At 41.5% G+C, this 57,671-nt stretch carries 42 protein-coding genes and 1 tRNA gene (2 of these 43 running past the window's edge); 19 read left to right on the plus strand and 24 right to left on the minus strand.

Annotated elements, in window-relative coordinates; genetic code table 11:
* The 4 genes from BM176_RS01760 to BM176_RS01775 all read right to left on the minus strand — a co-directional run.
* Positions 1 to 2,062: the 5' portion of a VCBS repeat-containing protein gene (locus BM176_RS01760; protein WP_218162131.1), read on the minus strand. Its footprint begins 1,274 nt before the window's first position; 2,062 of the gene's 3,336 nt are visible here — the first part of the coding sequence; the start codon lies at positions 2,060 to 2,062; its stop codon lies beyond the left edge, outside the window.
* A 125-nt stretch (positions 2,063 to 2,187) separates the two neighbouring features.
* On the minus strand, positions 2,188 to 3,801 hold the full coding sequence (locus BM176_RS01765; protein ID WP_177230268.1) for a SusD/RagB family nutrient-binding outer membrane lipoprotein: 1,614 nt from the start codon (positions 3,799 to 3,801) through the stop codon (positions 2,188 to 2,190).
* 8 nt (positions 3,802 to 3,809) lie between these two features.
* Entirely contained in the window at positions 3,810 to 6,917 is a 3,108-nt protein-coding gene (locus tag BM176_RS01770) for a SusC/RagA family TonB-linked outer membrane protein (RefSeq protein ID WP_255373405.1), read from the minus strand.
* 1,441 nt (positions 6,918 to 8,358) lie between these two features.
* A complete protein-coding gene (locus tag BM176_RS01775; protein ID WP_090098961.1) occupies positions 8,359 to 9,315 on the minus strand; it encodes a glycoside hydrolase family 43 protein in 957 nt (318 codons plus the stop codon).
* 131 nt (positions 9,316 to 9,446) lie between these two features.
* On the opposite strand from BM176_RS01775, the gene BM176_RS01780 reads away from it, so the two are divergent.
* The 4 genes from BM176_RS01780 to BM176_RS01795 all read left to right on the plus strand — a co-directional run bounded on the left by BM176_RS01780 (position 9,447) and on the right by BM176_RS01795 (position 16,411).
* Entirely contained in the window at positions 9,447 to 9,986 is a 540-nt protein-coding gene (locus tag BM176_RS01780) for an RNA polymerase sigma factor (protein WP_143097677.1), read from the plus strand.
* 81 nt (positions 9,987 to 10,067) lie between these two features.
* A complete protein-coding gene (locus tag BM176_RS01785; RefSeq protein ID WP_090098965.1) occupies positions 10,068 to 11,231 on the plus strand; it encodes a FecR family protein in 1,164 nt (387 codons plus the stop codon).
* 242 nt (positions 11,232 to 11,473) lie between these two features.
* Positions 11,474 to 14,767, plus strand: a complete 3,294-nt coding sequence (locus BM176_RS01790; RefSeq protein ID WP_090098968.1) for a SusC/RagA family TonB-linked outer membrane protein — start codon at positions 11,474 to 11,476, stop codon at positions 14,765 to 14,767.
* An 18-nt stretch (positions 14,768 to 14,785) separates the two neighbouring features.
* A complete protein-coding gene (locus BM176_RS01795; RefSeq protein ID WP_090098970.1) occupies positions 14,786 to 16,411 on the plus strand; it encodes a RagB/SusD family nutrient uptake outer membrane protein in 1,626 nt (541 codons plus the stop codon).
* Positions 16,412 to 16,486: 75 nt separating this feature from the next.
* Here BM176_RS01795 and BM176_RS01800 read toward each other — a convergent pair whose 3' ends face one another.
* The 8 genes from BM176_RS01800 to BM176_RS01835 form a co-directional block, all read right to left on the minus strand.
* A complete protein-coding gene (locus BM176_RS01800) occupies positions 16,487 to 17,920 on the minus strand; it encodes a glycoside hydrolase family 30 protein (RefSeq protein WP_090098971.1) in 1,434 nt (477 codons plus the stop codon).
* Entirely contained in the window at positions 17,917 to 18,759 is an 843-nt protein-coding gene (locus tag BM176_RS01805; protein WP_090098973.1) for a glycoside hydrolase family 16 protein, read from the minus strand. The genes BM176_RS01800 and BM176_RS01805 overlap by 4 nt, the downstream gene beginning before the upstream one ends.
* A gap of 113 nt (positions 18,760 to 18,872) precedes the next feature.
* Positions 18,873 to 19,721, minus strand: coding sequence for a hypothetical protein (locus tag BM176_RS01810; RefSeq protein ID WP_090098975.1), 849 nt, complete (start codon positions 19,719 to 19,721; stop codon positions 18,873 to 18,875).
* Positions 19,722 to 19,747: 26 nt separating this feature from the next.
* The gene (locus BM176_RS01815) at positions 19,748 to 21,301 is read right to left on the minus strand and encodes a RagB/SusD family nutrient uptake outer membrane protein (protein ID WP_090098977.1); all 1,554 of its coding nucleotides are present in this window, start codon (positions 21,299 to 21,301) and stop codon (positions 19,748 to 19,750) included.
* Between the two features lie 19 nt (positions 21,302 to 21,320).
* A complete protein-coding gene (locus BM176_RS01820; RefSeq protein WP_090098979.1) occupies positions 21,321 to 24,680 on the minus strand; it encodes a TonB-dependent receptor in 3,360 nt (1,119 codons plus the stop codon).
* Between the two features lie 285 nt (positions 24,681 to 24,965).
* The gene (locus BM176_RS01825) at positions 24,966 to 26,126 is read right to left on the minus strand and encodes a FecR domain-containing protein (protein ID WP_177230269.1); all 1,161 of its coding nucleotides are present in this window, start codon (positions 26,124 to 26,126) and stop codon (positions 24,966 to 24,968) included.
* 81 nt (positions 26,127 to 26,207) lie between these two features.
* Positions 26,208 to 26,798, minus strand: coding sequence for an RNA polymerase sigma factor (locus tag BM176_RS01830; protein WP_090098982.1), 591 nt, complete (start codon positions 26,796 to 26,798; stop codon positions 26,208 to 26,210).
* A gap of 83 nt (positions 26,799 to 26,881) precedes the next feature.
* On the minus strand, positions 26,882 to 27,832 hold the full coding sequence (locus BM176_RS01835; RefSeq protein WP_218162132.1) for a hypothetical protein: 951 nt from the start codon (positions 27,830 to 27,832) through the stop codon (positions 26,882 to 26,884).
* Positions 27,833 to 27,979: 147 nt separating this feature from the next.
* On the opposite strand from BM176_RS01835, the gene BM176_RS01840 reads away from it, so the two are divergent.
* Positions 27,980 to 28,053 (plus strand) — tRNA-Asp (locus BM176_RS01840).
* A gap of 93 nt (positions 28,054 to 28,146) precedes the next feature.
* Here the strand turns inward: BM176_RS01840 and BM176_RS01845 are convergent.
* The 4 genes from BM176_RS01845 to BM176_RS01860 form a co-directional block, all read right to left on the minus strand.
* Positions 28,147 to 29,184, minus strand: a complete 1,038-nt coding sequence (locus tag BM176_RS01845; RefSeq protein WP_090098984.1) for a virulence RhuM family protein — start codon at positions 29,182 to 29,184, stop codon at positions 28,147 to 28,149.
* A gap of 261 nt (positions 29,185 to 29,445) precedes the next feature.
* The gene (locus BM176_RS01850) at positions 29,446 to 29,973 is read right to left on the minus strand and encodes a hypothetical protein (protein WP_090098986.1); all 528 of its coding nucleotides are present in this window, start codon (positions 29,971 to 29,973) and stop codon (positions 29,446 to 29,448) included.
* 459 nt (positions 29,974 to 30,432) lie between these two features.
* A complete protein-coding gene (locus BM176_RS01855) occupies positions 30,433 to 31,353 on the minus strand; it encodes a helix-turn-helix domain-containing protein (RefSeq protein ID WP_090098988.1) in 921 nt (306 codons plus the stop codon).
* Positions 31,354 to 31,411: 58 nt separating this feature from the next.
* Positions 31,412 to 32,149: an SDR family oxidoreductase gene (locus BM176_RS01860; protein ID WP_090098990.1), complete on the minus strand. Its 738-nt coding sequence runs from the start codon at positions 32,147 to 32,149 to the stop codon at positions 31,412 to 31,414.
* Positions 32,150 to 32,717: 568 nt separating this feature from the next.
* Here BM176_RS01860 and BM176_RS01865 point away from each other — a divergent pair.
* On the plus strand, positions 32,718 to 33,224 hold the full coding sequence (locus tag BM176_RS01865; protein ID WP_090098992.1) for a hypothetical protein: 507 nt from the start codon (positions 32,718 to 32,720) through the stop codon (positions 33,222 to 33,224).
* 562 nt (positions 33,225 to 33,786) lie between these two features.
* Here the strand turns inward: BM176_RS01865 and BM176_RS01875 are convergent.
* Complete coding sequence (locus BM176_RS01875) at positions 33,787 to 35,220, minus strand: AAA family ATPase (protein WP_090098996.1); 1,434 nt, start codon at positions 35,218 to 35,220, stop codon at positions 33,787 to 33,789.
* A 101-nt stretch (positions 35,221 to 35,321) separates the two neighbouring features.
* Here BM176_RS01875 and BM176_RS01880 point away from each other — a divergent pair, with 101 nt between their 5' ends.
* Complete coding sequence (locus tag BM176_RS01880; RefSeq protein WP_090098998.1) at positions 35,322 to 35,477, plus strand: SDR family oxidoreductase; 156 nt, start codon at positions 35,322 to 35,324, stop codon at positions 35,475 to 35,477.
* A gap of 160 nt (positions 35,478 to 35,637) precedes the next feature.
* On the opposite strand, the gene BM176_RS01885 is transcribed toward BM176_RS01880, so the two are convergent.
* The 4 genes from BM176_RS01885 to BM176_RS01900 all read right to left on the minus strand — a co-directional run bounded on the left by BM176_RS01885 (position 35,638) and on the right by BM176_RS01900 (position 44,178).
* Positions 35,638 to 38,148, minus strand: coding sequence for a glycoside hydrolase family 95 protein (locus BM176_RS01885; protein ID WP_255373406.1), 2,511 nt, complete (start codon positions 38,146 to 38,148; stop codon positions 35,638 to 35,640).
* A 195-nt stretch (positions 38,149 to 38,343) separates the two neighbouring features.
* The gene (locus BM176_RS01890; protein WP_090099000.1) at positions 38,344 to 39,840 is read right to left on the minus strand and encodes a RagB/SusD family nutrient uptake outer membrane protein; all 1,497 of its coding nucleotides are present in this window, start codon (positions 39,838 to 39,840) and stop codon (positions 38,344 to 38,346) included.
* A 24-nt stretch (positions 39,841 to 39,864) separates the two neighbouring features.
* Positions 39,865 to 42,945: a SusC/RagA family TonB-linked outer membrane protein gene (locus BM176_RS01895; protein ID WP_090099002.1), complete on the minus strand. Its 3,081-nt coding sequence runs from the start codon at positions 42,943 to 42,945 to the stop codon at positions 39,865 to 39,867.
* 180 nt (positions 42,946 to 43,125) lie between these two features.
* On the minus strand, positions 43,126 to 44,178 hold the full coding sequence (locus BM176_RS01900) for a LacI family DNA-binding transcriptional regulator (RefSeq protein ID WP_090101537.1): 1,053 nt from the start codon (positions 44,176 to 44,178) through the stop codon (positions 43,126 to 43,128).
* A gap of 242 nt (positions 44,179 to 44,420) precedes the next feature.
* On the opposite strand from BM176_RS01900, the gene BM176_RS01905 reads away from it, so the two are divergent.
* From BM176_RS01905 to BM176_RS01930, 6 genes are all read left to right on the plus strand, one after another.
* Positions 44,421 to 44,981 carry a Crp/Fnr family transcriptional regulator gene (locus BM176_RS01905; RefSeq protein ID WP_090099004.1) on the plus strand — a complete coding sequence of 187 codons (561 nt, stop codon included), beginning with the start codon at positions 44,421 to 44,423 and terminating at the stop codon, positions 44,979 to 44,981.
* 90 nt (positions 44,982 to 45,071) lie between these two features.
* Positions 45,072 to 45,353 (plus strand): hypothetical protein, encoded by a 282-nt coding sequence (locus tag BM176_RS01910; RefSeq protein WP_090099005.1) that lies wholly within the window; start codon positions 45,072 to 45,074, stop codon positions 45,351 to 45,353.
* A gap of 62 nt (positions 45,354 to 45,415) precedes the next feature.
* Positions 45,416 to 46,150 carry an adenylate/guanylate cyclase domain-containing protein gene (locus BM176_RS01915; protein WP_090099007.1) on the plus strand — a complete coding sequence of 245 codons (735 nt, stop codon included), beginning with the start codon at positions 45,416 to 45,418 and terminating at the stop codon, positions 46,148 to 46,150.
* 114 nt (positions 46,151 to 46,264) lie between these two features.
* Positions 46,265 to 46,654 carry a hypothetical protein gene (locus tag BM176_RS01920; RefSeq protein ID WP_143097678.1) on the plus strand — a complete coding sequence of 130 codons (390 nt, stop codon included), beginning with the start codon at positions 46,265 to 46,267 and terminating at the stop codon, positions 46,652 to 46,654.
* A gap of 48 nt (positions 46,655 to 46,702) precedes the next feature.
* On the plus strand, positions 46,703 to 46,942 hold the full coding sequence (locus BM176_RS01925; RefSeq protein ID WP_090099013.1) for a hypothetical protein: 240 nt from the start codon (positions 46,703 to 46,705) through the stop codon (positions 46,940 to 46,942).
* Between the two features lie 167 nt (positions 46,943 to 47,109).
* Positions 47,110 to 47,322 carry a hypothetical protein gene (locus tag BM176_RS01930; protein ID WP_090099015.1) on the plus strand — a complete coding sequence of 71 codons (213 nt, stop codon included), beginning with the start codon at positions 47,110 to 47,112 and terminating at the stop codon, positions 47,320 to 47,322.
* 411 nt (positions 47,323 to 47,733) lie between these two features.
* On the opposite strand, the gene BM176_RS01935 is transcribed toward BM176_RS01930, so the two are convergent.
* Complete coding sequence (locus BM176_RS01935; protein ID WP_090099017.1) at positions 47,734 to 49,323, minus strand: FAD-dependent oxidoreductase; 1,590 nt, start codon at positions 49,321 to 49,323, stop codon at positions 47,734 to 47,736.
* A gap of 74 nt (positions 49,324 to 49,397) precedes the next feature.
* Here BM176_RS01935 and BM176_RS01940 point away from each other — a divergent pair, with 74 nt between their 5' ends.
* From BM176_RS01940 to BM176_RS01965, 6 genes are all read left to right on the plus strand, one after another.
* Entirely contained in the window at positions 49,398 to 50,393 is a 996-nt protein-coding gene (locus tag BM176_RS01940; RefSeq protein ID WP_090099019.1) for a helix-turn-helix domain-containing protein, read from the plus strand.
* A 257-nt stretch (positions 50,394 to 50,650) separates the two neighbouring features.
* On the plus strand, positions 50,651 to 51,529 hold the full coding sequence (locus BM176_RS01945; RefSeq protein ID WP_090099020.1) for a helix-turn-helix domain-containing protein: 879 nt from the start codon (positions 50,651 to 50,653) through the stop codon (positions 51,527 to 51,529).
* A 134-nt stretch (positions 51,530 to 51,663) separates the two neighbouring features.
* Complete coding sequence (locus BM176_RS01950) at positions 51,664 to 51,921, plus strand: hypothetical protein (RefSeq protein ID WP_090099022.1); 258 nt, start codon at positions 51,664 to 51,666, stop codon at positions 51,919 to 51,921.
* A gap of 83 nt (positions 51,922 to 52,004) precedes the next feature.
* A complete protein-coding gene (locus BM176_RS01955) occupies positions 52,005 to 52,997 on the plus strand; it encodes an aldo/keto reductase (protein ID WP_218162133.1) in 993 nt (330 codons plus the stop codon).
* 124 nt (positions 52,998 to 53,121) lie between these two features.
* A complete protein-coding gene (locus BM176_RS32700) occupies positions 53,122 to 53,895 on the plus strand; it encodes a DUF1330 domain-containing protein (protein WP_218162134.1) in 774 nt (257 codons plus the stop codon).
* A 56-nt stretch (positions 53,896 to 53,951) separates the two neighbouring features.
* Positions 53,952 to 55,016 carry an alpha/beta hydrolase family protein gene (locus tag BM176_RS01965; RefSeq protein WP_218162135.1) on the plus strand — a complete coding sequence of 355 codons (1,065 nt, stop codon included), beginning with the start codon at positions 53,952 to 53,954 and terminating at the stop codon, positions 55,014 to 55,016.
* Positions 55,017 to 55,333: 317 nt separating this feature from the next.
* On the opposite strand, the gene BM176_RS01970 is transcribed toward BM176_RS01965, so the two are convergent.
* Together BM176_RS01970 and BM176_RS01975 are read right to left on the minus strand one after the other, a co-directional pair.
* A complete protein-coding gene (locus tag BM176_RS01970; RefSeq protein WP_090101545.1) occupies positions 55,334 to 56,470 on the minus strand; it encodes a TlpA disulfide reductase family protein in 1,137 nt (378 codons plus the stop codon).
* Positions 56,471 to 56,484: 14 nt separating this feature from the next.
* Positions 56,485 to 57,671, minus strand: partial view of a PKD-like family lipoprotein gene (locus tag BM176_RS01975; protein WP_090099024.1) — the 3' portion only. 280 nt of this gene lie beyond the right edge of the window; the window shows 1,187 of its 1,467 coding nt (coding positions 281-1,467); its start codon lies beyond the right edge, outside the window; the stop codon is at positions 56,485 to 56,487.

Consider the following 57,671-nt stretch of genomic DNA (forward strand, 5'->3'; position numbering starts at 1 on the left):
GCAGGTAGATCCTTCCGGGTTGATCATTATCACCACTGATGTACAGATCTTCCAGTCCGTCTTTATTCACATCTCCTTTCGCGAAAACCGGCCCTGCTTTGGAATACATAAACATCATAAGCAATTGCCTTTTGAAGTCATTCCCACTCCTCTCAGCATGCTTATAATCAATTATTCCGTCTGCCTTACTGAAAAGCCCTGCTTTTACAGGAGCTATTGCAAATGTTGCATCCGGTGCGTAATCAACTTTAAGCAACTGATTAGCAGCCACACTTTTCAGGAGTTGTACTTTGTTATCCGGCCATATGATCCGGATAGAATCTACTTTTGTAGCATCTCCCAATCCGAATTGCAGTTGGGTAGAAACAGAAGAAAGGTATCCTCTGCTGGGGTTTACTTCCTGGTATTGTAACAATCCATTCGAATACACATATACTTTTGCACCTATTGCGTTAGTATTAGCATCTTTTCCTTTCAGTTTCAGTGCTACATAAGCCGTATGGTTATTCTCCCGGCTCATGTTCTGATAAACAGATGCTTCGTCGTCAATATTATTCACTACCAGATCCAGGTCACCATCATTATCAAGATCTGCATACACAGCACCACTGGAAATGCCGGCTTTCTCCATTCCCCATTCCCTCTGCATATTAGAGAAGGTGAGATCATGTTTATTTCTAAAAATATATTTTTTCAGAGTGGTGGAAGGCATGGCTGTAACCAGGTCCATCAGCTTCACCGGTTCACGGTCCATCGCCTTTTTTACTTTATAATCACCCCAGTAACGCAGAAAGTCTTTATTGGTGTAATCGCGGAGATAACCGTTTGTAACGAATATATCTTTGTAACCATCATTATCAAAGTCTGCAATCAACGGGCACCAGCTCCAGTCTGTATTAGATACGCCTGCCATCTGCCCTATTTCACTGAATGTACCATCTCCGTTATTCAATTGCAGCATGTTACGCATATACTGTTTATAAAGGCCCTGCGACTGCATTAACTCAAAGGTTTCATAGCTCTCCTGCAGTTGTAATAATTTCTGCCGCTGGTTATCTTCAGGCAGCATATCCAATGTCAAAATATCCGGCAAAGCATCATTATTGAAATCGGCAATATCTACCCCCATTGAAAACTGTGCTAAATGCCGGAAGCAGTTTTTCGAATCTTCTTTAAAAGTACCATCGTGATTATTGATATAGCAATAATCAGGTTCATTATAATCGTTCGTTACATAGATATCCTGCCAGCCATCCTGGTTCACATCTGCTATTGCAACCCCTAATCCAAAGGTGAGCGGATTTTGTATGATACCGGCTTTTTGTGATACTTCCGTAAAATGATTGCCTTCGTTCCTATATAGTTTATTGCCCGCCAGAGAATCTGTTTCATTCCTTAACCGGGCAAATTCCATATTGTCAATTTTATGTACATTATGGTTCAGCAGGAACATGTCGAGATCTCCATCATTATCGTAATCAAAGAAAACGGCATTGGTACTATATCCCGGATCGTCAAGACCATAAGCTGCCGCTTTTTCTTCAAACTTAAGGTTGCCTTTATTAATAAATAACTGGTTTCTTCGCAGTTCATCACTGAACCTGCCAGAGTAGCATACATAAATATCAAGGAGTCCGTCGCCATTCACATCAGCCATTGTAACACCTGTTTTCCAGCCGCCTTGTTTGCCATCAATTTCTTTACCTGCATTTTTGGTAATATCCTTGAATTTCATGTTACCAAGGTTCAGGTAAAGCTTATTGGGCATCATGTTGGCAGTGAAATACAGATCCTGTAACCCATCGTTATTGATATCGCCTACGGCAACACCACCTCCGTTATAGAAGTATTCATAAGCAAGTACATTGAGTTTTTCTGTTTCATTTATATTGTTACTGAACTTTATATTAGTGGCTTTAGAAGATAACAACTGAAAAAGCGGTTGTTGCGCGATTGCCCTGCCAGAGGAATTAAACAGCAGCACTATCATGATAAACGTAAGGATGTGTTGCAGTATAGGTTGTCTCTTGAGGTGATCAGGAAAAATAGTGGAATTAATCATTGAATGAACGTTTTTTCATGTGCACTACTAAAAGAAGAAAAGTTAATGCGATATCCAGTGGCACAAACCATTTTAACCGCATTAACTTTTATGAATTCATTGAAAGTATTATACTCTGCCCCGCATTAAGGAACATCCCACCATACCCTTGAGTTCCATTCATCACCACCAGTCAATGTGCTTACAGCCGCCGTATAATTGGTGCCGTTAAGCGTCTTTTCTGACGGTGGATATTGTTGTCTTCTGGGTATTACGTCATGAGAAAAATTACCTGGAAAGACTACCGGTGTCAACACAGGGTAATCGGATCTTTTCCAGTTAATCCATGTTTCAATATAATTAAACATAGTTCCGGTAGTAGCCCAATATTGTTCATTGATCTGTTTCAGTGAGTTATTAAGAGATGATACATCCAGCGGATGCGATGCCGCATAGGCAGTTGCAGTAGCCGCAGAGATAGTAAGCGCAGAACCAAGTGTAGCCAGGGACTGCAGGGCTGCGGACACGCCATTGGCATAGTGTGTAGCAGCAGAACCACTTACATTCCATCCTCTTGCAGCAGCTTCTGCCAGCAACAATTCTGTCTCTGCATAAGTAAGAACGAAAATAGGTCCATTACCGTTAGCATAAACAGATGCCGTGGGACGGGAGTATTTTCCGATAGGAGTAATATCCGCTCCGGTACCGGTAGGACCCGGATAACCAGCTGAAGTGCTGATATCAAAACTGCCGCCATTCAGATCAAAACCATTAGGTAAACCTATTTGTACCGAAGAATCTGTTACACCTGCTGCTGTTGATTTGTTCGCAGCAAGCCCGTCAGGAGGCACTTCGGCAACTACAGTAAGTCTTGGATCATTATTCTTTCTGAGATAATCGATCAGTGTTTTGCTCCATCTTGTCTGGTAAATATCAACACCATATACTCTCGCCAGTGCATTATCATGTCCGTTGGAATTTTGTGTTGCGATAAAAGCATTATCGGCTATGCTGGCAAATGTACCGCCGGCATCTGCTTTTTCCACCCATTGTTTCGCAGTGGCAGCATCTACCTTTGTTAAGCGCATAGCAATACGCAGCATTAATGAGTAGGTAAATTTTTTCCATTTCGTAATATCGCCTTTATAATACATATCTCCCGTAGCCAAAACTTTGGAAGCATCAAACATAGCGATTGCAGCATCCAGTTCGCTTAGCATGGAATTGTAAATATCCTGCTGTTTGTCGTAAGCAGGTTGTGTAATCCCCGCTTTCCCCTGTAGTGCCTGGGAATAAGGAATATCGCCATATACATCTGTTGCTTGTTCCAGGATGAGTACTTTCATAATTGAACAGATGGCGGTAATATTATCCTTGCTGGCATCAGCCTTGGATATATTCATAGCTTCATATACAAGGCTGGCTGCTCCTGTAAAAAACTGATCTGTGGCGCCGAAATCCGTATTCCAGATACGTCCCTGATAATCTGTCGTTCCACTTGAAGCCACATATTTATCCGCATTGGACAAATAATTAGACGTGAGGGAAGACGTAGAAGCTAATGTTTGTGCCCACATGCTCTCAAACAGGAATATATTGTACCCCTGTGAGGAATAAACATACTGAGCACTTGTCAGCAAATAATTAGGATCAATAACGGCTGTCTGCTTAGGATCCGTATTTATTTTCGTAAAATCTTTGGTACATCCCACCTGCAGCAGAACAGTGGCAATACCAATATATATCAGTAGTTTTTTCATGTCTTTACTTATTTAAATTTGAAATTAACATTTACTCCGAAGGTCCTGGTAGAAGGAACACCTGTACCTTCAATACCTGCGTATTTAACCAGGGTAGAAAATCCTGCTTCAGGATCAATGTTTTCGGTACGTTTCATTATTGTCCACAGATTACGGCTTACAAGGGAAACCTGTATGCTACGAATCAGCGGCATATTTCCCAAAACGTTTTCCGAAATAGTGTATCCCAATGTAATCTGGCGGAGTTTGATGTAATCCCCATCTTCTACTGTTACTGCATTGATATTGTTCGTTATTAAACTCTGATAATAAGCCTGTGCACTGGCAGTGGTCGTATTTGTAGTACCATCTGCATGAACACCGGTTGTAATTCCCCCTTCTCTGCCTGTCAGGGTCATTTTATGTAAGCCATCAAAAATGCTGTAAGCCTTGGTAGCAGAAATAAGTTTATTACCATAATTATAATCTATCAGGAAAGAAAGATTAAAATTTTTGTAAGTGAAATCATTATTCAAACCACCATATAATGTAGGTAATACGGTTCCTAAAGAGATCTGATTCCCCTGTACGGGTAAACCGGAAGCATCTACTATTATTGCTCCTTTGGCATCATATTTAAAGTCATAAGCCAGGATCTGCGGCCCCGCCATTCCTTTTACAAATGCGGTGGAGATTGAACCATGATTGGGTCTATCAGTACCGAGTGTAACTGTCAGTCCCTTATCATCTGTTTCAAGAATTTTGTTCTTTACAGTAGTCAGATTGAAAGAAACATTCCAGTTAAAGTCTTTATGACTTATAGGAGTACCAGTTACCAATACTTCTAAACCTCTGTTCTGTGTAGAACCAGTAGGTACAACTCCCGATGCATAACCTGTTGAGGTACTGAAATTCGCACTCATAATTTCGTGCTTTGTTTTGCGACTAAAGTATGCAAGGTCAAACCCTAAACGATTATCAAAAAATTTCAGCTCTGTTCCTACTTCAATTTCAGACAGCCTGAATGGTTTTAATCTACCACTAGGCAATGCATTACTGAATCTGCCCGTAGGAGATCCGTTAATTGTTCCTTCAAGTCCATAGTAAACTGAAGTTTGGTAGGGAACAGTATTTTCACCGCTGGTTTGCGCATATGATGCACGCACCTTACCATAGCTCATTTTGGGTATATGCGCTACCTGGGAGAATACGAAACTGGCAGAAACTGAAGGTGTAAATACGCGGGTTTGAGCATCCGGTATCCCCACGCCAGCCAGTGTTGAATATGCATCATACCTTCCCGTAGTATTTAATGTAATAAAACTCTTATAATTTAAGTCCACCGTATAATAACCGGAGTGAGATTCTCTTCTGGTATAATCGTAATTCCTGTTAAAAGAATACACATTTGTAGGAGTATACAGGTAATCAACGATAAACGGACCACCGGTAACGCCCACAGTTTCAGATCCGGCCTTCAGTATGTTACCACCTACAACTACATCCAGTATCAGATCTGACGTAATCTGTTTATTAACACCAAGGAAAAGGTCCGTGTTTAACTGGTAGGCTTGTATAGTGCTCTGATTAATACTACCTGTCTGATTATTAAAATTAGAATTTCTCGTATAGTCTGTTCCGGTAGGTTCTACCTTTAAAATCCGGTCATTTTCCAGATCATATCCAACCCTTCCCTGTACGTACAACCAACTGAGAATATCGTAACGGGTAGTAATGGCAGCGATAAGACGTTTTCTGTTGATATTATTTACATACCTGCTAACCACGAACCATGGATTCGTTACAAAATTATCGTCTGTAAACAGTACTTCCTTGCCATTAGCATCAAATCCTGGCTTCAGGATCTCTTCGTTGATGTTGGTAGCAAGGAACTGCCCGTTGTTGGCATTCAAAGGACCATCACTTAACTGAGGCTTGTTCGTTTGCGCTTCATCCAGATAGTTCACCAGCACTTTTACATTCAGCTTATCGGTTATTTTCTGCTCCAGGTTCAGATTAAAACTTTTGCGGTTAAGTCCACTATTACGAACAATAGACTTGTTGTCCAGGTTGGACAATGATAAACGGAAATTACCTTTATCCCCACCCTGCGAAACTGCTACTGTATTAGTAAAAGATGGCCCATTCCTGTAAAATTTTTCAATATTATCTCTATATGCTGAGTAAGCATATGTTTTACCATCAAACTGCGTAAATGATGATCCATCCAGCTTGGCACCCCAGCTTAATCTTGAAGTACCCTGGGCATCTGCAGCATTATTAGGTTTGCTACCATTCCGACCCTGACCATATGTATACTGGTAATCAGTATAATCTATCGCCCTATCTATCGTATAGTTCATATTGTATTCAACAGAGAAAGCACCCTTTTTACCTGATTTGGTAGTAATCAGAATAACTCCATTAGAAGCCCGTGCACCATACAATGCAGATGCAGCCTGCCCTTTGAGGACAGTCATGCTTTCAATATCATCAGGGTTGATATTTGCAATACCGTCTCCGGCATCAGCACCACCCCACTCATTAGCACTACCACGCTGGGTATTATCCATAGGAACGCCATTAATTACAAACAATGGTGCTCCACCGGAGTTCATGCTCGGCATACCTCTTAAAAGGATACGGGCAGAAGAACCGGGACCACCATTTGAGCCATGAACATTCAAACCTGCAACGCGGCCTCCCAAAGAAAGCGCTACATTGGATTCTCTTGCCTGACTCATCAGGTTACCCTCTACTTTTGTAACGGCATACCCTATTTTACCAACATCTTTTGCAATACCCAATGCTGTTACAACCAACTCTCCCAGCTGTGTGGAAGCCTCATCCATTATCAAATCGATGGAAGATTGATCAGCAGTGATCTGGGTTGTTTTCGTTCCATATCCTATCAGTGAAACCTGCAATGTAAAACCACCTATAGGAGCTTTCAAAACAAAGGAACCATCACTACCGGAAACCGTTGCGATGTTCTTTCCTTTTGCCTGAACAGTTGCCCCAGGAAGTGGTGCCCCTGATTTTGAATCTTTGACAGTTCCATTAAACTGTCTTGTTTGAGCAAATGCTACAGAGGATAGTAGCAATGCAATAATCAGCAAATGTAGTTGTCTCATCATCGATCTAGTTTTTGGTTTGAAAATTTACAAGTGCGCTGCACTCTTTCTAAGTCATGAGCCAAAGGCTCCATTTTGGTTCTGTTACATTTCATCATTGTTCCTGCGTTTTTTTATAAGCAATAAAATTCCACCCCGCCTTTTGAAGGCAGGAAATTGGTTGACTATTCCAAACGAAAGTTTAAATTATGTAACGCTATTTTTCATTGTCCAACTTTAAATTGCTCCGTTATTACACAGTTTAATATTTGATTCTGCTACATTTATTTATTGTTCCTGTAATTTTTTATAGGCTATAAGATTCCACCCCACCTTTTAAAGGCAGGAAATTGGTTGATTATTCTAACACGAAAGTTTAAATTATGTAAAGCTATTTTTCATTACTGTTTTTGTATTTTTTAAGCAATAAAATCCCACCCCGTCTTTTTAAAGACGAGAAATTGGTTGACTATCTTTATGATAGTTTAAATTATGTAACGCTATTTTTTATTGTTATACCGTCATTGCACAGTTCTAAGTTAGTACAGACAATCAGTTCGCCTTATATTTGCATAGTAAAATGAGGCAATTATACCTTCATATTACAGAATTGCACACATCGTATTACTAATAAAAAAATGATTGTTTTTTTAGTTACGTAATTACAAGTTAATTGTTTGTCTTGAAATAGCTAAAAATGGCAATACCCTGTTTCTGATATAAGTTTTATCACAACAAGGGTTTCTACTGGAAGTTAAAAATTGAACGTCTTTTTTTTCAATACGTGGTTACAAGTTCATTGTTACTGCTGGCTCTAAAATATTTCAACATGACCAAATCCTGTTCAGGATATAAAGTTTTATCACAACAAGTTCTGCTATTAAAATAAGTCCCCTATTTATTTTACCTAAAATACCAAATTTTAAGATTTTATACAATAACCAAGAAGTTGTACATAGATATAAATTATTCAGAGTTTATGCAAATACTCTTTAAAATTGCATATTTAACCTCTGCCTTATTTTCGAATGTTCTGACTTATCAAAGTCTCTTTATTAACCCAAAAAACAAGTATCAAATAAAGGTTAATATTTTACCTATTGCAAGTTAATATTATTAAGATTTATTAAACCCATATTATTAATAAATATGCTATTATTTCTTACTTTGTTATAAGATATACTATTTACCGAACTACTAAACCCTTTAACCCAAACTGTTACCGATATATACGAATATCCTCCCCGAATGGTTTAATTAAATGTATTTGTTCAAACAGGTACCGGCCTCCTGATGTGCTGATACTGCGCGATTGCTAATGATCATAAATACCTTATCTGCCGTGATGCTTAGGTGAAGTTTAATAAAGATCTAATCTAAAATCTTATTCTAAAGCTAAATTAAAAAACTAAACAGGCAGATGCAGTGTATTTGTGATCACTAGCAATCTATAAAGATCCCAAAATCATAACTTGTCAGCCTTCACACCTTCTTTCGTGATCTTCACCGGTATAATCAACCCATGATCATCAAAGTGCATTTCATCAATACATACCACCCTGTTATTAGCCGCGGTTTCCGTTAAAGGACGTCTGTGGTATACAATATACCAGCGGTCAGTACCCGGTACATTTATAACAGAATGATGTCCGGCACCGGTGGCTACAGCGGTATCCTGCTGCAGGATCTTTCCTATTCTTTTAAAGGGACCAGCAGGGGAATCAGCAATAGCATACGCAACAGAATAATCCGGACCACCCCATCCTCCTTCAGACCACATAAAATAATATTTGCCATTCCTGATAAACATGAAAGGCCCCTCTACATAACCAGATGGAGTGATTTCTTTGAATACAGTATCTACCGCTGTGAAATCAGCAGACAACTTTGCAATATTACAATGCTTCCAGCCACCATAGATAACATAATACTGTCCATCCTTATCATGAAATACAAACTGATCTATTGGCTGTGCCCCATTATGAAATTTATCTATCAGTGGTTTTCCCAGGTAATCTTTGTACGGACCACCCGGACTATCGGCTACGGCAACACCAATACCGCCCTTTTCATTATTGTTCTGGATATCATTCGCTGCAAAAAAGAAGTAATATTTACCTTCCTTCTCCACCATAGCGGGTGCCCACATAGCCCTGTTTGCCCATTTTACTGAGGAAGTATCCAGGATATGAGCATGTTTGGTCCAGTTCACCAGATCGGAAGATGAAAACGCATCAAAGAATACCTGTTTTTCGTACTTATCTGAATAGGTGGGATAAATCCAGTATTCCTTATCAAAAACAGCAACTTCAGGATCTGCATACCAGCCCTGAATAATAGGGTTACCTGATCTCTTTTTCATTTGTGCATCAGCAGAATGCCATAAAGCGATAAGCAAAATGAAGGTTAACGCCTTTTTCATAGTATTTCCTGTTTAAGCCCACAATATAACAATAGCTATTTTCTTTTCCCAGATACTTCTATTTGTCATTACAGATGCGGGCAGTATTAAAATTGTTCTTAATTTTATTATAGCATTCAAAAAAAGGGACTTTGCCAGAGGAGAGGGAATTCATGCAGCAAATCGCCAACGGCGATGAATCTGCTTACACACTTGTATTCAATAAATATAGCAAACAAGTGTTCGATGTTGCTATGCTTTACATAAAAGACACAATCACTGCACGCGAAATAGTACAGGAAGTCTTTCTTAAAGTATGGCTGAACAGGAAAGCTATGTCCGGAATTGAAAACTTCTCTGATTACCTCTTCATCCTTACCAGGAACCACATTTATGATAGCTTTAAAAAGCAGGCAGTACGGAGTAAAGCATATGATTACCTGTTCCTGCATCAACCTACCGCTATCAATGATACAGACCACCGCATCCAGGAGCATCAGTATGAAAACCTGCTGGATAAAGCGGTTTCCTCCCTTCCGCCAGAGCGTAAAAAGGTATATATAGCCCGGAAAGAGGGTTTTAGCAATGAAGAAATCTCCAATCACCTCAACATCTCCATCCATACTGTAAAGAAACAGATGCAACTGGCAATGCAGTCAGTACGCGCATTCATAAAGCAACGCCTTTCCTGAATTTTTTTTTCACCCCAATACTCCTTTTGATTTTACCAATCGTCTTTACTCCGTATCTACCGCTGCCAAACGTATAGTTTTATGACAATGTCAGAAATTAAGCTATTGCTTGAAAAGTATAAGAATAACGAGATCAGTGAGGAAGAATGCCTGCGCCTGTTACGGGAAGTAGCAGATAATGAGCATGCTGCAACTATTAAAGCCGATATACTGGAAACACTGCATAATAAGCAGGTGTCCGATTCCGGCTGGAAAGAGGAAGACGCGGCCGGTATGCTGGCTTCCATTTTCCAGGCTGCAGAACAGAATCATTCCAAACGCAGAAAAAGGGTATATATCTCCCTTGCAGCAGCCATGGTGGCCGGAATAATTGCATTAAGCATTTATATTTCTCCGAAAAGGGAACAGGCTTTACCGGTTGCACAACTGCATCCATTAGCTCCCGGAGCCAGCAAGGCGATGCTCACATTGGGAGACGGTACCACCATTCCGCTGGATAGTGCCAGTACAGGTACATTGGCGAAACAGGGCAGCACACAGATCGTGAATACCAACGGACGGCTTAACTACAAAGCAGGTGGCAATACTGCTGAAGTGATGTATAATAAGGTAGTTACTCCACTTGGCGGACAGTATCAGCTTACACTCGCCGACGGTAGCCGGGTATGGCTCAATGCAGCCAGCAGTATCCGCTTCCCCACGGCCTTTACTGGTAAGGACCGTAAAGTGGAGATTAGTGGTGAAGTTTATTTCGAAATTGCAAAACAGGTGGATCAACCTTTTAGTGTAAGGGTGAACGATATAGATGTGAATGTGCTGGGAACGAGCTTTAATATTATGGCTTACAGTGATGAACAGGTTGTTAAAACTACCCTGGTGGAAGGAGCCGTACAGTTAACTCATAATGGCAGCAGCAGCCTCCTTAAACCAGGACTACAGGCCAGCCTGTCGGCAAAGGATAAGCAATTTGTAATCTCTCCGGCAGATATGGAACAAACACTGGCCTGGAAAGAAGGGAAGTTCCGCTTCAGGAACACCAATATCAAAATCATCATGCGACAATTATCGCGCTGGTACGATATGGATGTTACCTACCAGGGAGATGTATCGGATATTCATCTTACAGGGGTCATTTCCAGGCGGGAGAATGCAGACAAGCTGCTGAAAGCACTGGAAACCACGCAAAAGATCCATTTTGAGGTGAATGGTAATAAGATCACCGTGATGCCTTCAATACCGCATTAACAGACAGAATTATACAAACTTAAATTTTTCCAGTTATGACCACGTAAAAAAGAATGCAATACCGTCAGCTTTAGGTAGAAACCGGATTCCGACTGCCATCGGAACCCGGTATAAGATGGCTACCAATTTCCTTAACGTTTGAAAATCGATTATTCAGCCAAGAACACAAAAGTATGGAACTACGCGCTACATGCAAATCCCCTGAAAGGAGTGGATTTCTGCACAGAAAACTATTGATAGTTATGAAACTAACTGCCCTTTTAACACTGGTTTTCTCATTAAATCTGAGTGCCAGCACATTTTCCCAAACAATCACTATTACAGGCAAAAACATCCCGCTTTACGATGTATTCAATACTATCAGCAAACAAACTGGGTATGAATTCGTATATGATGAAAAACTCCTGCAGGGAACTGGTACCGTAAGCATTAATGTGAAAGGAGCCAGCTTACCGGAAGTGTTGGACAAATGCCTGCAAAATAAACCGCTCTCCTATTCAATAGTAGACAAAATAATAGTGATCAGCCCCAAAGCTGCGAAAAAGGAAGTGCCGGTAACGGCTACTCAACCCACAGCTGCCATACAAGGTAAGGTCACGGACACAGCCGGCCACCCCCTCGCCAATGTGAGCGTACAGGTAAAAGGTACTACCCGGGGTACGCTGACAGACGATAAAGGTAATTTCACCCTCCAGGCAGAAAACACCGATATCCTGATTTTCAGTTACCTGGGCTTCGAATCAAAAGAAGTACCCGTTGGCAGTAACTCTACATTATCCGTTGTACTTACAGAATCCAACAAACAATTAGGTACAGTAGTGGTAACGGCACTGGGGATCAAAAGATCAGAGAAATCTATTACCTATGCTACCCAGCAGGTGAGCGGTGTGGAACTAACCAAAGCAAAAGATCCGAACCTGATCAATACACTGAACGGTAAAGTGGCAGGTATGACTATCTCCTCCAGCTCTTCCGGTGTGGGAGGATCGGCAAAAGTAATCCTTCGTGGTAATAAATCCGGATTAGGCAGCAACCAGGCGTTATATGTGATAGACGGGGTTCCAATGAACAATACACTTACCTCCCAGCCTAACAGTGCTTATGGTGGCAGCGGTGCTTATGATGGTGGAGACCCAATCTCCAACATGAACCCGGAAGATATTGAAAGCATCTCTGTACTAAAAGGGGCCTCTGCGGCAGCATTATATGGCAGCCAGGGAGCAAATGGAGTAATCCTGATTACCACTAAAAGTGGTAAAGCCGGTCGTACACAGATCAATTTCTCTTCCAGTCTTAACCTCTCACAGGTTGCCTACAAACCTTCTTTCCAGAATAGTTATGGACAAACAGGACCAGGTAAAACACAAAGCTGGGGCGCTAAGATCTCAGGTGCAGAGGATAACCTGTCTTCTTTCTTCCAAACTGGGCAAACCCTGACCAACTCCATCAGCCTGGCGGGTGGTACAGAGAAAATGCAGACCTATTTCTCTTATGCCAATACATCGGCCAAAGGAATTGAACCAAAGAATAAACTGGGAAGGAACAATCTGAGCTTCAAAGAAACCGGGCACTTCCTGAATGATAAATTAACTGCAGAAGCGGATGTAAACTATGTGACGCAGACCATTGATAACACCCCTCTCACAGGATTGTATTTTAATCCGTTAACAGGGTTGTATCTGTTTCCCCGCGGATCAGATCTGCAGCAGTATAAAAATAATTACGAAGTAGCTGATCCTTCCCGTAATTATCTCAAAGTACAGAACTGGCCTTTCAATGAAGATGTACAGCAGAATCCCTGGTGGATCGTAAACCGTAATCCTAACTCATTAAACAGGAACCGCCTGCTGCTGAATGCGAGCCTGAAATATGAAGTAGCGCCCTGGTTGAACATCCAGGCAAGGGGAAGCATAGACAGGATCAATGATGTGTTCGAGCAAAAAATATATGCAGGTACTATTGCTACCCTCGCTCCTGCCAATGGAGCATACGTGTATAGCAATACCACTACCAACCAACAGTATGGTGACCTGCTTGCCAGCTTCAATATTCCGGTAAATACTGATATCAGGATCACCGGTGTATTAGGTGGTAGCATCCGGGACGTAAAAACCGGTGGAGAGAAATTCAACTCCGGACAGGATGGTCTTTATTATGCTAACATCTTTACCATTCAGAATTTTAAAAGTATAAACGCTGCCAATTCAGGAACGTTGCAGGAAAACCACAGCCAGTTCCAGTCAGTTTTTGGTAGTGCAAACATTTCATATAAGGATTGGGCATTCCTGGACCTTACAGCCCGTAATGACTGGTCTTCCAACCTGGCATATACGCCCAACAAATCATACTTTTATCCATCTGCCGGTCTTAATGTCATCCTGAGCCAGTTAGCCCACCTGCCCTCAGCTATCAGTTTTGCCAAAATACGTGGTTCTTATGCACAGGTAGGTAATTCACCACTTGCTTATCAAACTCTTCCTGCACAAAATACCATCGGCGCTGGTGGTGGAGTTATTGGAAATAATGTTGCGCCTTTCACTGACCTCAAACCTGAAAAAACAGTATCCCTGGAATTTGGTACAGAGTGGCATTTTTTCGACAACCGCCTGAGTGTGGACGCGACTTACTATAAAACCAATACCAAAAATCAGACGTTACAGATTGCTGCGAGCAATGCATCTTTTTATGACTCTTACTACATCAACGCAGGTAATATCCAGAACCAGGGGGTAGAAGCGATCATAAAATATGATGTATTAAAAGATAGTAAACTGAAATGGAATACAGGTATCAACTATTCAGTAAATGATAATAAGATCCTGGAACTGGCTCCCGGTATCAACAGTTTTACAATAAGTGGAGCTTCAGGGGCTAACTATGCATCCAAGTTTGCTGTAGGTGGTTCTTATGGCGACATCTACGGTACTGTACTGCAACATGATGCACAGGGCCGCGTGAAGATAGATGCAAACGGAAACCCGATCAAACAGGGCGGCGATCTCGTTTATCTCGGTAATGCCAATACGAAATGGCAACTGGGATGGAACAATAATTTCTCTTATAAAGACTTCACTTTATCACTCCTGGTAGATGGAAAATTTGGCGGTAAAGTAATGTCAGTTACTCAATCGATGATGGACCAGTACGGCGTTTCTGAAGTAACAGGCGATGCCCGTAATGCAGGTGGTGTAAAAGTAAATGGTGTAGACCCTTCAGGCAATGCTGTAACAACTGTAGATGCGCAAAAATGGTACAGCACCATTGGCGGACGTGAAGCTGCTTCAAGTGAATATATGTATAGTGCCACCACCGTACGTTTGCGTGAAGTTGCCCTTGGTTATACCATCCCGGTAAAAAATACTTTCGTGAAAGCATTAAAGCTTTCCCTTGCAGGACGTAACCTGCTTTACTTCTCAAAGAAAGCACCATTCGATCCGGAACTCACCATGTCTACAGCTAACGGTCTTTCCGGTGTAGACATCTTTATGCCACCGGCTACACGCAGTTATGGACTCACGTTGAATGCTACTTTCTAAAATGTTAAATCGAGAAAAATGAAACGCTACTATATAAATCTATTTGCTTTAGGGTTGGTACTGCTAATTGGAGCCAGTGCCTGTACCAAGAATTTTGAACTATATAATACAGATAATACCGGACTCTCTAATGGCCAACTGGGAGCGGACTTTAACGACCTGGGAGCTTATCTCAAAACCGCAGAAATGTCTATCATCAACTTCTCCGGCGGTGGTGATCCCAATTCTTACCAGCTGCAACAGAATCTGAATGCAGACTGCTTCTCGGGATATATGATGTCTCCCACGCCTTTCAACGGTGGATTAAACAACCTGAATTATTTCCTGATGAACGGCTGGAATGGCGAACCTTTTAAAGTAGGTTATCTTAATATCATGTCGCGCATCAGTAAACTGCGTAATAATGGTGTGGATACTACCTTCCCTGCTGTATGGGCTGTAGCTCAAATTGTACGGGTAACAGGCATGAGCCGTATAACAGATATTTATGGTCCTATTCCTTACAGCAAGGCCGGTAGTTCCAAATCAGATGTAGCGTATGACAGTCAGCAGGAAGTTTATAACCGCTTCTTCCTTGAACTTGATTCAGCTACAACAAATCTCCGCACCTATCTCAACGGAGCAGATACCCTTCCTTTCAACTTTGCCAACTTCGACCTTGTGTACGGTGGTAACTTTACCAAATGGCTGCAGTTTGCAAATTCACTGCGTTTACGTTTAGCCATGCACATTGTTAAAGCAGATCCGGCAACTGCCCAGGCACAGGCGGAGAAAGCGCTAAACCCTGCAAACGGTGGTGTGATCACTACCAATGATGGCAGTATGACTGTTAAGATATCCGGTTCAGGCCTTACCAATCCATTAGTATTTATAGCACAAAACTGGGCTGACACCAGGATCGGTGCTTCTATCCAGTCTTATATGTCAGGATACAATGACCCACGGATCAGCAGGTATTTTGATAAATCTACTGATGCCTCTTTTCCTGCACAATATATAGGAATCCGTATCGGCAGTATTACAGGGTCTAATTCAAAAGATGATTATGTAGGTTACTCTACCATAAATTACAAAGACGGAAATCCTGCTTTCACACTCACTACTCCAGTTCAGATCATGACAGCAGCAGAGGTATATTTCTTACAGGCTGAAGTTGCTTTACGTGGTTGGGCCAATGCAGGCGGTACAGCACAAAACCTGTATGAGCAAGGTATCAACATCTCTATGAATCAATGGGGTGCTGCTGTTGGAAGTTATGTGACCGATGCATCCAGTACTCCGGCGGCTTATACAGATCCTAAAAATGCAGCTAACAATGCACCTGCACCATCTGCTATCACCATTAAATGGGATGATGCATCTTCTACCGATCAGAAGATGGAGCGTATCATTACGCAGAAATGGATCGCCATGTTCCCTGAAGGACAGGAAGCCTGGACAGAATTCCGCCGTACCGGTTATCCAAAACTGTTTCCTGTTGTAAACAATAACAGCGGTGGTACAATCAATACTGATATCCAGATCAGACGTTTGCCGTTCCCGCAGAATGAATACAATACCAATGCGAATGAAGTAACCAAAGCCATCCAGTTACTGGGAGGCGAAGATAATGGCGGAACACGCCTTTGGTGGGATAAACAATAGTGTCTTTAATAATAAAAATGGGCTGTATCATACTTTTGATACAGCCCATTTTTATTTGGACTAACTCTCAACAAGTTACCAGATATAGGTCCCTACAGCACCATTATTCAGTGTAGTAGTCACTATTTTCCCATTTGACCAGATGTTAAATGTTTGTGGTGTACTGCCGCTGTTTAATACGATCAGTACTCTTTTTCCATCCAGTGTTTTGAATGCCACGTTTTCCAGTTGACTGGTAAACTCTGATCCAATTCTAACAGAACCAGGACGAACGAATTTTGCCGCATGAGCAATGATGTAATAAGAAACATTACGGGAAACACCGCTACCTATTGTCAATGCTCCCAAACAGGTAGTGCAGCCACCATCAGTATGCGGTTTATATGCTGCATCAGCAGCAAGGTTCCATTCCAGTACGTTCCTGCTCCAGTTGCGGGTAGCACCTATAATCAATGTACTTACGTGCCATTTAAGATCTGCAGTAAAGTCGCCCGGACCGCCTACCCATTGCTCTGTGAAATACACATTCTTGTCGGGAAATGCATTGTGAATCTGTGTCAATGCGCCGATATCGCCTCCGTATAAATGGAAAGCGGAACCATCTACAAAAGGTTTGGCATCAACATCTCCCAGTACTGTCGCCGGGTAATCAGGGCGGTCTGCGTTATGATCGTAGGCAATAATTTTTGTGTTAATGCCAGCTATTCTAAACGCAGGTCCGAGGTGATTCTTTATGAAATCGGCCTGTTCAGTCGCCTGCATTACCATGCTGGGATTATTACCACCATGTAATGGTTCATTCTGTGGAGTGATGGCATCTATAGTAATGCCTTCTGCTTTCATTGCCTGAATATACTTTACAAAGTATTGCGCATAGGCAGCATAATATTCCGGTTTCAGACTTCCGCCAACAAAGCTGCCCCCTGTTTTCATCCACAGCGGAGCAGACCAGGGAGAGCCTAAGATCTTAATATTCGGTGCCAGGGCAATAATCTTTTTCAGTACTGGTATCAGGTCTGTCTTTTCTTTTTCAATACTGAACTGCTGCAGGGTAGTATCTGTTTGCCCGGAAGGCATATCATCATAAGTAAAAGTAGTTGCACTCAGATCGGAAGCCCCGATACTGATGCGCAGGTAGCTAATGCCAATGAATGTACTGTCTGCCAGGAAGAGTTCTTTAAGTAAAGCATCCTGCGCGGCAGGCCCCAGGGAATTTATTAAAGAAGCACTGCCACCAGTGAGTGTATATCCGAAACCATCTATAGACTGATACATTTTTGTTTCATCTATTTTTATGGTAGGATAAATGTTCACAGTGTCTTTAAAGATCAGGCTGACTGACTGCTTTTTAAATAAGACAGATTTATCGGGATTGGTTAACCAGAACGTCACATCCGAAGCCTTCATTGGTGGGTCTACAGGTATGATGGGGTCATTACCACCGCTTTTAGCGCTGCATGCCAGGAACATCAAGGCAAAGCAGGTAGTTAATTTATTGCTTAGTTTCATTTGTCAATCATTTTATAGACTCTTACATAATCTACCTGCATAGCAGCAGGAAAAATCGTATCATCCACACCGTTAGCACCGCCCCAGTCTCCACCTACAGCCAGGTTCAACAAGAGATGGAATCTTTTATCAAAAGGCCATACTGTATATCCTTTCCCTTCGTTTGCAAACTGGAAAATTAGCTGATCGTCTATATACCCGCGCAGGGCGTAAGGAGTCCAGTCCATCCTGTATACATGGAAGTCAGTAGTGGCGTTCACTATTTTCTTTGTACTTGTTTTCTGCGTATTGATCTTGAAGTAATACGCTTCAGTATGTGTGCTGATATGGATCACATCCTGATCATATCCCACATGTTCCATAATGTCTACCTCACCAGACTTTGGCCAGTCGCCATACGCCCAGTCTGTAGGCAGCATCCAGATAGCCGGCCAGGTACCCTTTCCGGCAGGTAATTTTGCTTTTACCTCTATACGGCCGTAGAGAAAATCTCCCTTGTTCGTTGTTACTAATCTTGCCGAAGTATAGTTACGTCCTTCTTTTATTTCTTTTTTAGCAGTAATGGTTAACAGTCCATTCGCCACACCTGCATTATCTATGCTATTGGTATAATATTCCAGTTCATTATTTCCCCAGCCACTACCACCAATATCATACCCCCATTTTGTACTGTTGGGCAAACCCGTATAGTTAAACTCATCGGCCCATACAGGCGTTGTTTCAAAGGTCCATCCTTTATCTACAGGCACCTGTGGTGCTACTGTATCAGTACCGGTAGTGCCTTTGCCTGAACAGGAGATTATGATGTTCAATCCAAGCAATAAAAAAAATACTCTCATCTTATATCTTTTAGAAGCTAATCTAAAAACTCCGCAGGAGGCTATGTGTTTGAATTATTCTACAAACACGTAGCTCCTACGGAGCTTTTAAAGTATACCTAGTTTTATAAAAACTATTGTTCTTCCATGAACTTCACATTATCCAGTGTGATACCTGTTCCCATGTTACCACCGGAACTACCGGCTTTGATCACCATGTAAACAAGGGTATCACTGCCAGTAAATACCATGGTGCCGCCTTTTCCTTTACCAGCACCATCGCAACCTATATCTGCCAGGTTACCATCAAATGGAACCAGACCACAACCAGCCCATGTACTTAATGCAATGTATTTGGTAACACCGGTACCTGAATAATCAGATCCCTGTGTGGGAGCCTTCGTTCCAAAATATACTTCAAACCAGGTATTGGTAGCACCATTACCTTTTACGTTTCCGGAGAAAGTGTATTCCCTGCCGGGGATTACTTTTAATTGCTGGTAAATAGCACCATTTGAATTGCCGGTGTTACCAAACTGCATCACACCATTTATAATCTGAATAGACGTTTGTGTATTACCTGTATTTAATAATGTCCAGTATTGTTTGCTATCCGCTTCCATATCACCACCTTTCAGGATATCTGCTACAGGAGCATCAGCCGTAACGGTCACATTCTGCGAGGTAGTCGCATAACCTCCATCTGTAAATACTGTAAACTGGATCGGATATTCACCTTGTTTTGCAAAACTCAACGTATCTGTTTCACGTACAGCTACTCTTGTATTGCGATAGTTCCAGCGCCACAAAAATCCGCCGTGAGTAGTACTTTTTACAATCATCTTGTAAGGCTTACCATCCATCGGTGTTACTGTAAAAGAAGCCGTAGGTAAAGGCCCCAGTTGTTTTGATGAAGACTCTGGTGAACACGAAGATATTATTGCAGCAATTGCAAAGTAGCAAGCCCTTTTTATATTTTTCATTCTGAATGCGTTAATTGTTAAAGACATTATTTAGTTCCACCCCACTCCTTACTCTGCTCCAGCTTGGTATTTTCAAGCTCTAATAATGGAATAGGCAGGATTTCATTTTTGCCGGCAACAAATCCTTTGCTGGCCAGTACAGTCGCTGCTCTTCCCGTACGTACCAGATCGAACCAGCGATGTCCTTCACCTGCCAGTTCCAGGCGTCTTTCATCAAAGATGTTATCATCTGTAGCCATTACCGGAGCCAAACCAACACGTGCCCTTACTGCATTCAGCAATTTGTAGGCACGGGAATCCGGGGCACTACTTTCACCATTTTTCACAAGGGCTTCTGCTTCCATCAGGTAAGTATCTGCCAGGCGTATTTCATACATATTCTGCGGATAGTTCAGTTCTTTACTACCACCTCCCGTAGTTGTATTAGATGCTCTTCCGGCAAATTTTGCCAGGAAATAGCCGGTATTTTTATATCCTTTCTCATAAGAAGCAATACCATTTGCTTCCAGGCTATCCAGGTTAAGAACGGTAGCATTGTAACGCGGGTCAAAATGGATGGCATTAAACAGAGAAGGTGTTACAACCAGGAAACTCCAGCCAGCCACGAGATCGGGGGCAGTAGGTTTTATTATCTTGTATCCTCTCGGGCCTGTCATGATGTTCAGTACGTTACCTTCTGTACAGGATATGCAATCCCAGGTACCAGCAGAGGTAGACGTAAATGCTACTTCCAATATTGATTCACTGTTGAATTTGCTGGCATTATCAGACTTCCACAGATCAGCAAAATTGTCCAGCAGTTTGTATCCGTACAGCGCGTTGATTTGACCTGGTGTAATACCATTTACCACTGCCAGTTCTGTTGCTGCTGCTGCGTATTTCTTTTCGTTTAAATATACTTTTCCCAGCAGGGCATGTACAGCGCCCTTTGTAACACGGCCACCTTCAGTGGCTACCGGCACCTGGTCTGGCAGATTGGTTTCTGCAATAGCATCTTTCAGATCTGTTTCTATCTGGGCATATACTTCTTCCGGTTTTGCCTGTAAAACATTGTACATATCAGAAGTAGTAATAGTAGTGGTAGTAAGGGGGATATTTTTAAATAAACGTACCAGGTCGAAATAAAAGAAAGCGCGCAGGAACTTAGCTTCTGCCACAAATCTCTTTTTCAGGTTTTCATCCATAGGAACGTCGGGCAGTTTCTGCAGCAATACGTTAGCACGGAAAATACCAGAATATCCTTTAGACCATAAATCGCCCTGCGGGCCTACATCCGGCGTTAATGTATAATTTGAGAATACCTGAAACGCGGTCACATCACTTTGTCCGCCACCACCTGCCAGATGATCATCTGAACCGGCATCCATGGCGCCTACCTTAGTTACATAACCATTACTCTGCCAGCCTATCACATCATATACCGCTACCAGCCCGTTAAAAGCTTCTGTAGCATTTTTGTAATAGTTTGTTTCGAGGTCTGTACCTTTTGGTTTTACTTCAAGGAATTTATCACTGCAACCGCCTGCAAGCTGTAAACCTGTAGCAAGGGCTAATATATAAGGAATATGTTTTCTCTTCATTTTAATCAGCTTTAAATTGTTAGAAACTGGCGTTTACACCAAACATGAAAGAACGTGCCTGAGGATAGATCCCTCTGTCAATGCTAAATACACCACCACCTATTTCAGGATCATAACCTGTGTATTTGGTTAATGTCAGCAGGTTTTCACTCAGGATGTATACACGGAATTTCTCAACACCTACTTTTTTAGTCAGGTTAGAAGAGATGGTGTAACCAAGCTGTAATGATTTAATCCTGCAATAGCTGCCGTCTTCCAGGTAAAAGTCGGAAGGGTTTGTAAAGTTTCTGTTCTTATCGTCTGTAGTCAGTCTTGGATAGTCATTGGTGGAACCGGGACCAGTCCAGCGGCCAAGTGCTTTTGTCTGCCAGTTGGCATTCAAAATATCCAGACGGCGTAATCCCTGGAAGATTTTATTACCAGATGCACCCTGTACGAATAATACCACATCAAAACCTTTGTAACCCGCATTGATAGTAAATCCATAGTTTACATTAGGTGTTGGGTTACCGATAAAGTCGCGGTCCAGTTCTGTGATCTGGCCATCTCCGTCTTTATCAACCCAGCGGAAATCACCAGGTACTGCACCAGGCTGGATCTTTTTACCGTCTTTACCTACATAATTGTCAATATCTGCCTGTGTCTGGAAGATGCCGTTGGTCTTAAAGCCATAGAAGCTGTTCAGCGGCTGGTCCAGAGCAGTACGTGTAATAGGGTAACTGGTTGACTGGAAATTTTGCCCTCCTGAAAGATAACTGATACCTCTACCCAGATTTGTTACTTTATTCTTCACATAAGAAACATTTCCGTTCACTGACAATGATACCTCTCCGATTGTTTTATGATAACCGAGTTCCAGTTCTACCCCTGTGTTTTCCATATCTGCTATGTTAGCAGCAGGATTGGAGATAGCCCCTACATAAGCAGGGATGCGTGGGTTCTGCAGAATATCTTTAGTTGCTTTTTTATACCAGTCGAATGATACGTTGAAATCACGGTAAACAGTAGCTTCAAAACCGATGTTGGTCTGACTGGTAGACTCCCATTTCAGGTCCGGATTAGAAGGAGCATTAGGGCTGTATCCTATCAGATAGCTGCCGGAATTACCAAATGCATAATTCCTGCCACTACCGATAGTAGACAGGTAAGCAAAGTCGCCAATATTATCATTCCCAACCACACCATATCCACCTCGTACTTTCAGAAAACTGATAGCTTCGATCTGTGGGAAGAATTGCTCACGGGATGCCACCCAACCCAGGGAGAAGGAAGGGAAAATACCGTATTTATTATTAGCACCAAAACGGGAAGAACCATCTCTGCGGATGATACCTTCTACCAGGTATTTCTCATCATAGTTATAGTTGATACGGCCGAACAGGGAAGAAATTCTGTGATCAGCACCTTCACTACCATCAGACACACGTTTGTCTGATGCCACTTTAAAGTTGAGAGAAGCATCATCAAAATTATCTGCCGGTACATCATTGAAAGTAACATTGATAGCTTTGGTACGGTTATCCATATACGCACCCTGTCCTAACAATAGCGTCACATTATGTTTTTGGATAGCTCTTGTATAGGAAACGATGTTTTCCAGGTTCCAGTTGTATCCCTGGTTCGTGCTACGGTTAAAAGAAGTACGGGAAGAGATATTAGATGAGTTAAGATAAGAGATGGGAGTATATGATTCACCACCCCAGAAAGCGATCTTGGAACCTATTGTAGAACGCAGTTTCAATCCTTTAACAGGTGCTATTTCAAGGTAAGCATTACCTACGATATTGTGCGACCAGTTATAGTTGCCCAAACGGGTAGAAATATAGGCCAGCGGGTTAGTAATCTCCTGTCCTACTGCATTGGAAATACCATAAGGATGACCGTTTGCATCTTTGCGTATACCTACATTGGTATAAGGAGTTGCAGCAGCAACAGCAGGATCAGTCACTACTACCGGTGTAATAGGATCAAGGTTGATAGCTGAACTCAAAGGACCCCCAAACTCACTGTTGGTATTACCCACGCCTAATGCTTTATCATAAGCATACCCTACATTCTCACCAAATGTAACATAAGGAGACAGTTTATGAGTAGAATTCAGACGCAGGTTTACTCTTTGATATTTGGAGATATCAGTTGCAACGATACCATCCTGTTTCAGGTAACCGAAAGAGCTGTAGAAGGTTGATTTATCATTACCACCGCTTACGCTCACTTCATGGTTCTGCCTTATCGCATTGTTATTGAAGATCTGTGATTGCCAGTCGGTTCCTTTACCATATGATTTAGGATCTGCGTATACTATACCGCCACCACCAGCTACAGATGCTTCATTTCTCAGTGTAGCATACTGTGTGGCATCCAGCAGTTTCAGTTTACGGGCAGGTGCGGAAGTACCATAGTAACCATTATAGCTTACAGTCAATTTACCAGCCTTCCCCTTTTTGGTCGTCACCAGGATTACACCAGCAGCAGCACGTGCCCCGTAGATAGCCTGGGAAGCAGCATCTTTCAGTACTTCTATAGATTCGATATCGTATTGGTTCAGGTAGCCGATACCACCATTATCAACCACCACTCCATCTATTACCCAGAGTGGATCGTTATTATTAAAGGTAGTGATACCTCTTACTCTCACGGAAGAACCGGAACCAGGCTGACCAGAGCTGGAAGCAATAGTAACACCGGAAGTACGGCCCTGCAGGGCCTGTTCCAGTCGGGTAACAGGTTGACTTTCCAGGTCGGATGCTTTTACACTGGAAATAGCGCCGGTCACCACACTTTTCTTTTGTACACCATAACCTACCACAACGGTTTCCGTGAGGGCAGTCTGGGCGATTTGCAGTTTAATATTAATAGTACGGTCGTTTACAACACGGGATATGGTGGAATATCCTACCGCACTGAATACCAGTTCTGTACCTGTGCCTGGCACTTTGATGCTGTATTTACCGGAACCATCTGTAACCGTACCGGTTACACCACCTTTAATGCGCACAGTAGCGCCGGGCAGTGCATCACCGGAATCATCCGTAATACGGCCGGTAATTGTGATAGTAGTATCAGCAGCCGCTTTCCTGTCTTCCGGCAGGCTCTGTACAATGATGCGTGTACCATCTATAGTGTAAGATAAAGGTAGATTTGAGAGACATAGGTCCAGTACCTGCTTCACAGAAGCATTTTTCACATCTATAGTTACAGGATTGGCGCCTGTCAGCAGGTTTTCATCATATACAATTGAAACCCCTGCCTGACGGGATACCTCCCTGAGAATCTTTCTGATTGGCACTTTTTTCTCAGAGATAGAGATTTGCTGTGATACTCCTTTTGCGCTGATTTGCAAGCAAACTGCAAGCAACAAAAAGGTGGTCAGTTTCATAACGTAGACAATTTTGGCTGATAAACACTTCCGGTAACAGGAAGTCCTACCACTAAAGTTTAAATACATACTTTTGTAGTGTTTGGAAATTAGAAGATCAATAATTCTTAACGGGATGTGGTTTTCAGTATGACCAGACTATTATGCCGGAAGTGTTGCAAGCGCTTCCGGTTTTTTTTGGACACACTGCTTCTTTTAATTTGTATCAGTTGTTTTTACCATAACGATTTGTTTTATTAATTAATATCCCTGCCCCCGTACGTGGATCCGGTATAGTACAGGCTTTTATTTCACAATAAGTTTCCTTCCTGTTAGTAAGAATTTAGGTCCGTTTGCTTCCAGCATATGCAGAATATCAGATAAGGGAAGGTTTCTGCTGATACGCCCCCCAAAAAGCCGGCTATCCTGTACCTGAGTATAGTTGACATCTATATCATACCATCTTGAAAGCTGACGCATAATGTCTGCCAGTGGTGCATTATCAAATTCAAAAAAGCCGGTTTTCCAGGCAATCACCTGGTCAACATCTGGCCGTCGTACTGTAATAGCCCCCGTGGCAGGATCCAGCACAGCCTGCTGGCCAGGCTGCAGCCGCTGCTGGTTATTGCCATGCTGTACCTTTATGGCTCCTTCCAGCAAAGTGGTATTCACACTTTTCTCATCGGTATAAGCCATTACATCAAAGCTGGTACCCAGTACCTGCACTTCCATATTATTCACTTTCACAAAGAAGGGTTGTTTCGTATTCTTTGCCACTTCAAAATATCCCTGCCCCTGCATCTCCACCATACGTTGTGCACCATTAAACGCAGTAGGGTATTTAAGGCTGGAAGCTGCATTTAACCATACGTGACTACCATCAGGCAGCACGATGTTGAATTGTCCGCCTCTGGGCACCGTTAATGTATTGTATATAATAGCATCTTCGTTGTTTTGTACGGCATACTGTAATTGTCCGTTCCGTTGGTGTACCAGGGTTTTCCCTTGTGTAATAATCCGGTTACCCGTACTGTCCAGTGTAACCGTTTCCCCATTCGAAAGGGTGAGTATAGCTTTGTTAGTACCGGGAGCTACATCTCCATCGCTGTTGCTCACTGCCACAATAGGAAAAGTCTGGCGTAAAGAAGACGTTCTGATAAAATAAACACCTGCCAGCAACAATACGATAGCTGCCGCTGCAGTCCAGCGCCAATAATGTAATCTCACGACCTTGTGTTGGGTGATTTCTTCCAATAGCCGGTTTTCGATCCTGTCACTCACTTCGGCAGGTATTTCATGGCGTGTGTTCATGGCCTGTTCAAACTCACGCTGCATAGTAGATAGCAGGGAACGATGAGCAGGTGATGATTGTAACCAGGCATATAACTCTTCGGTTTCAGTTATACTGCACTGACCATCAAGGTATTTTTGTAATAGTTTTTCGTAGTGCTCCGTGGATTGAGACATAATTACAGGATACCATTTGCCCGGCATCTGTATATATTATCTGAAAATGGACAAGTAGGGTACCTCTCTCTTAAAAAAAAGTTAAAAAAACTTTCTGACCAGATAAACAGCCATCAGTATATCACCATGACGATGCACATAATCGTATATGAAACGCATGCTTAGCACCATATGCTTTTTGATGGCATTACGGGAAACTCCCAGTATTTCGGCAGCTTCCTCATAACTTTTTCCCTCTTGCCGGCAAAGCCTGAACACTTTTAGTCGCTGGGGAGGCATCTGGGTCAGAGCTTCACTGAAAAGCCGGTCGTACTCTTTAGCTCTGACCAATTGTTCAGGATGTGCGGTACCTGGTTCATCCAGCTGACTTAACAGTTGTTCACGCAATACCTGATCGGTAGCCAGTTTATCAATTGTTTTAATAACATGATTACGCGCAATGCGGTACAGGTATCCCGTAAAAGATAATTCCGGGTTAATACGATCCCTGATTTCCCATACCTTCAGGAATACATCGTGGACAAGATCTTCTGCCAGTGAAGGGATCTTGCAAAACCGTAAAAGGTACATGTAAAGTGAAGAGTGATAATGCCGGTAAATAGTAGTGAACGCAGACTCATCCCCCTGCTTCATTCTTAACAACACCTCTTCCTCCGATGGCATACGATCCATATCAATTGAAGATTTTAGCGACCCCAGAAGCTGTAAATCTAAAGAAAAGTGTGTAATGTTGTTTGCTTCCAGCACACATTCAATTAGCGTTGCGGGTATTCTTCCCTGAATGATAGAATAAAACTCTGCAGATCCTGGTTAACAGATCTGATGGTAGATTGTAGCTGGTTCAGCATATTGGCACGTGTATGCAAATCGTCCGCTTTATACATCCCTCCTTCTCCGAACAACAAATCCAGGGTATTTTTATCTGTGTGATTATCAAATTCATAAATCAGCCAGCGATTCTTTATGTTATAGGCAATGGAAGTTGTGTGGTTATTGCTAAACTGTTTATTATTCAGGATATACCAGATGAAAGGCGGATATATACCCAGGCTGTCCGTACCATACCATAGAGGTCGAAGCAAATTACGGCGGTGCATAAATTCTGCTTTTCTATTATCCGGGAATGCGCTCATAATCCCCAGTCCCGCACTGGCCACTCCTCCTGTAATCCCGGTAATTTTCTGGGCATTATCATTGTTAATCAATGTGGTAGCCACCGTTGTAACAGCTCCCAATACAACCGACCATACTGTTAGTTTTCTCACCCGTTTATCATGCCGGTCGTCCAGGTAGGCTCCTAGTTGATCTGCCCTCTCACCTTCACAGTCCAGTTCTGCCGCGATGCTTTGCAGTTCGGTCACCGCCAGTATCAGCCAGTCTGATAATCGCTGTCTTAATTCCAGATAGCGGACTTTTCCGGTAAGTGAAGTATCTACCATTCCAACCTGTATTTGTTGTAACGGGGTCAATATTCCCACTGCATTGGCGAGGAGGAGATCATGTGAGGAGAAATGCTTTGCCAGAGAAGGATCCTGGTCCAGTAAACTATCTATATTATTCACTGGCTTCATATCTGTGCTATAATGAAAAGCGACTGCCGGAACGCAATAGTTACCAGGGACATTTTTGTAATTGCTATTTCCTTTTTTGCCGGCAATGCAGCCAGATAATAATAAAATCACAACCACTGTCTGGACAACCTTCATGAAATTAAATTATCTGCTAAATTAATCCTTTATAACATTCAGGTAATAACCCTTCTTGATTTCTGTTTTGCAGCTATTTTTTAAATCGAATAAATTTATTTGTGTGATTGAAATATTTATGCAATATTTGCAATCCCAAAACGGGAAGGATCAGTAGTTCAGTTGGTTAGAATGCCGCCCTGTCACGGCGGAGGTCGCGAGTTCGAGTCTCGTCTGGTCCGCAAGCTTTAAAGCCTTCAAGTCGAAAGATTTGGAGGCTTTTCTTATTTTAGCCACATTTGAATGTCGCTTTTGTAAAGCACATTAATTAGGGATTATCTTTTTTTTCTGCTCTTGGGTGATGTAGTAATCTTTTGTATCTCTCTATCAAAATCGCTTTCGAAATTTTCATCTTGTATTATCCTGAACTTTTCGTATTCTTTCTCCGCCAATTTGATAGCTACTGCATGGCTGACAATGCCAGCATCCTTGAGTATCTGATATTCGTTGAATTGCAGAAAGGCATCCAATCGACTAATCCAATCTGTCATTTTCATTGATATCTGTCTTGATGCCTGTAATTCAGCAAAGTCCAGGTACATAGTCACAATACGTTCCAGTTCTTTTATTTCCTTTTCAACCAGATAATTCTTAGCTACGCTTATATCTGTTTTAAGTATTTTACCAGATGGCGCATTTTTCCATGTTTGCAAGCCCATATTTGGTTTGTCAGCATTTGCCCGTTCTGCTATAATTTGAGCAGCTGTTTTACCGGTAATAGCCCAATGAAATTTATTCTGTACTGTCTTGAAAAAGGTTTGTGTTATTTCTGAATCCTTATTATAGTCGATACTACACTGTTCATATATATCGGTTATTTTGAGATAAAACCTACGTTCACTCGCTCGTATCTCACGGATACGTTCCAATAGTTCATCAAAATAATCTTTACCAAAGCGCTTCCCCTGTTTCAGACGTTCATCGTCTAATACAAAACCTTTAACAATAAACTCCCGTAGATTTTTGGTAGCCCAAATTCTAAATTGAGTAGCCTGCATAGAATTCACCCTGTAGCCAACAGCTATTATTGCATCCAGATTGTAAAATTCCAATTTCCGTTTTATCCGCCTTGCGCCTTCCTGTTGAACTGTTTCCAAAATGGAAATTGTTGAATCCCTATCCAACTCTCCAGTTTCATATATATTATTCAGATGTTTACTAATCGCAGGTACTTCTACCCCAAATAATTCTGCCATCCGTTTTTGAGTAAGCCAAAATGTTTCATCATTGAAAATTACTTCTATCCGTATATCTCCGGCAGGTGTGTTGTAGAAAATAATGTCGTTATATTCGAATGTATTTTCGTTTTCCATATTACTAATTAACATTAGCCATATTCTTCCACAGTAAACTGTGGAAGAATATGGTATAATTAAATTCTGTTCAGATTATATTTAAAACATTCTTTCCTTAACTTCTATTCGTCAAATATGATAATGTCAAATAGTGATTCATAACACCAACGATCATCTTGTTTTAAATTTACTTTGTGAAGTTATTTTATTGAAAACTGATTAGCAAATCAAATGTTGATGCTTTTTTTTAATAAAAATCGGAATCTCATTAAGAATTAGCTATTTGGGTTCAACAAGCCATTCTATAGTTATAAATTTTGTACAGTCATCTTTCATTTCATTGTAACCTTCTAGTAATATCGCTGCGCCTCCATTCTTAACATAGGTTTTCACTACTTCATATATTTCTTCTGCTTCTGTTGCGCCTAATCCTCTTAAATCAAAAACAATAGCTGCTGAATGGGTAAAAGCAGCATACAAGCTGAGTAATTTTTGCTGATATCTGCTCAGCGTCCTAACTTTTGTTTTTTTGTCTATGGAGTTGTCTACTGAATATTCCTCAACTGTTACGGGATAAAAGAGGTGCCTTAATTTGGATTCTTTGAAATCTGCTATGAATGTTAAGGGTTTGCATATTTTAACATTCTGATGGAATGTTTTGCCGGTAAAGATCTTTACCAGCCCCATTTCAGTATCATAAAAATGAGCACCATGGTATAAATAGATAATAACGATCTCTCCTTCCTGCAAGTGAAAAGGTGGTATGAAATATTTATCAGTCGTTATTCCCTTACTCTCTATTATCATACAGCTAATTTAAAATAAAAACCCGCTTTATAAGCTACCGTCTGGACACATTTCCAAATGTAGATAACTTATAAGCCCTTTGTATTCCATAAACTCCAACCGAAGACTTTCAATTTTTTGGCTTTCATCAAATCATGCCAACCTCGAACTTTTGTCATACTAAATTCACTCAATTTAGCCTAAACACCCCCTAAACCTGCCCAATCCTGCATAATTTGGTTCGAGGTTCCGATACCTGGGGCCGCAAGCTTTAAAGCCTCTAAGTCGAAAGATTTGGAGGCTTTTTGTGTTATTCACATTTGGATATCGAATCGATCCGAATTATCTTCTTTCTATTTCTGCGTTGCAGTAATTTTACCAGTTGGCGAATAATTTCCATGTTTGAAAGCCCATATTGGGTTTATCAGCATTTACCCTTCCTATTATAATTTGGGGATATAACTTGCAAGCTTACATTTATCAGTTAAACGATTGTCTAAATTCTAATGGAGAAAGGTCTGTCTTTGCTTTAAATAAGGTACTAAATGATTGCTGACGTTCAAAGCCCAGTTCGTATGCAATTTCACTTACAGATAATTTAGTCGTAGATAATTTTTCTTTCGCCTGTTCTATTATTTTATTATGTATGTGTTGTTGGGCGCTTTGTCCTGTAAGTGTACGAAGCATATCACTTAAGTATCCCGGGGAAACAGTTAAGTGTTCCGAGAGGTATTGAACGGTTGGCGTACCTTTAATTAACGATTGTCCGTTTTTAAAATAGTCATCCAAAATTTCCTCCATTCTTTGCAATATATCGTTGTTTAGCACTTCACTGGTAATGAACTGACGCTTATAGAAGCGATTGCAGCAATTTAAAAGCAGTTCAATCTGGGAAATAATTACATCCTGGCTAAAATCGTCGATCCGACTATTTAATTCTTCTTCGATGAGCTTAAAAATAGAAAGTATTGTCGCTTTCTCCTGTTCTGAAAGATGCAAGGCTTCGTTGGCTGAATATGAAAAAAAACTGTATTGTTTGATCTTTTTTGCTAAAGAAGAACTCCACAAAAGGTCAGGGTGAATCAGCAATGAATATCCGGAATGATCCCCGCCATAATCAGTACTACCAATTAATTGATCGGGAGCGGCGAATAATAAACCGCCTTCATTAAAATCATAATAACCCTGACCATATTTTACTTTCCCACTGAGATTAATTCTGTAAGATATTTTATAAAAGTTCAGAATATTTGAATTGGGCAGCCGGCTATATTCAATCTCATTATTTGTATTATTTACCAAACTAATCAGCGGGTGCAGGGGTTTAGGCAAACCAAGCGCCTGATGCACGGCAGATAAGGATTCAAATTTATAAGGGACCTCATCTTCTTTCTTTTTCATTTCAACAATTTAACAATTACAACCGACAATATAAATATTATCGGTTGTAATTAATTCTTTACCATGGAATTTCGCCTGTTACCGGATTCATTTCCTCACTGATGAATTTCCCCGTCGGCCCGTCTTCGCCAATTAAAACATATTTCGCTATGCGGGCTGCGGCATCATTAACACTGCCTGTTCCGCGGTGGTTGTTAAAATCAGTAGCCGTAAAACCCGGATCAACTGCATTTACTTTGAATGGTTTATCACGCAATTCATAAGACAGCGCAATAGTGTACATATTTAGTGCTGCTTTTGATGGCCCGTAAATACCACCTTTGAACTGATGATATTTGAAATTAGGATCGCTACTTAATGTAAGCGAGCCCATCCCGGAGGATACATTTACAATTCGGGGTTGTGACGATTTTTCCAATAAGTCAATGAATGCCTGGGTAACTCTCACTACGCCATATAAGTTAGTATTAAAAACTGTATTCATGACATCAAGATTAGCTGTTAACGGAGTTTGTGGCATGCCGCCACTCATCCCGGCATTATTAATCAATGCGTCCAATACCGTTGTTTTCTTACCAATTTCAATACGTGCGGCCTTTATCGATTGTTGATCAGTTATATCTATCTGTACAGCTTCCACATCTTTCAGGCCTTCCAGGTTAAGTTTTTCTATCGCGTCCTGACCATTCTTCAAATTACGACAGCCTAAAAAAACATAATAACCTTCTTTCATTAGCTGACGTGCTGTTTCAAGTCCAATACTTTTATTGGCTCCGGTAATCAATACTTTTTTCATTTGAATTGTTCTGTTTATTGAAACAAAGGTCATTCAATTATACTTGTCGGATGTTTGCTAATTGAGGATGTTTGTTTGTGATTTAATGTTTAATCCTAAGTGGTTTGACCATGGTATTCAGGATCAGAAAAAGGTTATGCAGATCTTTAGATTGGTATTTACCTCGAACTTTTCATATACTATATTAGCTTATTATGCCAAACATCTCCTAAATCCATCCAATCCTGTATAATCTGGTTCGAGGTTACGATACCCGGGGCCGCAAGCTTTAAAGCCTCTAAGTCGAAAGATTTAGAGGCTTTTTTGTTTAAAATTGTATGTTACCTATTTACTTTATTCTCTCATAGATTCTATTATTACAGCGAAACTTTATGAAGCTTAGATTTCAAATGCTTGTTTTATCTTTTGAGAAATCATGTATCCACCCATAAACCCTAAAAATTAGCATACCGGGGCATTAGTTGCATATTTTTAAGGTAAGTGAGAATAATCAGCTACTTCATCACCCTTCCAGGAGGGAATACCGGATTTTTACCATATCAGCACTTTGTTTATCTTTAACTTACTTATGCTAATATTGTTTACCATAATTGACGAAAAAAGGTCAAAGCTGCTCCGTTATATCAATATTTCCTGCATATTATGGATGCTCCTCGCTCTTATCGCTCTTATTTTTCTGCCAGTAAGGAAAATTCCGGAGGGAATAGGTATGGCCCTTTTTATGTGTCCGTATGCCCTCATATATGTTGCCAATTCTCTAATCAATCAGGTGAGAGAAAAAGGGCAGTTGTCAATGAATGCGGCTGTTATACAAACGATGATAGATGGAGAGCTGAAGGTGTATAAGGTGAGCGAGTTGTCTGCAATAAAACTGGAGATAAGAGAATTTGATGGAGACTTCAACAATATTAAATCACCCCCAAAAAGTGGTTTACATAATTACATCACTTTTGTGAATGAAGGAGAAATGTTGAAGTATGAGTTACAACTATTGCCCTCACATAAACCATGGTTAAAGGAGTTAATCAGATTATGGGAAAGGGATGCTGTACCATTTAATTTAGTTTACATATAAAATGAAGTTGAAACAAGCTAGTGCAAAACATTGAAAATGCATAGACTTCGGATAACAACGGAGAGAGGCTACCACCCTGTGGAGTTCCCTCAGTTGGATACATCACCTGCCCCTTTTCCAATATGCCAGCCTTCAGCCACTTGTCGATCATTTTCCATATCACGCCATCTTTTATCTTCAGGTATCTGAGGTAGGCTATGGTTTGGGGTTTTCAAACCTTAGTCATTTTACAAGATTGTTTGAAACACACATTGGTATGAAGCCAAAGAAGTATTCTGTAAGTAAATAACAACAGTTCCGTTTTAGATATCAAATCCTGCAAATGTGGATTGATAAACGTTCTGTGCTTAATTTGTCGATATTGCATCAAAGCCCCTCCTATTCAAGATCAAGGCAACATCGACCAACCTCGAACTTTTGGCATATTATATTAACTCATTTTGGCCTAAACACCCCCTAAATCCACCCAATCCTGCATAATTTGGTTCGAGGTTCCGATACCTGGGGCCGCAAGCTTTAAAAGCCTTCAAGTCGAAAGATTTGGAGGCTTTTAGACACCCCATTAAGTTCTAAATAATGCCTCCATCGTTATCTCCTTCTGTATTAGATTAATGTAGTTGTCGTTCTTTTTTGCGCCATAAGTGGTTATAAGTGTAAAGAAAAGCGTTTTACGGGTTTTGGTTCTCTCACGGAAAGCTGTTTCTTTTTGTTTTAATACTGTAGCGTAATTTTTGGTTATAATAAATTCGGAAGAAGAAAATTTAATCTCACATAAATTGATACAATTATCTTTTCTGTCAAACAGAAGATCTATTTGTGCGCCTTGTTCGCCCTTTTTGGAAGAATAACGCCATGGAGATATTTCAGTATAAACATCCGCTATTCCTATTTCTTTTTTAATCTGCTGAGCGTGTTTAAGGCATATGCTTTCGAATGCGAGTCCACTCCAGCTCTTCCATGATGCACCTTCCAATAATCTTAGCCAAGTGCCAGCCCCCTGAGATTTGATGTTTTCGATGAATTTTATGTAAAAAAGTGAATATTCATCCGTAAGCTTATATATGCTGTCCCTGATAGTTTTATCAAAAGGTACATAAGGAGTTATAAATCCCGACTCTGACAATTCATCCAGTAATTGTGTGGTGCCTCCACCGGATGTGAGCGAGCAGGCTTCAATTATTTCATTTCTTGTAAGTCCTCCGGATTTAGCCGCCAATGCTCGGATCACCTCCATATGATATATGGCTTCTTCAAATAATGAATGGAAGAGTATTTTGAATTCATTATGCAACAAACCACTCTTTTTAAAACATGTTCTATCTAATACCTGTGCTGCACTTTCTCCGATATTCACTTCTTTAAGATATAAAGGAATACCACCCATTGCCATGTAAAGCTGCAGCAATTGATATTGATCCAGGTTTATTTTTCTACTTTTCAGATAGGTCGCAGTTTCGTAAAGATTGAAAGGTAACAGGCAAATTCTTTTTGTAACCCTGTTATGAAGTCCACCGCGGTTGTTGATTACTTTCTGAATCATCCAGGAAGCAGCAGATCCGCAAATTACCACAACCAGATTTTTTTGCCGGGAAGCCCACATATTCCAGAAATATTCAAATGCCTGGATAAACCCTGATCGTGGTGTTTGTATCCATGGGAATTCATCAAAAAACAAAACCTTCTTTTGTTTTTTGATAAGAGGATCTAAATACTTTTCCAGCATGTTAAAAGCTTGCCTCCAACTAACCGGGTTTTCTATAGCCAAACTTTTCATAGAAAGTGTAAGCGCCTGGCCAAAATTAGCCAGTTGGTCGCTCAGACTCGCATTATGGACGCCAGAAAATTCAAAAATTATCTGCTTTTCAAAAAAGTTTCTGATTAGAAATGTTTTCCCTATTCTTCGCCGACCGTATATGGCCACTAATTCAGCCTCAGTAGATTCCAATGCCCTCTGTAATATTTCTTTTTCTTCTTCTCTTCCTATAAGTTGTTCCATCGTGATATGATTTATATTTCGCCACAACTATGTAAAAATAGTGAGTTATGGCAGAATATAAAAATTTATATTTCGCCACAACTATGTAAAAATAGTAAGTTATGGCAGGATATAATACTGGCTGTAAACCCAATATCATTGATTGGGCCGATCGTCCGGACAAAATCGCATCTGCCGTTATATGGCTTTGCAGTTCTGCAGCAAGTTTTGTGATTGGTGCTGCAATACCGGTAGACGGTGGCTTCACTGCTCACTAAGTATAAACTAGAATATGACAAATCCATTCACCTGATCATAGATTTTTTTATAGTTATACTATCAAACATGCTTCCTCAACTACCCGACAATCTCTATCGAATTTTATTAGCTATTGGCATCTTTCTTATTGGCTATTCGTTTTACAAAGAGCAATGTTACTTATTGCGTTGCTTCCCTTATGAAATATTGGCCACCTTTCCGGGTAGGAAACGTAAGGGTATAACTCCCTGCTTCCTTTGCCAGCTGCCCTTTAATACCTTGTACCTCCAAGGGCTGGAATGACCTCAGTATACATGTATCTCCATTCAACGATTTTATACTGGCAGATGTCAAACGGTTATTTCGCCAATGAAGATCCAGCTCAAACCCACCTCTTGCCCGCAAGCCTGTAATATCACCACTTTTCCACGCAGAGGGTAATGCAGGCAGAAGATTTATAAATCCTTCGTGGCTCTGCACCAGCATTTCAGCCATACCAGCAGTGCCGGCAAAATTGCCATCAATCTGAAAGGGGGGGTGCGCATCGAAAAGGTTGGGATAAGTACCTCCTCCATTATGCATTTCGATCTCATCTGTATTGGTATATTGTAACAACTGGCGGATTAAATGATAGGCATGATCGCCATCATGCAAGCGAGCCCACCAGTTGATCTTCCATCCACGGCTCCAACCTGTACCGCCATCACCGCGTATCTCCAATGTCTTTTTGGCCGCTTCAAAAAAATCGGGGCTGTTTCCGGCAGTGATTTGCCTACCAGGATACAGCCCGAACAGATGTGATACATGACGGTGCTGCATATCTGTTTCAACAAATTCCTTATTCCATTCCAGCAGCTGCCCGTTGCTACCTTTCTGCATAGGAAACAGCCTGGCTCTTTTCGCCAGCACCGAGTCACGGAAAGGCCTATCCGTGCCAAGCGCCTTTGCAGCCTCGGCAACATTAGTAAATAGATCCCAGATGATAGCCATGTCCATTGTACTGGCCACAGAAACAGCCTGCTCTTTGCCGCTGCTATCCCTAAACTTATTCTCAGGTGATACTGAGGGGGCAGTGACCAGATGCCCCTGGCCGTCTTCCACGAGCCAGTCAAACATGAACTGTGTAGCTGACTTCATCAACGGATATGCAGTATCGGCAAGAAATGCCTTGTTTCGATTAAAAGCGTAGTGTTCCCACAGGTGTTGGCTTAGCCAAGCCCCTCCCATGGGCCAGTTAGCCCATACCGGGTCACCCTGGCCATAGTCACCCACGGGATTGGCAAGCGCCCATATATCTGAGTTATGATTAGCTGTCCAGCCTCGTACATTGAAGAATTCTTTTGCTACACGTGAACCGGTTACCGAGAGTCCTTTAAGGAAGCTGAGTAACGGCAGATGCATTTCGGAAAGGTTGGTAGCTTCTGCCGGCCAATAGTTCATCTGTGTATTGATGTTGATAGTATAATTGGAACTCCAGGGAGCTCTGAGTTCTTTGTTCCAGATGCCCTGCAGGTTGGCTGGTGGTCCACCGGAGCGACTGGATGAGATGAGCAGGTAACGCCCGAACTGGAAATAGAGTGTTTCTATAAAGGGATCGTAGCCCCCTTTCGAATATTCCTGTAGACGGCTGTTAGTAGGCAACTTTGCCTGGGGATTCTGATTACCCAGACTATCGGCAACCTGGAATGTTACCCTATTGAAATAGTGCTGATAATCGGATAGATGCTGCCGGAGTAATCGGGCATAACCTATCTTCACAGCATTATCCAGATAACCTTTTGCCATGGCCTTTTCATCCCGACCGTCACTGTCGGGGCACTTATCAAAACCATTGAAGCTGGTGGCTGCAGTTACAAAAATAAGCGCTTCATCTGCCCCGGAAACCGAAATGCCTGTACTATCTGTTAATACATTACCACCATTGGTTATCACCTTCACGCGCATCTGGAAGCGCATCCCGTTACATCCAGTGGTGTCTTCATAAATGATATGTTGCCTGTCTGCAGGATTATAATAACTTGGATCCACCTGCGTCGGCGCTTTGCCATTCAAGCACAATTCGGCTGTTCCTCCTCTTATCAGGGAAAAGCGGAGCTGACTTCTGGCAGCAGTTTTAAAACTAAGTTTGCCCGTCTTGCCGGCAGTAAGCCTCACTACCATTACGTTTGACGGTGCGTTAATAAATACTTCACGGGTATAATTTATACCATTCACTTTAAAGCGGGTAATAGCTGTAGCCTTTGAGATATCAAGTTCCCTATAGTAATCCGAAACTTCGTTATTGCCGTAGTTCTGCTTAATCACCAGGTCTGCCAATGGCATATAGGATTGCGTATATGGTCCCTGTATTTTGCGGGTCAGCGAATCGGCCTTACTATAGTCGCTTTCCTCTAGTAATGCTTTGCGGATGGCAGGCAAACAACTGGCAACTCCCGGATTAAGCACTTTCTTCATGGGACCACCGCTGTACAAGGTACTTTCATTCAATTGCAACAGCTCTTCTTCAACTCCACCAAATATCATTGCACCGATTTTCCCATTGCCCACCGGTAAAGCTTCCACCCATTGTGTGGCGGGTTTATTGTACCACAGCTTAAGTGGTGGCTGCTGTGCAAATACTTTACTGCAAAACATGCAGGTAACTAACAGCAGCCTGACACTGATATTAAAGTGAATTTTAAATACCATCATATATTTTACATGTTACAATCGATAACTTTTTTCTATCATAATAATAAATTACCACACCTTAATTGCAGTAGCTAAAGGCAGTTTGAGGACAACTCATGAGAGCTGCCCCCAATGGACTGATTCATTAACCCTTGCTAAACATTAAAACAGCATATGTCAGAAAACCCAATTTAGTTCAGTATTCATTCAGGACACTCAATATTCCGGATTCTGGATCATATCCGGTTGATTGCGGTCGATTTCTGTCTGTGGTATGGGCCAGAATTCATACTTATCATCATATTGTGTTTTTATATTCGGGAAAAGCGGGTTTTGTACAAAGCCGTTGAGCTTTAGTTTGGCAATCCCCCATCTGCGTAAGTCGTGATAGCGAAGCCCTTCCATAGCAAATTCCACCCTTCTTTCATGCCAGATACGATCTCTCATCTGGGCTTGGGAAAGACCTTGTGACAAAGCCGGCATGTTTATTCCCTGTCTTCCACGTACCTCATTGATCTGCTGATAAACAGTTGCATCGGGACCTGCTGCTTCATTCTGTGCTTCCGCATACATAAGTTTTACATCGGCATACCTCAACAGTACAAAATCATTATCATCCAGCGTGCCATAATCAGGGTTTACCAGGCTCGGAGTAAGCCATTTTTTCACACAATAATAACCGGGTATCCAACTATCCTTTCCAGGTGTTGCCACGAGTAAATCGCCAGTAAATGGCCATCCCTGCGCCTGGGTATCTCCTGAGAAGAAAAAAGTCATCGTTTTTCTGGGATCGCCGGGTTCATACTCATTGATGAGATCCTGGGTCCCGAGTTCCCCTTTCCAGCGCTGTACGTGAACAGCCAGTGCAACATCCTGGTGCTGAATGTTAGGCAGCTGATACTTTACTGAAAACATGATTTCAGGACTGGAATTCTGATCTGGTTTATAAAAATTGGAAGGATAATTTGGATTAAGCGAAAATTTACCTCCATCTATTATGGCTTTGGCAAGAGCTGCTGCATCGCTCCATTTCTGCTGAAGCATCAATGCTCTGAGTTTGTAACCCATGGCGGTGGCTTTAACAGCATGCCCGTCACCATAAGTCTTATCAGGCAGGCCCACTATCGCAGAATCAAGATCCGATTCCACCAGCTTCAACACATCGGCTTTAGAAGATTTGGCCTTAGTGGATCTGAAGTTCACAGAAAAAGGATCATCTGTCGTAATAGGAACATTGCCGTATAACTGGGCCAGCCATAAATAGTTGAATCCTCTTAAAAAATAAGCTTCCGCTTTATACTGTTGCAGTTTCTGACCGGTCAGCACTTTATCTACATTGGCCAGAAAGGAATTAGTGGCAGCGATAGCCGTGAAGCAGTTGGCATAATATGAATAAACAAAATCCCCTGACTGAGGTGTAATACCAGCGGTAAGAGCGGTTGTACCTCCACCATAGTTGTATTGCCCGTATGAATCGTCACTAAAGTTATCCCAGGCCATGACAGTGTACTGCGAAGTAGCATATCCACCAGAACTCGCATAAAGATAGTTGTAAAGGCCGGTCAGTGCGAGGTCCGCATCGGACTCATTTTTCCAGAACACGGTCGTGGACAGCGATGATGGCGATGTACGATCCAGAAAATTTTTACTACAGGATGTAAGACCTGCCGCAAGCGTGATAAAAACTGATATATTGAAAAGGCACTTTTTCATATGTTCATAATTGAAGGAGGTTAGTTAAAATTGTACGGATGTCCCGAACGTGAATACTTTATTCTGCGGATAACCAACATACGTTCCGCTTACTGATGCACGTTCCGGATCAAGACCAGGAAATTTACTGACAGTGAATACATTATCTGCAGTAAAATAGAACCTTGCTACCTTCAAACCGATCTGTTTAAGCAGGTGTGCCGGTATAGTATATCCAAGCTGTATATTCTTTAATCTGAAAAATGAAGCATCTTTCAAAAAATAGGTCGAAGGGTAGTTCTGAACCGCAGGATAGCTATCAGCTACGTAGATCTTAGGCATCGTATTGGAGGGATTGGTTGGCGTCCAACGGTTCAACCAGTCAGTAGTAGGTACGGATCCCTGCCTGAAGGGTTCAATTCCCCAACCATTCACATAAATCTTCTGTCCCTGTGATCCAAAGAATTGAGCACTCAGATCAAATCCTTTATAACCTGCGCTAAGATTAATAGCGTACTGGTAAGAGGGATAACGGCCACTGACATAGGTACGGTCACTGGCATCTATCTTGTTATCGCCGTTTACATCTTTAATTTTCAGGTCGCCAGGCGTTGGTGTAACAGGTTGTACAGGTGACTTATTGATTTCATCCTGGCTCTGGAAAATGCCATCCCACTTGTACACATAAAACTCGTCCAGGGGGTGTCCTTCCTGCCGGATTGAGTTATTGCCTATCTCTGTCTTACCATAGTGTTCCAGATTGTTTTTATATCGCTGAATATTGCCTCCAATGCTCCATGAAAAAGATTTGCCGATCATGTCTTTGTACAATGCACTAATCTCAATCCCTTTGTTTCTTAATGCACCATCATTAATGGTGGGGGCATTTAAACCAAGCCAGAGAGGCACCTGGGATGAGCGCAGGATGTCGAAGGTATATTTATTGAACCAGTCGGCCGTGAGGCTTAACCTATTGTTCAATACTGTCAGGTCAAGGCCAAAATCAAGTACCCGGGTGGTTTCCCATCTAAGAGAAGGATCTACCAGTGTACTGGATGCAAAGCCGGGAAGTACTGTACCGCCGAAAGCATAACTTCTGTTATCCAACGTTGGCTGATATGGGTAATTACCAATATTCTGGTTTCCAAGCTGTCCCCAGGACCCACGCAGTTTCAAATCGTTCAGCCAGGACGCTTTTTCCAGGAAAGCTTCTTTTGAGATGCGCCAGCCACCGGAAAAGGAATAGAACAGTCCCCATCTGGTATTGCTGGGTAACCGGGAAGTACCGTCATATCTTATGCTACCGCCCAGTAAATATTTGTCCTGGTAATCATAATTGGCTGTGCCGTAGTATGAACGGATAGCCCAGTCAGAGGATGTGCCGTTATTACTTTGCCCATTGGTTGGTCCTGCATCGAGTTCTCTCAGTACATTGGTCGGGAATTGCATACGTGAAGCATTAAGATTACTGCTGTTATTATATTCCTGTTGATATCCTCCAAGGGCTGAAACACTGTGATCACCGAATTGTCTTTTAAAATTCAACTGGGTATAATAAACTGTATAAAAGTTATCTGTTCTGCCAACGTTCAGACCTGGTGCTCCAACGTCCAATATGCCGGCCGAACTCATATCGTTGTAATAATATGTTTGTACAACCGGCCTGAAGTCGTTAAACTTATAGGAATCATAATTCATCCCAGCCCGGTTCTCCCATTTTAAACCGTCAATAATGTCAATATCGAGGGAAAGATTACCCTGCGTATAATAATCTTTATAACGAATACGGACATCTTCATCTACGATTGCAACGGTATTCTTATTTCCCAATTCATTGGGATAGGCTCTTTTGATCCATCGTCCGTCCGCACTTTTGGGAGGGTACAAGGGCGACTGGGCAAGGGTTGACAGGAACATATCGGTGCTACCGTTTTCCGGTGCTTTTCTATCGCTATATCGCATCTGGATATTGGTGCCGATCGTAACCCGTTTATTGACTTTTGAAGAAAGACCAAAATCAATGGTGTATTTCTTTTCTTCAAAGCCAATCATAATTCCGTTTTGGTTTGACAAACCTAGTCCGAGGCTATAAGTTGTGTTGTCTCGTCCACCATTGGCATTCAGATAATGATTTTGTGTGGTAGTGGTTTTGAATACATCTTTCAGCCAGTTATGATTCGGATATTTTACCCTGTCAGTTGCATTACGATAGAGATCGATCTGTGATTGTGTATACAGAGGTTGTAGCCCGGAATTTAATCTTGCTTCGTTGGATAACTCCATGAACTGGGCAGAATTGGTAATAACATCAGGTAATGCAGTAGCAGACTGAATGCCTATGTTATAATTATAGCTGATGTTGAAACCGCCACCTTTCCCTTTCTTTGTCTTTACCACAATAACGCCGTTGGCACCCCGTGAACCATAGATTGCTGCGGATGCAGCATCTTTCAGGACTGTGATGGATTCAATATCATTGGGATTCAGGATATTGAGGCTTCCAGGCAGACCGTCAACAATGACCAATGGATCATTGCCGGCACCACTAAACGTGCCTATTCCCCGAATGCGAAGCTGAACACCTTCATTGCCGGGCTCCCCTGAGTTTTGTACCACCTGCAATCCGGGTAACTGACCCTGCAGCAGAGTAGCCGGATTGGACGCAACTCTTTTATTCAGATCTTCGCCAGATACAGTGACAACAGCGCTGGTAATTTTTCTTTTACTTTGCGTATTATACCCCACAACAACTACCTGATTAAGTTCCGCCGTCTGAGATTGTAGTATTACATTGATCTGACTTTGTCCTGCCACCTTAATTGTTTGCGGAAGAAAACCCACTGAGCTGAAAGTAATAAAAGCATCATCGTTTGCAGATACGGTAAACTCTCCTTTAGCGTTGGAAGTAGTTACAAATACAGGTTTGTTAACGTTGACAGTTACATTTTCCAAAGGATCTCCTGTTGCGGATACGATCTTCCCTGAAATTTTCTTAAGGGGAGAAGTTTGTATTTGTGCAAATACATAGTTAAGAGATAAGGAAAACAGAAAAGCGGTAAGCGTGAATGATCGGGTGAGCAGTTGTGCCACTCCCCTTAGCGACAGTAGATTTGGTTTTGATAACATGACAGTTTTTTTAAACGTGGTTGCAATATTGTAGGTCCCTAACTATATTAAAGATATAGTTTTTCAATCGATTTAATAAAACTTACAAAGAAAAGCCACAAATAATAATTCTATCGATTTAAAAAAGTTGAAATTCAAACCGTTTAAAAATATTAATATTTTATATTTGACCGGGGAAGGCTACATTTTGGGGATAGGAGAACCTTTTTTTGAACGGTCAGAGCTCTGATTGGTGATCAGGCTACATTTTACGATCTCTGTTTTGTAGTTTTTGGTGATTACCTCTTTGTTGTGCAGATTTGAGAAATAGAGTTGGGCAGAAAGTGCACCCAGTTCCATACTTTTTTGATCAACTGTAGAAAGAGTGGGAGTCAGATACTGGGTGAACTCTTCATTCTGGAATCCGAAAATTCCCAGTTTTTCCGGCACAGCAATATTTAAATCTTTGGCCGCCTGCATTACTCCCAACGCTGCAAAGTCAGAGGCTGTAAAAAAAGCGTCAGGGGGATTGGGACTATTAAGCAGTTCCAATGCAATCTTTCTCGATTCTTCTCTTTTTAATGAAATGTTGCAGGTATACTCATAGGGAATAGAGATCTGGGCTTCCCGGATCATGTCAATAAACCCTTGTTTTCTTTCTATATAAATTTTCAGATGCTCAGGCCCTCCTATGTACGCTATTTTTTGATACCCCTGGTCCAGTAAATGCTTTACAGCCCTTCCTGCTGCTTCCCGATTGTCATTCTTGACAATAAAACTTAGTATTGATTCGTCATAGCGGTCAAATTGGATCAGCGCAATACCATTGGCAAGCACGTCCTGTAAATGGTTGCCGTTTTTCGTTTCGAGAGAAAGAGAAATGATTATACAATCCACATTCTGTCTAATCAAAGTCTCTACTGCCTCAACTTCTTTTTTATAGGATTCCTGTGTCTGACAGATAATCAGGTGATGTCCATTTTGAGAACAGACCTCCTCTATTCCCGCTATAGCGTTTGAAAAGAAACTCTCATTAATCTTGGGAACTACCACTCCGCATATCTTTGAATAGTTTGTCCTGAGGTTGGCGGCAAAGGAATTATGACGATACTTCAATTCTGCGGCCTTCTTTTTCACCTTATCTATCATCTCCTGATTAATGGTTGGATGTTCATTTAGTGCCTTAGAAACATAGGTTGCGTGAATATTCAATGCTTTGGCGATATCGTATATAGTTGTTCTCTTCTGCTTCATAAAAGGCCATTTAGTGTAAAATTCAACATTTTCAACAAAATTGTTAATATTATTTTGCAATATACTTATGAAATATGAACAAATATGTCGATATTGAAATCGATTGAATTCTTTTTTTTATCTTTTCCGAACTTCTAATTATTAATTAATACGCTACATAATCAACGTGATAATCAAAGTGAAAGAACGTTGATTAGTTGATTATGGGAATCAAATGATTTAATTTTCAGATAAATTGAACAATGGAATTCCTTGAATATATTACTTCAAAAGTAAGCCTCAGTGAAGAGGAGTGTCTTGAAATCAATAATGCTTTTGAGACAGAAACTTATGTAAAGGGGACCCTCCTGATAAAGCCGGGCAGTTATTCGCGCAAGGTCTTTTATACCGAAAGAGGATTGGTTAGGACTTTTTACCATAAAGAAGACAAGGACATCACGCAATTCTTTTTTTATGAAGGTACCTTTACAGCAGCAGTTGACAGCATTTTTTACCAGAAGCCGGAAGCTTACGGCTGGGAAACGCTGGAACAAACTACGGTCAGGGGGATTGTCTATGAAGACCTGCAGGCTCTCTGTGACAGGATACCCGCGTTGCAAAAGTTACTTTTTCTTGTTGCCATAGATATACTCAACATGTTTGCACTAAAACTGGAATCAATCCAGTTCCAGACAGCAGAACAACGCTACATTACAATGACGGAAATGTACCCCAGTATCTTACTCAGGGCTCCGCTTGGCCATATTGCCTCCTACCTGGGAATAACACAACAAACCCTTAGTGTAATAAGAGGCAGAAGATAAAGTTTGAGCCGGGTTTCCTTTTTAATCCAGATTAAAAAACTTTCCCCCTATAATTATTTTCTTCGCGTCCCGGAATTAATAACTACATAAATGAACAGATATTCCAGGAAAATGAACCGGGTCTATGTAATAGCCCTTATAGTAGCCTATGTTGCGGGCATGGCCGCCTTCGCATTTTTGAAATTGCTTGGATTAAAAGAGCTGAATGAGGTAAATACTGATGCGCAGGAATTCCTGCTGCCATTATCTACCTGTATGGGATTTATTATAGCCTTGGGCATAGCGCTGTTCGAGTTGAAGGTCTTTAGTAAATGGGAAAACTATTCTATTGTACGGTTTGTTATCTGTAAGTATGCCGTTATATTTTGCTGATAACAACAGGTTGTATATTGGTCTATATATGTTTTCTGTTGTTTGTAGAAAAGTTGCCATTAATGATCGCTTTACATACGATCCCGGATTTCCTTGAAACAGAGATTTTCCTTTCTGTGCTGCTTTACCTCCTGTTGTTCAGCATTCTGCTTAACATGTTCATAACGGTATATGAGTACCTTGGCGCACAGGCTATTGTGGGGGCACTGTCAGGCAGATACAGTAAGCCGGCTGAAGAAGATCTTACTTTTCTTTTCATAGACCTGCGTTCTTCCACTACTCTGGCAGAAAGGATGGGACATATTCAGTATAGCCTTTTCATTGAGAATAGTTTTCAGATACTCACAGACAGCATATATAAGTATAATGCAACTATATACCAGTTTGTAGGCGATGAAGCGGTATTACTATGGCCCTCAAAAAATGCCCGGAAAACGCTTGCTCCCATTCATTTTTATTTTGATTTTATAGAGCAATTGCAGCGGAACGGGCCCCGCTTTATAACTGAGTTTGGAGAAGTGCCTCATTTTAAAGCTGCTATTCATAGCGGCCTTGTTACCGTAACAGAAATACGTACTGTAAAGAAAGATATTGTGTATCACGGCGATGTACTGAACACCTGTGCCCGAATTATGGGGCAATGTAGCTCACTGAATAAAGATATACTGATCTCTTCTGTGGTGGCCAGCTGGCTCCAGGATACGCATGGGTTTAAGGCCAATCTTACAATAGAGCTACCGTTAAGAGGGAAAGTGGAACTAACTGCGATATATGAGCTCACCCCCGTATTTTTTTAATCTGGATTAAAAAACTTTTCAAATATTTATCATCATAGTATTGATCCTTTCTTTTTAATCTGGATTAAAAATCCTCTCAGTTATTGTTCCGTCCTTTGCATTGAAAATTAAGAAATGATGAATGCTCATTTGATATTTCTTGCAGACGAAATCGGCATGGCTTCTGTGTTCCCGCAGCTTAGAGATAAGCTGGCGGGTGATCCGAATATAATGATAACACTGTTGTACTACCTGCATAAGGATAATTTCCTCTTTCAGAAAGAACTTGATATACTGGAAAAGCATTTCCCTGTCAGGCTTTATGTGTGCTATGAAGTTTTTGATACCGGTGCTACCGTTGTTTTAAACCAGGGAAGCATAGAAGCTGTGATCAATGCCAATACACATACTGTAATAAATTGCATTGTTTCTGCCAGCCAGTCATTTACAGAGAATGCCATTAACCTGCTCAGATTTCTTGGTATAGAAGATATAACCATCCAGGAACAATTCTTCTCTTATTAGTTGCACATATAATCTCACATTAAATCAATTTTTAAAATTATACTTTTTATGAAGTATCGTATCCTCCTGTCTCTTATCGTACCGTTGGCCAGGGTGGCTGAGGAGAAACAAAATGTACTTAAACAGAACATCCAGATCCAGGATTATAAGAGTGAACTGTTGAACGTTACCAATATCAATGCAGGAGACATTAATGTTGAACCTATTAATGCATCCATTGAGCCGCTTACAACATTAGATGCTTATCATTCCAATATCACCGCCAACGCTGAAACTACAGCAGGATAAACAGGTTTCCGGTCTTGATGCAAAAACGGATATGGCAGAAGTAAAGGCTTACCTGGCAAAAGCGGAGGCAGATTATTATGCAGCACGGTTATCCTACATGTTAGCTGTAGCTGAATTAAAAAACCAGGCCGGACAGTGATCCTTATTCTTTAAACAAATTCAACAGAATGGAAATCCTCATTTTCAAAACGACGGTAATGAACAGTGATGATGTCATGGTTCTAGCAGATGGACTTACTCACTTAGTGGGAAAGAATAACTGGACTATTGATATTGAAGATTGTGACAAGGTATTGCGTTTACAGGCTAAGATTGATATAACAACGCAACTGGAACACCTTCTTGCTAAACACGGGTTCTATTGTGAAACTTTAAAATAAACTATTGAAACAAGGAGGTAAGTGGGGGGTGTCTGGTACAATAGTTTATAAATAGGTCATCGCTAAGACTTAGGTTGGTCATCCGTTGTTCGCTGTTCTAAGCGTCGAAAGGATGACCAACCTATGGCTTACCTATGTTTTTTGAATGCTCTACTCTCAGAGACTCCCCGGAGCTATTAGCAACTCAGGCATACCGGGCTACAGTTTATTTCAATAACGCAACAATGCGATTAATATAAATCACACAAAATAAAAGCAATCGTAGGCATCCATATATCCTATAGTAAACACTTGAACACAATAGGCACTATACAGCATTATATAAAATAAAAAACCGCTTCAAGTATTTTTGAGACGGCTTCTTTTCATTAATGCCTGTTTTACCCGACCTGGTACATGTGACTATAAACTTCAGGCACCTAAAATGGATTCCATTACGCTCAACAAATTGTTTGATGTTAGTTTTGCTGCAACAAAATCATCGGGTCTGATTAATAAAGCTTCATTATTTGTTGTATTGGTAAGTGCCATCCATTCGTCCAAAATATTATTATCATCTAATATTACCAATTGGATGTTAATGTTTAGCAGCTGGTTTACTTTATCACAAGCTGTCTGCCAACCATTGCTATCATTGACTACCAATGTAAATTTACCTTTAACCCAGTCAATCGATGATACATTATGAGATTCGTCGAGCCATAAATGTGGAATGCGTGTTCCTGGCTCCCCCGTAAAATAAGTAAAGGGCAGGTTAGCTTCTCTTTTTACTGCTGAGGACAAATAACCATAATTAGGCAAACCTAACAGATCCTTCCCTTTGGTAATCATTAACTTATCGTTTATTAGCCCATTTTTGCCTGCTAGTTCGCCCGAAATAGTAGCATAATAAGCTCCTATGGGTTGACGTTCCGTATTGTAAGTGCTCAATAAAGTATCGCTTGCGTGGTGTTTCAAAACCGCTGCCAGTTTCCAGACTAAATTCTGTACATCTTGTATGCCCGTGTTTGCCCCCTTGCCTGCATAAGGTGTCATTGTATGTGCCGCATCTCCTGCAAGAAAGATTCTATTGACACGCAGTTGGTCTGCAATTTTTACTGTCAGTTGCCATGGCAGAACTTTAAGGATAGAAATTTTCAGATCTGGAATACCCAAAATCTGTTGAAGGATTGCAATCAATTTTTCATCCGGATAATCGGTTATTGTTTCACCATTTTCAGGATGAAAACGCAAATGAAATGCCCACTTGTCCTTATTGTTAATAGTTAAAAGGAAACCTGTTATTTCTGGCGTATCAATCAAAAACTGGCTAAACTCCCGTCCTTTTACTAAAAACTCTAAATCAGCTTCAAAATAAATATTCAGCAAATCGGTCCATGAACCGTTTCCTGATATCGGTATCTCCAACATTGTTCTCACTATGCTATTAGCCCCATCTGCTGCAATCATATAGTCTGCTTTGATAGTATAGCGCTCTTCAGTCATTCTGTTTTTAACCAAAACCCCTACTTCGTTTTCACGCTGTTCAAAAGATAACATCTGGTGGTAAAAATGAAGATCTAAACCTTTCTTTCGAACAGCTTCATACATAATGGCTTCGCTGATATCCTGTGTACAACGGCAGAGGCTTTCCGGAGATTTTTCAGCCAAGGCTTTCATTTCTTTTTGAACTGCAATTAACTGAGCCGGAGTGGCGATTTTTTCGCTATTTTCAGAGATGAAACTTTGTAAAGTTTTAACCAGATTGCTTCCGTGCAAAATGCCCCAGGCCGGAGCTAATGCTTTTCCTCCTTCACGCAAATCTTCACTAAGTCCAAGCCCTCTGAATAGTTCCATTGTTCTGACATCAATGGTTCTTGCTCGTGGATATATTGAAACGCCTTTGTGTTTTTCTATCAATATAAAGTCAACTCCCTGCTGCGCTAAATACAGCGCTGCAGCTATACCTGTAATGCCACCACCAAGAATGACTACCTGAGTGTGTTTAGTTTGTTGTTTCATTACGTAAAGGTATTTGACCGAAGTAAAATAAAATAGCTACTTTAGGTCTATTAATAGTCCTAATCGTTCAAGTCATGAGATCAAATTCCAGCGGCAAGAGTAAGACTTTAGATACCTCCGCAAAGACAATTAGAGGTAAAGTGCAAAATGGTGTGACACATATCCCCTCAAATATGGGCACTGGTTATATTAAGGGCTTTTTCCTCAATCCTAAATTACGACTAATAGTGAGGCAATATGAGTTGAAAGAGGATTGGGTGTTAGACAGAGGAATTGATAAAGAAGAAGAAAAATTTGTGGTGATTGCTTTTCACAATATTTATCAATCAAAAGATGATATAAAAACCCGATTGTTCCCACCATCGGCAAGTGGAAAATTATTGCCTTCAGTGCAGGTTACTACTACAGACCTCAATTATGAATTTCTTCCAGCCAACAAAAAAATTAATTCTATCGTCATTACCGTGCATGCGGATTATTTAAAGGAATTGCTGCAACCCCAAAAGGGGAATACACTTTTACAAACGATAACTTCAGGCAGTCTTCCGTTTTTATTTGAAGAATTAATTTCGCCCCAAATACAAGAATTGGCAGCTGAAATTGTCAGAACAAATCCTGCAAAAGAATTACAGCATCTTTATTACAGAATAAAAGCAGAAGAACTTATTTATCTATTGTTTTTGGAATTACTGAAACGGCAGAACATTACTTTACAAACGCTTAATGTGAGTGATATAAAAATGGTGTATGCGATAAAGGAGAAAATTCTTTCAAACATTGATACCCCTCCAGTAATTGCTGAACTTGTAAAAATTTCTGGTATGAGCGAATCTAAATTAAAACGGGTTTTTAAGCAGATTTTTGGAAACAGTATTTTCAACTACTACCAAAGCTTTAGAATGAAAGAAGCGGCATACTTAATTAAGGAAGGAAATTTGTCAGTATCTGAGGTAGGTTATGGTTTGGGTTTTTCAAACCTTAGTCATTTTACAAGATTGTTTGAAACACACATTGGTATGAAGCCAAAGAAGTATTCCTCCTATTCACATTTGCATCATGTTCAATATTAGGATCACCCAAAATTTTAGGCTGAATGTTGGCCTCCATTGCCTTCTAAGCAGGAGAAACTATGTTGCGGCTTATATACCTCATTCTGTCGTCAGAAGATTTCATATTCCCGGCTTCAGCTGATTGGTAAAAAGCATTGGTTGCATTAGTTATAACCTCATCTGGTCTTCCCATGAAGCTGGAAGGTTGACCATTAATAACCGGGAATGCAAAAGCTTACCACTTAGTATATATTCTTTGATTTTCTTAACTTTATGAAATGAATAAGCAAAGAACCACTCCTACTTCAGATTTCAATAATGAAATAAAGCTGAAAGGTTTTAAAGCATATGAGATAGATAGCAAGACGGGTAAAGGCCACGGTTATAGCCGTAAAGACTTTTATAAGATAAGCTTGAATACCGGCAAATATATCTTTCATTATGCCGACCGGAGTTTTGAAACGGATGAGACCATTTTATTCTTTGGCAATCCCCATATCCCTTATTCCTGCGAGGTTATTTCGCCGATCAACCAGGGTTATGCCAGTCTTTTTACTGAAGACTTTCTAAAGTTAAGCGAACGTTCTGAAGGCCTCCTGCAGTCACCCTTATTCAAAATTAGTGGCACACCTATTCTGTCAATAAATAAGGCGCAAAAAAAAGAGCTTGCTGCAATCTTTCAAAAAATGATTGCTGAGCAGGACACCGATTACCCTTACAAGGATGAGATTATTCGCAACTATATCAATTTGATCATTCACGAGGCGCTAAAAATGCAGCCTTCGGAAAGCTATCCGAAACAAAAGAATGCATCAGCACGCATTACAGCCGTATTTCTTGAACTGTTAGAAAGGCAGTTCCCGATTGAAAGTACCGGGAATCCACTGGAATTAAAATCAGCACAGGATTTTGCGAAGCACCTGTCAGTACACGTCAACTATCTGAATAGTTCAGTAAAGGAAACAACCGGTAAGTCCACCACCACACACATTGGGGAAAGAATTATCAGCGAAGCTAAAGCCCTGTTGCTGCACACGGATTGGAATATCGCCGAAATCGCGTATGCGCTTGGTTTTGAATATCCTACCTATTTTAACAACTTCTTCAAAAAGAAAACGGGATATATCCCCAAATCAGTAAGGATCGCCCACCTTTGATATTTATAACTATTCCTTTGTTTTCCTTTATTTCCACATTAAGCCTTTAGTGACCTTTGTATCCTGATTGAGGAACAAAAACCACAGCCAATTTGAAAGTTTGGCTGCTTAATTAAGAAATAAATAAGGAACGAATGAATCCGATAAATAACAGGCTTTTCCTGCCATTTACCTTCCCCAAGGGTATTACAGTCCGGAACAAAGTAGCGATGGCCCCTATGACCGCCTGGGCCAGCAATGAAGAGTACACCATTTCAGATGATGAGGTCAAACATTACAACACACGTGTCAGGGGCATAGGTCTTGTTATCATGCCCCCCCTGCCATTCTTCAGATATATCATGCCGGAAACAAAACTATTCCCGAGTTGGTCCCTGGTGGCAACCTGGTAAGCGCCAGCGCAGTAGAAGTAGGTCTTATGCCTTTTGTGAAAGGTGAAACCATCAATTTTTAAAATTCATTAAATACAACAACTATGAGCAATAACATCATTAAGCACATCACGCTTGGAGGACTCGACGTCTCCCGTATAGGACTTGGCGCCATGTCAATGTCCGGCTATTATAATATTGGAGCAGGCAGTGATACCGAGTCTATCCGCACCATCCACCGGGCGCTGGAGCTCGGTGTTACCCACATCGATACCGCCGAGATCTACGGTCCGTTTTCTAACGAAGAACTCGTTGGCCAGGCCATCAAGGGGCGCCGCGATCAGGTGGTGATAGCTACGAAATTCGGCCTCGTTTCACATGCTGGTGCAGGCCCCGGAGTAATCGATAGTAGCCCTGCAAACATCCGCGTGGCGGTCGAAGGCTCGTTGAAGCGGCTAGGAACCGACTACATTGACCTTTACTACCAGCACCGGGTAGACCCGAACACGCCGATTGAGGACACCGTCGGTGTGCTGGCTGATCTCGTTGCCGAGGGTAAGATCCGGTACATCGGTCTGTCTGAAGCTGGCACCGAAACCATCCGCCGCGCACATACCGTACACCCCATCGCCGCGCTTCAAACTGAGTATTCCTTGTGGAGCCGTGACCCGGAGGCTGAACTATTGCCGTTGCTGCGGGAATTAGGCATCGGTTTCGTTCCTTATTCGCCGCTCGGCCATGGCTTCCTTACCGGCGAGATCAAATCGCCTGAGCAGCTCTCTGATGACGACTGGCGCAAGACCAACCCACGCTTTACCGGGGAAAACTTCCAGCGCAACCTGCGTATCGTTGATGAAGTCAAGGTTGTTGCTTCACAGACAGGTGCGACACTGGCACAAGTGGCACTGGCCTGGCTGCTGGCGCAAGGCGACGACATAGCTCCGATTCCCGGCACCAAGCGTGTTGCCCGGGTTGAAGAAAACACCGCCGCTGATCGTGTACAGCTGAGCACAGCACAACTTGAAAGACTGAACAACCTCACACCAGCAGCTGGTGAGCGACATGACGAGGGGAACATGTCTGTTATTGACCGTTAAGTATGTCATGTTATCCTGGAAGTAAACAAAGCCTGCTGTTGCAATGCTTTGTTTACTTCCAGGAAATTAACTATTCAAATCTGCTATTGCAGGGTTTATCATAAACAATAAATAAAAGGACAAAATGAAAAAACTGATTATTCGTGCAATCGTTGGAATCGCGATCGTCTATAGCCCAGGATCTTACGGAAATTCAATCAATAAATCTACTGAAGCGAAAGATACGACCACAAAGGAGGCAACACTGCCCCAAACAGAACAGGCGTTACAACCACATGGATATTTGGTTGCAAACTATTCGATCAACGATAAGGCCGCATATAAAAAATACATGCATTCCGTGGGCGTGTTTATCTCTAAATACAAAGGGAAAGTCATCATTTACGATGTCAACATAAAGCCACTGGAGGGAAATCCCCAAAAGGTAATTGACATAACTGAATTCCCCAGCATTGCAGAAGCGGAACGTTTCTACAATTCACCGGAATACACCGCTGCCAAAAAACTTCGTACCTCATCCACTCAAGGTTGGGTTTTACTGGCTGGTTCTGTCCCTCCATCACCTGTTGCAGCAACTTCAACACCACAAAAAATAGCCAAGCCACACGGATACCAGATTGTAAACTATACCATCAATGATCAGGCAACTTTTCAGAAATATATGGATGCGGCTGGTCCGCTTGGGCCCAAATTCAATGGAAGCGTACCCATTTTCGATCTCAACACAAAGGCATTGGAAGGTAATCCAAAAAAGGTTTTCGGTATAGCTGCGTTTCCAAGTGTTGCAGAGGCCGAACGTTTCTATCATTCACCGGAATATACCGCTGCTAGAAAATTCCGTATCGCATCCACCGAAGGAACAACGTTAATCGCCAGCTCTGTTCCCCCACAACAATAACGCTGGTAACCAGTAATGGCATCACAAAATATCCAGGAAAATCAAAGAAATAATTTATGAAAAAGAATGAGCAAATAGCTGATTTCAACAATCAGGACCAGCAACCTTTTAATCGTCGCTCCTTTATGTCCAGAACCGTACTTGCAGGGGCTGGTTTAGCCTTAATGCCATTCTCCTGGGCTGCAGCCAAAGATGAGCCTAATGCAAATATGAACATTACCGGAAATGACCCAAAATCCGACGAATTCATAGAATCTCTTGCGGAGTTAATGGCCCATTCTACCCGTACGCCCATTTTGAGGTGGCCAAATGAATATGGTATGGAATATGAGGAAATATTCTTCCCTGCAATGGATGGACTGACGCTGGAGGGCTGGTTCATCCCTGCTAAGTCTGATAAATTGCTCATCTTTAACCACCCAATGCCCTGCAATCGCTATGGTTATCCGGGGCATCTGGACCCCTGGAAGAATTTTGGCGGTTTCGAAGTCAATTTTCTGCCGGAATACAAGATTCTGCACGATGCAGGCTATAACATTATTACTTACGACATGCGCAACCATGGTAGAAGCGCAACAGGTAGCGGTGGTATCAATGGCCACGGTGTGCTGGAATACAGAGATGTAATTGGCTCTTTGCGTTATGCTAAGTCACGCCCGGATACTAAAAACATGAAGACTGCACTCTACAGCCGTTGTCTGGGAGCCAATTCTACAATTGTCGGGATGAAAAAACATCCGGAAGAATTTAAGCATATAAAGGCAATGATTGCGTTGCAGCCGGTTACTCCAAAGGTGTTTGTAGAAAAGGCGGTAGAAAATCAGAAAATTGCAAATGGTGTTGAAATGTTCGCCGCTGCATTTCATAAGAAAACCGGTTTCCATATTGATGATGTGTGGCCAATGGAATATGCTAAGGCAGTAACGATTCCTACTCTTGTGGCACAGGTTCATGATGATTTTCTTACCAAACCCTCCAATGTGCAGGAGATATACGACACTATTTCTGCAAAAGACAAAAAGCTCTTTTGGATCGAAGGAACAGATCAACGTTTTCAGGGTTACAATTATTTCGGAAAAAATCCGCAACTGGTATTGGAATGGTTCGGCAAACATATGTGATCAAATATTGTTGTACCCCTATTAAATACAAACTGAATGAAATCAATTGTTATAAAGACATTCCGCTAGCAGGTGTTACTCCAACGGTTTAAAAACTCCATTCAAAAGGTGGCAATTCCATTACGGTCATCGTGATGTAAAGGAATGAGGAATTGCCACCTTCTCCGGTATCATTCAATTTAACAGTTGAATAATTACTAGTCATGCATGAAGTGAGTTGATCACCAGTCGTAGCATACTTGACCAGATTTTCTTTTTCGGCAAGAATTTTAAAAGCACCATTAAAAGATTTTAATGATACTCTTTTTATTTTTGATTTATGGCGCAGGAGATAAAATAGTTGTCAGCTTTTGCTCCAGCTCCTCCCCGCGCATATTTTTAGCTATGATTTTCCCATTTGGATCGATCAGGAAATTCTGGGGGATAGACCGTACATCATACATACGGGCTACTTCATTGTTCCAGTATTTAAGATCAGATACCTGAGGCCATTCTAGCCCGTCTGCCTTAATAGCTGCTAACCAGGCATCTTTCTGGCCCTCTCTGTCCAGAGAAACGCCTAATAAAGTGAAATTTTTGTCTTTAAACTGATTGTATGCCTTTATGTAGTTGGGATTTTCTGCCCGGCATGGTCCACACCAGCTGGCCCAGAAATCGAGCAGTACATATTTCCCTCTGAAATCAATCAACTTTACGGGTGATCCATTTACATCGTTGAGCGTAAATTCGGGGGCTATGGAGCCTACAGTCACCGTTTTTGCGGCGGCGATCCGGTCGCCCATCGCTTTCCCATCCTCAGAGTTCCTGAGGCGTGCAGAAAGGCCATTAAACAGCGGTTCTACGGCAGGAACATCTATAACCGCCCCTACGATCCATTCCATCGCCATGAGGCTGACGTAGGCATCCGGGTGCCCTTTTACCCATTCTATCTGGCGCTGCTTTAACTTCGTCAGATTCTCTCTCATGTGTCTGGAATACACATTCTGGTAAGCTGTGTCCTTCCATTTGTCCCGGGATGCCGTATTGAAGCGAAAAGCTTCATCTTCCACCGCATCCATCGGCTCTTTAATGAAATGGTTATACATGGCCAGCTCATCGTTCATTTTAGAGCCTGTGATTACCGCATTTCTAACGAGGTCTCTGGTTTTAATGACAATAGTTCCCTTTTCTATGTAAAAGGTGAGCAGGTCGGGCTTTTTGCCATTTGGATAGCCAAACCCCTTGTTATCCAAACTTAGTCTGCCGGTAATGGGATAAGGGATACTCAGATCAAACATGGCTTTACCGTTCTCCATACGTGGAGAATCAACGATTGTCTTGTCTCCGATTTGGTATATCAGGTAAGCCTTTTTAGCCGATACCGTATCAACGTCGAGCTTAATGATACTACTTTGCATTTGTGCCTGGCTGATGATGGGCAGCAATAACATAACTATTACAATAATCTTCTTCATATATTTTGTGTTTATCATCCTACTTTATAGGTTAAAGCGATAATTTTTTCAAAACCGGAAACCCTTTGTGTATAAGTGTTTTCACTGATATCTCCTGTGGCGGCTATAGGCAGGTAATACACCGTACCACCACCGGGCTGTCCGTTCCAGGTAGCCAGTGTGATCACTCCATTCATCATTTTCAGCGCAGTTATATTCTCTCCATTGGCAAACTGGTATATTACCCGGGATTGGTTCGCCGCCATGTCATATACATATAACCTGTTATCCGCAGCATAATACATCTGCTTTACAGTGCTGGAAAAAAGATAATCAGGACTACGATGCACATCCGGGCTGTTGAGAATCGGCTGCTGTGCAGCAGCTACGGGAAACGTATTAAAATCGCCATTGGCATTCAGCGTATATAGAAAACAGCTGTCATCTGATTCATTCTTAAACACGGCATACCAGTTAGTCGGCAGCAACTCCCAACCTAAACCTACTTTCATGGTCAGCATAGTTTTAGGAACGTTGTTCAGATCATAGGCCATCGTATTATTCTGCGGAAAAACTTTCAGGCTGGTAGAAGTACCACCTCCATCGTACATGAAACGATAATGAGCCTGATCGAAAAAGATAGCGCCAAAGGAGCTGCCACCTGCTGCAAAAGGAGCTGCAGTATAACCCAGACTATCCGGTTGTGTAAAAGCAGCACCAAATAATTTAGAAGCAAACATACCATTCAGCCCGTACACTTTTCCGCCACAGAGTGCATAAGGACCGTAGGAGTAAAAGCTGGGCTTGATCATGTTATAGGGCTGCACCTTTGCAGGGGATGCATAGAATAGTTTTGTATAATCAGCAAGCACCTGTAAAGAAGTATTATCCAGCGTATATCCTCCTCCATCAAAATATACCATGTTCAAAGTACCTATCAGGCTTTGCGTACTGATGCTGATAATCTGGCGGGCAGTAACAGGCAGCGGCATGGTTGGATTGCTGGCCGAATAGACACTGTTATAAGCGATATAATCAGGGGAAATGAAGCTGATATCTACATTTGACTGCTTTTGCTCCAGTAACATCCATCCAGTCTGGAAAGCAGTAGTTACCTGCAGGTATAAGTGTTTGAAATAACTGACACCGGTTACCGTATCTTTTGCTACAAAGTCCAGATTATAATAATTAGTGGCAGGCCGGAGCGTAATTGGCTGATTGA

Origin of the sequence: Chitinophaga sp. CF118, assembly GCF_900112615.1 — a bacterium.
Lineage (GTDB): Bacteria > Bacteroidota > Bacteroidia > Chitinophagales > Chitinophagaceae > Chitinophaga.

Coding starts and splice junctions, on each gene's coding strand:
- BM176_RS01765 (WP_177230268.1), bottom strand. CDS start 3,801: ATGAAAAAACTACTGATATATATTGGTATTGCCACTGTTCTGCTGCAG.
- BM176_RS01770 (WP_255373405.1), bottom strand. CDS start 6,917: ATGATGAGACAACTACATTTGCTGATTATTGCATTGCTACTATCCTCT.
- BM176_RS01775 (WP_090098961.1), bottom strand. CDS start 9,315: ATGAAAAAGGCGTTAACCTTCATTTTGCTTATCGCTTTATGGCATTCT.
- BM176_RS01785 (WP_090098965.1), top strand. CDS start 10,068: ATGACAATGTCAGAAATTAAGCTATTGCTTGAAAAGTATAAGAATAAC.
- BM176_RS01790 (WP_090098968.1), top strand. CDS start 11,474: ATGAAACTAACTGCCCTTTTAACACTGGTTTTCTCATTAAATCTGAGT.
- BM176_RS01795 (WP_090098970.1), top strand. CDS start 14,786: ATGAAACGCTACTATATAAATCTATTTGCTTTAGGGTTGGTACTGCTA.
- BM176_RS01800 (WP_090098971.1), bottom strand. CDS start 17,920: ATGAAACTAAGCAATAAATTAACTACCTGCTTTGCCTTGATGTTCCTG.
- BM176_RS01805 (WP_090098973.1), bottom strand. CDS start 18,759: ATGAGAGTATTTTTTTTATTGCTTGGATTGAACATCATAATCTCCTGT.
- BM176_RS01810 (WP_090098975.1), bottom strand. CDS start 19,721: ATGAAAAATATAAAAAGGGCTTGCTACTTTGCAATTGCTGCAATAATA.
- BM176_RS01815 (WP_090098977.1), bottom strand. CDS start 21,301: ATGAAGAGAAAACATATTCCTTATATATTAGCCCTTGCTACAGGTTTA.
- BM176_RS01820 (WP_090098979.1), bottom strand. CDS start 24,680: ATGAAACTGACCACCTTTTTGTTGCTTGCAGTTTGCTTGCAAATCAGC.
- BM176_RS01825 (WP_177230269.1), bottom strand. CDS start 26,126: ATGTCTCAATCCACGGAGCACTACGAAAAACTATTACAAAAATACCTT.
- BM176_RS01830 (WP_090098982.1), bottom strand. CDS start 26,798: ATGGATCGTATGCCATCGGAGGAAGAGGTGTTGTTAAGAATGAAGCAG.
- BM176_RS01835 (WP_218162132.1), bottom strand. CDS start 27,832: ATGAAGGTTGTCCAGACAGTGGTTGTGATTTTATTATTATCTGGCTGC.
- BM176_RS01845 (WP_090098984.1), bottom strand. CDS start 29,184: ATGGAAAACGAAAATACATTCGAATATAACGACATTATTTTCTACAAC.
- BM176_RS01850 (WP_090098986.1), bottom strand. CDS start 29,973: ATGATAATAGAGAGTAAGGGAATAACGACTGATAAATATTTCATACCA.
- BM176_RS01855 (WP_090098988.1), bottom strand. CDS start 31,353: ATGAAAAAGAAAGAAGATGAGGTCCCTTATAAATTTGAATCCTTATCT.
- BM176_RS01860 (WP_090098990.1), bottom strand. CDS start 32,149: ATGAAAAAAGTATTGATTACCGGAGCCAATAAAAGTATTGGACTTGAA.
- BM176_RS01865 (WP_090098992.1), top strand. CDS start 32,718: ATGCTAATATTGTTTACCATAATTGACGAAAAAAGGTCAAAGCTGCTC.
- BM176_RS01875 (WP_090098996.1), bottom strand. CDS start 35,220: ATGGAACAACTTATAGGAAGAGAAGAAGAAAAAGAAATATTACAGAGG.
- BM176_RS01880 (WP_090098998.1), top strand. CDS start 35,322: ATGGCAGGATATAATACTGGCTGTAAACCCAATATCATTGATTGGGCC.
- BM176_RS01885 (WP_255373406.1), bottom strand. CDS start 38,148: ATGATGGTATTTAAAATTCACTTTAATATCAGTGTCAGGCTGCTGTTA.
- BM176_RS01890 (WP_090099000.1), bottom strand. CDS start 39,840: ATGAAAAAGTGCCTTTTCAATATATCAGTTTTTATCACGCTTGCGGCA.
- BM176_RS01895 (WP_090099002.1), bottom strand. CDS start 42,945: ATGTTATCAAAACCAAATCTACTGTCGCTAAGGGGAGTGGCACAACTG.
- BM176_RS01900 (WP_090101537.1), bottom strand. CDS start 44,178: ATGAAGCAGAAGAGAACAACTATATACGATATCGCCAAAGCATTGAAT.
- BM176_RS01905 (WP_090099004.1), top strand. CDS start 44,421: ATGGAATTCCTTGAATATATTACTTCAAAAGTAAGCCTCAGTGAAGAG.
- BM176_RS01910 (WP_090099005.1), top strand. CDS start 45,072: ATGAACAGATATTCCAGGAAAATGAACCGGGTCTATGTAATAGCCCTT.
- BM176_RS01915 (WP_090099007.1), top strand. CDS start 45,416: ATGATCGCTTTACATACGATCCCGGATTTCCTTGAAACAGAGATTTTC.
- BM176_RS01920 (WP_143097678.1), top strand. CDS start 46,265: ATGATGAATGCTCATTTGATATTTCTTGCAGACGAAATCGGCATGGCT.
- BM176_RS01925 (WP_090099013.1), top strand. CDS start 46,703: ATGAAGTATCGTATCCTCCTGTCTCTTATCGTACCGTTGGCCAGGGTG.
- BM176_RS01930 (WP_090099015.1), top strand. CDS start 47,110: ATGGAAATCCTCATTTTCAAAACGACGGTAATGAACAGTGATGATGTC.
- BM176_RS01935 (WP_090099017.1), bottom strand. CDS start 49,323: ATGAAACAACAAACTAAACACACTCAGGTAGTCATTCTTGGTGGTGGC.
- BM176_RS01940 (WP_090099019.1), top strand. CDS start 49,398: ATGAGATCAAATTCCAGCGGCAAGAGTAAGACTTTAGATACCTCCGCA.
- BM176_RS01945 (WP_090099020.1), top strand. CDS start 50,651: ATGAATAAGCAAAGAACCACTCCTACTTCAGATTTCAATAATGAAATA.
- BM176_RS01950 (WP_090099022.1), top strand. CDS start 51,664: ATGAATCCGATAAATAACAGGCTTTTCCTGCCATTTACCTTCCCCAAG.
- BM176_RS01955 (WP_218162133.1), top strand. CDS start 52,005: ATGAGCAATAACATCATTAAGCACATCACGCTTGGAGGACTCGACGTC.
- BM176_RS32700 (WP_218162134.1), top strand. CDS start 53,122: ATGAAAAAACTGATTATTCGTGCAATCGTTGGAATCGCGATCGTCTAT.
- BM176_RS01965 (WP_218162135.1), top strand. CDS start 53,952: ATGAAAAAGAATGAGCAAATAGCTGATTTCAACAATCAGGACCAGCAA.
- BM176_RS01970 (WP_090101545.1), bottom strand. CDS start 56,470: ATGAAGAAGATTATTGTAATAGTTATGTTATTGCTGCCCATCATCAGC.